This window comes from Bradyrhizobium sp. SZCCHNS1022 (assembly GCF_032484835.1).
Classification (GTDB): Bacteria; Pseudomonadota; Alphaproteobacteria; order Rhizobiales; family Xanthobacteraceae; genus Bradyrhizobium.
The window spans coordinates 744263-800135 of the sequence record NZ_JAUETT010000002.1 but is presented as its reverse complement, the minus strand read 5'-3'; the positions used below and the strand labels follow the sequence as shown (position 1 = coordinate 800135).

The 55873-nt window shown below is 63.4% G+C and carries 53 protein-coding genes, 2 tRNA genes and 1 pseudogene (2 of these 56 cut by a window edge); 28 read left to right on the top strand and 28 right to left on the bottom strand.

The genetic code is table 11. The features are described from left to right. On the top strand, window positions 1-6003 hold the 3' portion of the coding sequence (locus tag QX071_RS17275; protein ID WP_315703842.1) for a HAMP domain-containing protein. The gene continues 294 nt to the left of window position 1, outside the view; only the last 6003 of its 6297 coding nucleotides appear in the window; its start codon lies off the left edge, out of view; its stop codon occupies window positions 6001-6003. A 13-nt stretch (window positions 6004-6016) separates the two neighbouring features. Further along, complete coding sequence (locus tag QX071_RS17270; protein ID WP_315704279.1) at window positions 6017-7510, top strand: HWE histidine kinase domain-containing protein; 1494 nt, start codon at window positions 6017-6019, stop codon at window positions 7508-7510. A gap of 115 nt (window positions 7511-7625) precedes the next feature. Here the strand turns inward: QX071_RS17270 and QX071_RS17265 are convergent. Together QX071_RS17265 and QX071_RS17260 are read right to left on the bottom strand one after the other, a co-directional pair. Next, window positions 7626-8769: pseudogene (locus tag QX071_RS17265) on the bottom strand (molybdopterin-dependent oxidoreductase); the annotation flags it as partial. Window positions 8770-9209: 440 nt separating this feature from the next. Beyond that, window positions 9210-9770, bottom strand: a complete 561-nt coding sequence (locus QX071_RS17260) for a type 1 glutamine amidotransferase domain-containing protein (RefSeq protein ID WP_315703841.1) — start codon at window positions 9768-9770, stop codon at window positions 9210-9212. A gap of 224 nt (window positions 9771-9994) precedes the next feature. On the opposite strand from QX071_RS17260, the gene QX071_RS17255 reads away from it, so the two are divergent. Next, the gene (locus tag QX071_RS17255; RefSeq protein ID WP_315703840.1) at window positions 9995-10288 is read left to right on the top strand and encodes a hypothetical protein; all 294 of its coding nucleotides are present in this window, start codon (window positions 9995-9997) and stop codon (window positions 10286-10288) included. A gap of 514 nt (window positions 10289-10802) precedes the next feature. Here QX071_RS17255 and QX071_RS17250 read toward each other — a convergent pair. From QX071_RS17250 to QX071_RS17240, 3 genes are all read right to left on the bottom strand, one after another. Further along, a complete protein-coding gene (locus QX071_RS17250) occupies window positions 10803-11549 on the bottom strand; it encodes a hypothetical protein (protein WP_315703839.1) in 747 nt (248 codons plus the stop codon). A 261-nt stretch (window positions 11550-11810) separates the two neighbouring features. Next, window positions 11811-12023 carry a hypothetical protein gene (locus QX071_RS17245; protein WP_409977489.1) on the bottom strand — a complete coding sequence of 71 codons (213 nt, stop codon included), beginning with the start codon at window positions 12021-12023 and terminating at the stop codon, window positions 11811-11813. Further along, on the bottom strand, window positions 12001-12228 hold the full coding sequence (locus tag QX071_RS17240; protein WP_315703837.1) for a hypothetical protein: 228 nt from the start codon (window positions 12226-12228) through the stop codon (window positions 12001-12003). Before QX071_RS17240 ends, QX071_RS17245 begins: the two co-directional genes overlap by 23 nt. 285 nt (window positions 12229-12513) lie before the next feature. Here QX071_RS17240 and QX071_RS17235 point away from each other — a divergent pair, with 285 nt between their 5' ends. Next, entirely contained in the window at window positions 12514-12867 is a 354-nt protein-coding gene (locus tag QX071_RS17235; protein ID WP_315703836.1) for a DUF6481 family protein, read from the top strand. A 539-nt stretch (window positions 12868-13406) separates the two neighbouring features. Here QX071_RS17235 and QX071_RS17230 read toward each other — a convergent pair. Then, entirely contained in the window at window positions 13407-13640 is a 234-nt protein-coding gene (locus QX071_RS17230) for a pentapeptide MXKDX repeat protein (RefSeq protein ID WP_315703835.1), read from the bottom strand. Between the two features lie 457 nt (window positions 13641-14097). Here QX071_RS17230 and dctP point away from each other — a divergent pair, with 457 nt between their 5' ends. Genes dctP through QX071_RS17215 form a run of 3 tightly spaced genes read left to right on the top strand, consistent with a single transcriptional unit; the run spans window position 14098 to window position 17020 of the window. Further along, window positions 14098-15120 carry a TRAP transporter substrate-binding protein DctP gene (dctP, locus tag QX071_RS17225; protein WP_315703834.1) on the top strand — a complete coding sequence of 341 codons (1023 nt, stop codon included), beginning with the start codon at window positions 14098-14100 and terminating at the stop codon, window positions 15118-15120. Then, window positions 15117-15665, top strand: coding sequence for a TRAP transporter small permease (locus QX071_RS17220; RefSeq protein WP_315703833.1), 549 nt, complete (start codon window positions 15117-15119; stop codon window positions 15663-15665). Before dctP ends, QX071_RS17220 begins: the two co-directional genes overlap by 4 nt. Further along, the gene (locus QX071_RS17215; protein ID WP_315703832.1) at window positions 15662-17020 is read left to right on the top strand and encodes a TRAP transporter large permease; all 1359 of its coding nucleotides are present in this window, start codon (window positions 15662-15664) and stop codon (window positions 17018-17020) included. The genes QX071_RS17220 and QX071_RS17215 overlap by 4 nt, the downstream gene beginning before the upstream one ends. 58 nt (window positions 17021-17078) lie before the next feature. On the opposite strand, the gene QX071_RS17210 is transcribed toward QX071_RS17215, so the two are convergent. The 3 genes from QX071_RS17210 to QX071_RS17200 are packed head-to-tail and all read right to left on the bottom strand — an operon-like array spanning window position 17079 to window position 21618. After that, on the bottom strand, window positions 17079-17990 hold the full coding sequence (locus tag QX071_RS17210; protein WP_315703831.1) for a hydroxymethylglutaryl-CoA lyase: 912 nt from the start codon (window positions 17988-17990) through the stop codon (window positions 17079-17081). Between the two features lie 14 nt (window positions 17991-18004). Continuing rightward, entirely contained in the window at window positions 18005-20008 is a 2004-nt protein-coding gene (locus QX071_RS17205; protein WP_315703830.1) for an acetyl-CoA carboxylase biotin carboxylase subunit, read from the bottom strand. Window positions 20009-20010: 2 nt separating this feature from the next. Then, the gene (locus tag QX071_RS17200; RefSeq protein ID WP_315703829.1) at window positions 20011-21618 is read right to left on the bottom strand and encodes a carboxyl transferase domain-containing protein; all 1608 of its coding nucleotides are present in this window, start codon (window positions 21616-21618) and stop codon (window positions 20011-20013) included. Between the two features lie 336 nt (window positions 21619-21954). Between QX071_RS17200 and QX071_RS17195 the strand changes: the two genes are divergently transcribed. Next, window positions 21955-22623 carry a TetR/AcrR family transcriptional regulator gene (locus QX071_RS17195; protein ID WP_315703828.1) on the top strand — a complete coding sequence of 223 codons (669 nt, stop codon included), beginning with the start codon at window positions 21955-21957 and terminating at the stop codon, window positions 22621-22623. Then, complete coding sequence (locus tag QX071_RS17190) at window positions 22620-23108, top strand: Lrp/AsnC family transcriptional regulator (protein ID WP_315703827.1); 489 nt, start codon at window positions 22620-22622, stop codon at window positions 23106-23108. The genes QX071_RS17195 and QX071_RS17190 overlap by 4 nt, the downstream gene beginning before the upstream one ends. Before the next feature lie 37 nt (window positions 23109-23145). Here the strand turns inward: QX071_RS17190 and QX071_RS17185 are convergent, their stop codons facing one another. After that, window positions 23146-23451 (bottom strand): ETC complex I subunit, encoded by a 306-nt coding sequence (locus QX071_RS17185; RefSeq protein WP_315703826.1) that lies wholly within the window; start codon window positions 23449-23451, stop codon window positions 23146-23148. Between the two features lie 220 nt (window positions 23452-23671). Between QX071_RS17185 and QX071_RS17180 the strand changes: the two genes are divergently transcribed. Further along, window positions 23672-24817, top strand: coding sequence for an OpgC domain-containing protein (locus QX071_RS17180; RefSeq protein WP_315703825.1), 1146 nt, complete (start codon window positions 23672-23674; stop codon window positions 24815-24817). 16 nt (window positions 24818-24833) lie between these two features. Here the strand turns inward: QX071_RS17180 and QX071_RS17175 are convergent, their stop codons facing one another. After that, window positions 24834-25745, bottom strand: coding sequence for a VOC family protein (locus QX071_RS17175; protein ID WP_315703824.1), 912 nt, complete (start codon window positions 25743-25745; stop codon window positions 24834-24836). Window positions 25746-26003: 258 nt separating this feature from the next. On the opposite strand from QX071_RS17175, the gene QX071_RS17170 reads away from it, so the two are divergent. The 4 genes from QX071_RS17170 (at window position 26004) to QX071_RS17155 (ending at window position 30985) form a co-directional block, all read left to right on the top strand. Then, complete coding sequence (locus tag QX071_RS17170; RefSeq protein ID WP_315703823.1) at window positions 26004-26387, top strand: hypothetical protein; 384 nt, start codon at window positions 26004-26006, stop codon at window positions 26385-26387. Between the two features lie 247 nt (window positions 26388-26634). Then, on the top strand, window positions 26635-28911 hold the full coding sequence (locus QX071_RS17165) for a TOMM precursor leader peptide-binding protein (protein ID WP_315703822.1): 2277 nt from the start codon (window positions 26635-26637) through the stop codon (window positions 28909-28911). Between the two features lie 16 nt (window positions 28912-28927). Beyond that, complete coding sequence (locus QX071_RS17160) at window positions 28928-30439, top strand: SagB family peptide dehydrogenase (protein WP_315703821.1); 1512 nt, start codon at window positions 28928-28930, stop codon at window positions 30437-30439. Window positions 30440-30580: 141 nt separating this feature from the next. Next, window positions 30581-30985, top strand: a complete 405-nt coding sequence (locus QX071_RS17155) for a translational machinery protein (protein ID WP_315703820.1) — start codon at window positions 30581-30583, stop codon at window positions 30983-30985. A gap of 429 nt (window positions 30986-31414) precedes the next feature. Here QX071_RS17155 and QX071_RS17150 read toward each other — a convergent pair whose 3' ends face one another. The 5 genes from QX071_RS17150 to QX071_RS17130 form a co-directional block, all read right to left on the bottom strand. Further along, window positions 31415-31639, bottom strand: coding sequence for a hypothetical protein (locus QX071_RS17150; protein ID WP_315703819.1), 225 nt, complete (start codon window positions 31637-31639; stop codon window positions 31415-31417). A gap of 285 nt (window positions 31640-31924) precedes the next feature. Continuing rightward, window positions 31925-32001 (bottom strand) — tRNA-Pro (locus tag QX071_RS17145). A 151-nt stretch (window positions 32002-32152) separates the two neighbouring features. After that, window positions 32153-32803, bottom strand: a complete 651-nt coding sequence (locus QX071_RS17140; protein ID WP_315703818.1) for a cold-shock protein — start codon at window positions 32801-32803, stop codon at window positions 32153-32155. Between the two features lie 197 nt (window positions 32804-33000). Beyond that, entirely contained in the window at window positions 33001-33762 is a 762-nt protein-coding gene (locus QX071_RS17135; RefSeq protein WP_315703817.1) for an SIR2 family NAD-dependent protein deacylase, read from the bottom strand. A gap of 90 nt (window positions 33763-33852) precedes the next feature. Continuing rightward, window positions 33853-34113, bottom strand: coding sequence for a hypothetical protein (locus QX071_RS17130; RefSeq protein WP_315703816.1), 261 nt, complete (start codon window positions 34111-34113; stop codon window positions 33853-33855). Between the two features lie 382 nt (window positions 34114-34495). On the opposite strand from QX071_RS17130, the gene QX071_RS17125 reads away from it, so the two are divergent. Next, a complete protein-coding gene (locus QX071_RS17125) occupies window positions 34496-34657 on the top strand; it encodes a hypothetical protein (protein ID WP_315703815.1) in 162 nt (53 codons plus the stop codon). 130 nt (window positions 34658-34787) lie between these two features. On the opposite strand, the gene QX071_RS17120 is transcribed toward QX071_RS17125, so the two are convergent. Continuing rightward, a complete protein-coding gene (locus QX071_RS17120; RefSeq protein WP_315703814.1) occupies window positions 34788-35054 on the bottom strand; it encodes a hypothetical protein in 267 nt (88 codons plus the stop codon). A gap of 126 nt (window positions 35055-35180) precedes the next feature. Here QX071_RS17120 and QX071_RS17115 point away from each other — a divergent pair, with 126 nt between their 5' ends. Then, a complete protein-coding gene (locus QX071_RS17115) occupies window positions 35181-35306 on the top strand; it encodes a hypothetical protein (RefSeq protein ID WP_315703813.1) in 126 nt (41 codons plus the stop codon). Between the two features lie 576 nt (window positions 35307-35882). On the opposite strand, the gene QX071_RS17110 is transcribed toward QX071_RS17115, so the two are convergent. After that, window positions 35883-36185: an HU family DNA-binding protein gene (locus QX071_RS17110; protein WP_315703812.1), complete on the bottom strand. Its 303-nt coding sequence runs from the start codon at window positions 36183-36185 to the stop codon at window positions 35883-35885. Window positions 36186-36875: 690 nt separating this feature from the next. On the opposite strand from QX071_RS17110, the gene QX071_RS17105 reads away from it, so the two are divergent. Then, window positions 36876-37328, top strand: coding sequence for a VOC family protein (locus QX071_RS17105; RefSeq protein ID WP_315703811.1), 453 nt, complete (start codon window positions 36876-36878; stop codon window positions 37326-37328). A 315-nt stretch (window positions 37329-37643) separates the two neighbouring features. Further along, complete coding sequence (locus QX071_RS17100) at window positions 37644-38285, top strand: glutathione S-transferase (protein WP_315703810.1); 642 nt, start codon at window positions 37644-37646, stop codon at window positions 38283-38285. 25 nt (window positions 38286-38310) lie between these two features. Here the strand turns inward: QX071_RS17100 and QX071_RS17095 are convergent, their stop codons facing one another. Both QX071_RS17095 and QX071_RS17090 read right to left on the bottom strand, forming a co-directional pair. Next, window positions 38311-38574, bottom strand: coding sequence for a porin (locus QX071_RS17095; RefSeq protein ID WP_315703809.1), 264 nt, complete (start codon window positions 38572-38574; stop codon window positions 38311-38313). 64 nt (window positions 38575-38638) lie between these two features. Further along, on the bottom strand, window positions 38639-38893 hold the full coding sequence (locus QX071_RS17090) for a PilZ domain-containing protein (RefSeq protein ID WP_315704278.1): 255 nt from the start codon (window positions 38891-38893) through the stop codon (window positions 38639-38641). A gap of 387 nt (window positions 38894-39280) precedes the next feature. On the opposite strand from QX071_RS17090, the gene QX071_RS17085 reads away from it, so the two are divergent. Both QX071_RS17085 and QX071_RS17080 read left to right on the top strand, forming a co-directional pair. Continuing rightward, window positions 39281-41041 (top strand): hypothetical protein, encoded by a 1761-nt coding sequence (locus QX071_RS17085; protein ID WP_315703808.1) that lies wholly within the window; start codon window positions 39281-39283, stop codon window positions 41039-41041. A gap of 223 nt (window positions 41042-41264) precedes the next feature. Then, window positions 41265-42020 carry a PAN domain-containing protein gene (locus QX071_RS17080; RefSeq protein WP_315703807.1) on the top strand — a complete coding sequence of 252 codons (756 nt, stop codon included), beginning with the start codon at window positions 41265-41267 and terminating at the stop codon, window positions 42018-42020. A gap of 11 nt (window positions 42021-42031) precedes the next feature. Here QX071_RS17080 and QX071_RS17075 read toward each other — a convergent pair. Then, a tRNA-Glu gene (locus QX071_RS17075) sits at window positions 42032-42106 on the bottom strand. 216 nt (window positions 42107-42322) lie between these two features. Continuing rightward, window positions 42323-42655 carry a Rieske 2Fe-2S domain-containing protein gene (locus QX071_RS17070; RefSeq protein WP_315729148.1) on the bottom strand — a complete coding sequence of 111 codons (333 nt, stop codon included), beginning with the start codon at window positions 42653-42655 and terminating at the stop codon, window positions 42323-42325. Window positions 42656-42872: 217 nt separating this feature from the next. On the opposite strand from QX071_RS17070, the gene QX071_RS17065 reads away from it, so the two are divergent. Then, complete coding sequence (locus tag QX071_RS17065) at window positions 42873-43625, top strand: hypothetical protein (protein WP_315703805.1); 753 nt, start codon at window positions 42873-42875, stop codon at window positions 43623-43625. 213 nt (window positions 43626-43838) lie between these two features. Here QX071_RS17065 and QX071_RS17060 read toward each other — a convergent pair whose 3' ends face one another. Both QX071_RS17060 and hemA read right to left on the bottom strand, forming a co-directional pair. After that, on the bottom strand, window positions 43839-44417 hold the full coding sequence (locus QX071_RS17060; RefSeq protein WP_315703804.1) for a hemerythrin domain-containing protein: 579 nt from the start codon (window positions 44415-44417) through the stop codon (window positions 43839-43841). A 120-nt stretch (window positions 44418-44537) separates the two neighbouring features. Further along, window positions 44538-45767 (bottom strand): 5-aminolevulinate synthase, encoded by a 1230-nt coding sequence (gene hemA, locus QX071_RS17055; RefSeq protein WP_315729149.1) that lies wholly within the window; start codon window positions 45765-45767, stop codon window positions 44538-44540. Window positions 45768-46114: 347 nt separating this feature from the next. Here hemA and QX071_RS17050 point away from each other — a divergent pair, with 347 nt between their 5' ends. The 4 genes from QX071_RS17050 to QX071_RS17035 all read left to right on the top strand — a co-directional run bounded on the left by QX071_RS17050 (window position 46115) and on the right by QX071_RS17035 (window position 49864). Next, window positions 46115-46369 carry a hypothetical protein gene (locus QX071_RS17050; protein ID WP_315703802.1) on the top strand — a complete coding sequence of 85 codons (255 nt, stop codon included), beginning with the start codon at window positions 46115-46117 and terminating at the stop codon, window positions 46367-46369. 266 nt (window positions 46370-46635) lie between these two features. Further along, a complete protein-coding gene (locus QX071_RS17045; protein WP_315704277.1) occupies window positions 46636-47643 on the top strand; it encodes a PrsW family intramembrane metalloprotease in 1008 nt (335 codons plus the stop codon). A gap of 319 nt (window positions 47644-47962) precedes the next feature. After that, window positions 47963-48541: an HdeD family acid-resistance protein gene (locus QX071_RS17040; protein WP_315703801.1), complete on the top strand. Its 579-nt coding sequence runs from the start codon at window positions 47963-47965 to the stop codon at window positions 48539-48541. A 237-nt stretch (window positions 48542-48778) separates the two neighbouring features. Further along, window positions 48779-49864 (top strand): 3-deoxy-7-phosphoheptulonate synthase, encoded by a 1086-nt coding sequence (locus QX071_RS17035; RefSeq protein WP_315703800.1) that lies wholly within the window; start codon window positions 48779-48781, stop codon window positions 49862-49864. Here the strand turns inward: QX071_RS17035 and QX071_RS17030 are convergent. Further along, a complete protein-coding gene (locus tag QX071_RS17030; RefSeq protein WP_315729150.1) occupies window positions 49861-51117 on the bottom strand; it encodes an MFS transporter in 1257 nt (418 codons plus the stop codon). The two genes, QX071_RS17035 and QX071_RS17030, sit on opposite strands and share 4 nt — an antisense overlap. Before the next feature lie 131 nt (window positions 51118-51248). On the opposite strand from QX071_RS17030, the gene QX071_RS17025 reads away from it, so the two are divergent. Continuing rightward, entirely contained in the window at window positions 51249-52142 is an 894-nt protein-coding gene (locus QX071_RS17025; protein ID WP_315703798.1) for a LysR family transcriptional regulator, read from the top strand. An 81-nt stretch (window positions 52143-52223) separates the two neighbouring features. Here the strand turns inward: QX071_RS17025 and QX071_RS17020 are convergent, their stop codons facing one another. Genes QX071_RS17020 through epmA form a run of 3 tightly spaced genes read right to left on the bottom strand, consistent with a single transcriptional unit; the run spans window position 52224 to window position 54668 of the window. Then, window positions 52224-52499, bottom strand: a complete 276-nt coding sequence (locus QX071_RS17020) for a hypothetical protein (RefSeq protein WP_315703797.1) — start codon at window positions 52497-52499, stop codon at window positions 52224-52226. A gap of 22 nt (window positions 52500-52521) precedes the next feature. Beyond that, the gene (locus QX071_RS17015; protein WP_315703796.1) at window positions 52522-53619 is read right to left on the bottom strand and encodes a lysine-2,3-aminomutase-like protein; all 1098 of its coding nucleotides are present in this window, start codon (window positions 53617-53619) and stop codon (window positions 52522-52524) included. Next, window positions 53616-54668, bottom strand: a complete 1053-nt coding sequence (gene epmA / locus QX071_RS17010; protein WP_315729151.1) for an EF-P lysine aminoacylase EpmA — start codon at window positions 54666-54668, stop codon at window positions 53616-53618. The genes QX071_RS17015 and epmA overlap by 4 nt, the downstream gene beginning before the upstream one ends. Window positions 54669-54806: 138 nt before the next feature. Between epmA and efp the strand changes: the two genes are divergently transcribed. Continuing rightward, a complete protein-coding gene (efp, locus tag QX071_RS17005; RefSeq protein ID WP_315703794.1) occupies window positions 54807-55373 on the top strand; it encodes an elongation factor P in 567 nt (188 codons plus the stop codon). Between the two features lie 130 nt (window positions 55374-55503). Then, window positions 55504-55873 carry the start of a M23 family peptidase gene (locus QX071_RS17000; protein ID WP_409997841.1) on the top strand. It continues 1217 nt past the right edge of the window, so 370 of the gene's 1587 nt are visible here — the first part of the coding sequence; its start codon is at window positions 55504-55506; its stop codon lies off the right edge, out of view.

Here is a 55873-nt window from a genome sequence, read left to right as displayed (position 1 = left end):
CTTGCGTCCGGTTCCTGGGCCGACATGGAAGACTCGGTCAACACCTTGATCGACGATCTCCTCTGGCCCACCCGCGAAGTGACGCGCGCCGTTGCGGCTGTTGCGCAAGGCGACCTGCTGCAGACCGTGAAGCTCGATGTCGACGGCCGACCGCTCGCCGGCGAGTTCCTGCAGTCCGCCAACATCGTCAATACAATGATCAAGCAGCTCAGCGTATTCACCTCGGAGGTGACGCGCGTCGCGCGCGAGGTTGGCACCGAAGGCAAGCTCGGCGGCCAGGCCCAGGTGCCGGAGGTGACAGGCGTCTGGAAAGACCTGACCGAGAGCGTCAACTCGATGGCCAACAATCTCACCGGCCAGGTCCGCAACATCGCGGAGGTGACGATTGCGGTCGCCAACGGCGACCTTTCCAAGAAGATCACCGTCGACGTGCGCGGCGAAATTCTGCAGTTGAAGGAGGCCATCAACACGATGGTCGATCAGCTGCGTTCGTTCGCGGCCGAAGTGACGCGCGTCGCCCGCGAGGTGGGCACGGAGGGACGGCTGGGCGGCCAGGCCGTGGTGCCAGGCGTCGGCGGCACCTGGAAGGATCTCACCGACAACGTCAACCTGCTCGCGGCAAACCTCACCACCCAGGTCCGCAACATCGCCGAAGTCACGACCGCGGTCGCGCGCGGCGACCTCTCGCGCAAGATCACCGTCGATGTGAAGGGCGAAATCCTCGAGCTGAAGAACACCATCAACACCATGGTCGACCAGCTCAACGCGTTCGCCGGCGAAGTCACCCGCGTCGCCCGCGAGGTCGGCACCGAAGGCAAGCTCGGCGGCCAGGCCCAGGTCCCCGGCGTCGCCGGCACCTGGAAGGACCTGACCGACAACGTCAACTTCATGGCCTCGAACCTGACCGCGCAGGTTCGCAACATCGCCGACGTCGCCACCGCCATCGCCGGCGGCGACCTCTCCAAGAAGATCACCGTCAACGTGTCGGGCGAGATCCTTCAGTTGAAGGAGACGCTGAACACGATGGTCGACCAGCTCAACGCCTTCGCGGGCGAGGTGACGCGCGTCGCCCGCGAAGTCGGCACCGAAGGCCGGCTCGGCGGCCAGGCCAACGTGCTCGGCGTTGCCGGTACCTGGAAGGACCTGACAGAGAGCGTCAACTCGATGGCGTCCAACCTGACGGCTCAGGTCCGCAACATCGCCGAGGTGACGACCGCCGTTGCCAATGGCGACCTGTCCAAGAAAATCACCGTGGACGTGCGCGGCGAAATCCTTGAGTTGAAGGACACCATCAACACGATGGTGGATCAGCTCAATGCCTTCGCCGGTGAAGTGACACGCGTCGCACGCGAGGTCGGTACCGAAGGCAAGCTCGGCGGACAGGCCATGGTGCGCGGCGTTGCCGGCACCTGGAAGGACCTGACCGACAGCGTCAACTCGATGGCGTCCAACCTGACCGGCCAGGTCCGCAATATCGCCGAAGTCGCCACCGCGGTCGCCAAAGGCGACCTCTCGAAAAAGATCACGGTCAATGTTTCGGGCGAAATCCTTCAATTGAAGGAGACACTGAACACGATGGTCGACCAGCTCAATGCGTTCGCGGGCGAAGTCACCCGCGTCGCACGCGAGGTCGGCACCGACGGCAAGCTCGGCGGCCAGGCCGAAGTGCCGGGCGTCGCCGGCACCTGGAAGGATTTGACCGACAGCGTCAATTCGATGGCCGGCAACCTCACGGCCCAGGTCCGCAACATCGCCGAGGTCGCGACCGCGATCGCCTCGGGCGACCTGTCGCGCAAGATCACAGTCGACGTCCGCGGCGAGATCCTCAGCCTGAAGGAAACGCTGAACACGATGGTCGACCAGCTCAACCGCTTCGCGGGCGAAGTGACCCGCGTCGCGCGCGAGGTCGGCACCGAAGGCAGGCTCGGCGGCCAGGCCAACGTGCCTGGCGTCGCCGGCACCTGGAAGGACCTGACGGACAGCGTCAACTCGATGGCCGGCAACCTCACGGCCCAGGTCCGCAACATCGCCGAAGTGACGACCGCCGTGGCCCGCGGCGACCTCTCACGCAAGATCACCGTCGACGTCAAAGGCGAAATTCTCGAACTGAAGAACACCATCAACACCATGGTGGACCAGCTCAACGCCTTCGCCTCCGAAGTGACGCGCGTCGCCCGCGAGGTCGGCACCGAAGGCAAGCTGGGAGGACAGGCCGAAGTGCCCGGCGTCGCCGGCACCTGGAAGGACCTGACCGACAACGTCAACTTCATGGCCTCGAACCTGACGGCGCAGGTGCGTAACATCGCCGACGTCGCCACCGCCATCGCCAGCGGCGATCTCTCGAAGAAGATCACGGTCGACGTGCGTGGCGAGATCCTGCTGCTCAAGGACACCTTGAACACCATGGTGGAGCAGTTGCGCTCGTTCGCGGCCGAAGTGACGCGCGTCGCCCGCGAGGTGGGCACGGAGGGACGGCTGGGCGGCCAGGCCGTGGTGCCAGGCGTCGGCGGCACCTGGAAGGATCTCACCGACAACGTCAACCTGCTCGCGGCAAACCTCACCACCCAGGTCCGCAACATCGCCGAAGTCACGACCGCGGTCGCGCGCGGCGACCTCTCGCGCAAGATCACCGTCGATGTGAAGGGCGAAATCCTCGAGCTGAAGAACACCATCAACACCATGGTCGATCAGCTCAACGCGTTCGCCGGCGAAGTCACCCGCGTCGCCCGCGAGGTCGGCACCGAAGGCAAGCTCGGCGGTCAGGCCCAGGTCCCCGGCGTGGCCGGCACCTGGAAAGACTTGACCGACACCGTGAATTTCATGGCCGCCAACCTGACCGAACAGGTGCGCGGCATCGTCAAGGTCGTGACCGCGGTCGCCGATGGCGACCTCAAGCAGAACCTGACTGTGAAGTCGAAGGGCGAGGTCGCAGCGCTTGCCGAGACCATCAACAACATGACGGAGACTCTGGCGACCTTCGCCGATCAGGTCACCAGCGTGGCGCGCGAGGTCGGCGTGGAAGGCCGGCTCGGCGGCCAGGCCAATGTGCCCGGCGCTGCCGGCACCTGGAAGGATCTGACCGGCAACGTCAACCTGTTGGCTGCCAACTTGACGTCCCAGGTCCGCGCGATCGCGGAGGTCGCGACCGCCGTGACCAAGGGCGATCTCACGCGCACCATTCAGGTCGATGCGCGCGGCGAGGTTGCGGAGCTCAAAGACAACATCAATACGATGATCACCAATCTGAGGCTCACGACCGACCTCAACACCGAGCAGGATTGGCTGAAGACGAACCTCGCCAAATTCACCAACATGCTGCAAGGCCAGCGCGACCTGACCACCGTCGGCCGGCTGCTGCTGACCGAGCTGACGCCGCTGGTCAACGCGCATCGCGGCGTGATCTACCAGGTCGAGAACGAATATACGCCGCAGCTGCGGCTGCTCGCCGCTTATGCCGATGATGGGATCTATCCCCACCCGCAAGTCCTGCAGTTCGGCGAGGGCCTGGTCGGCCAGTGCGCGATGGACAAGCGGCAGCGCCTCGTCGCCGATATCCCCGCCGATGCCATCCCGGTCGGCTCGGCGCTGATGCGCGTTATCCCAAGGAATTTGGTGGTGCTGCCGGTCCTGTTCGAGAACCAGGTCAAGGCCGTCATCGAGCTTGCGTCCTTGACGACATTCACGACCTCGCAGATGACTTTCCTGGAGCAGCTCACCGACTCCATCGGCATCGTGCTCAATTCGATCGAAGCCACGATGCAGACCGAAGGTCTGCTGAAGCAGTCGCAGCAGCTCGCCGCCGAGCTTCAGGCGCAGCAGCGCGAGCTGCAACAAACCAACGAGCAGCTCGAACAGAAGGCGCAGCAGCTCGCCGAACGTAACGTCGAAGTCGAGCGCAAAAATCAGGAAATCGAACAGGCCCGCCGCGCGCTGGAAGAAAAGGCGACCGAGCTCGCGCTCACGTCGAAGTACAAGTCAGAGTTCCTGGCGAACATGTCACACGAGCTGCGCACGCCGCTGAACAGCATCCTGATCCTAGGCCAGCAGCTGACCGAAAACCCCGACGGCAACCTGACGGCCAAGCAGGTCGAATTCGCCCGCACCATTCATGGCGCTGGCACCGACCTCTTGAACCTGATCAGCGACATTCTCGACCTTTCCAAGATCGAGTCCGGCACGGTGACGGTCGACGCGGAGGAGATCCTCACGTCCAACCTGCTCGAGACTGTCGGACGGCCGTTCCGGCATGAAGCCGAGAACCGCCAGTTGTCATTCGACATCGACGTCGATCCGAATTTGGCGCGCAGCATCGTCACCGACTCCAAACGCCTGCAACAGGTCCTGAAGAACCTGCTCTCCAACGCCTTCAAGTTCACGGCCGAAGGCGGCGTGCACCTGAAGGTCGCCGCCGCCGTCGGCGGCTGGAGCGCTGAGCATCCCGTCCTCAACACGGCGCCCGCCGTGATCGCGTTTGAAGTATCCGATAGCGGCATCGGCATCCCGCAGGAGAAGCAGAAGCTGATCTTCGAGGCGTTCCAGCAGGCCGATGCCGGGACCAGCCGCAAATACGGTGGCACGGGTCTCGGACTTGCGATCAGCCGCGAACTCGCGAACCTGCTCGGCGGAGAAATCCATCTCAGGAGCGCGCTCGGCAAAGGCAGTACGTTCACACTCTATCTGCCGCTGAAATATGCCGGCCCGACCGTGGCGCCGCGCACGAGCTCCGGCTCTTCGTCCCAATATGCGCAGTCTTCGACCCTGCAGCAGCCGACGTCCCAGGAGCGTGTCATCGAGCAACTCCCGGATGACCGGCTTAACCTCGACCCCGGCGATACGATCCTGCTGATCGTCGAAGACGATCCACACTACGCGCGCGTACTGATCGATCTCGCGCGCGACAAGGGCTTCAAGGTCTTGGTCGCCAGCCGTGGCGCGGAAGCGCTCGACCTTGCCAAGCAATACCAGCCCGCGGCGATCTCGCTGGACGTGTTCCTGCCGGACATGCTGGGATGGACCGTCCTCAGTCAGCTCAAGCACAATCCGCTGACCCGGCACATTCCGGTGCAGATCATCACGCTGGATGAAGACCGACAGCATGCGCTGGCGCGTGGCGCGTTCTCCTTCGTCAACAAGCCGACGACGACCGAGGGCGTGAGTGCAGCCTTGGCGCAGATCAAGGAATATGCCAAGCCGCGCCGCAAGCGCCTGTTGATCGTCGAAGACAACCCGGCCGAGCAGCTCAGCATCCGCGAACTGCTCGACCACCACGATATCGAGATCATCGCGACCGACACGGGCGCCCATGCGCTCAGTGTCTTGCGCGGCTCTCCTTGCGACTGCGTGGTACTGGATCTGCGTCTACCTGATATGAGCGGCTTCGACGTGCTGGATCAGCTTCGCTCGGATCCTACGCTCTCCGGCGTGCCGGTCGTAGTCTTCACCGGGCGCGAACTCTCGGCCGAAGAAGACGCGGAACTTCACACCATGGCTCGCAGCATCGTGGTCAAGGGTGTTGAATCGCCGGAACGGCTGCTCGACGAGACGTCGTTGTTCCTGCATCGCGTGATCACGGAACTGCCGGCCGAGAAACAGCGGATGCTGGAGAAGCTCAACAGTTCCGACGAGGACCTGATCGGCAGAACCGTGCTGCTGGTCGACGATGACGCGCGGAACATCTTTGCTCTGTCGAGCGTGCTGGAACGACGCGGCATGAAAGTCCTGACCGCAACGACCGGCAACGAGGCGATCGAGCTCGTTGAAACCAACCCGACGATTGCAATCGTGCTGATGGACATCATGATGCCGCAGATGGATGGTTACCAGACGATCGGCGTGATCCGGCAAAATCCAAACTTCGCCCGCCTTCCGATCATCGCGCTCACGGCCAAGGCGATGAAGGGCGACCGCGAAAAGTGCCTCGAAGCCGGCGCATCGGATTATCTCGCCAAGCCCGTCAACACCGAGCAGCTACTCCTTGCGATCCGCATGTGGCTGCATCGCTGAGCGGTTGATGATGATGGAGCATGAAAAGATCAACATCCTTCTGGTCGACGACCAGCCAGCCAAGCTCTTGGCTTATGAAGTCATCCTGAAGGAACTCGGGGAAAAGCTCGTCGTCGCGACCTCCGGCCGCGAAGCGCTGGAGATATTGTTGAAGACCGAGATCGCGGTCATCCTGGTCGACGTGTGCATGCCCGAACTTGACGGCTTCGAGCTTGCCGCGATGATCCGGGAACATCCACGCTTCCAGAAGATCGCGATCATCTTCATATCGGCGATCCAGGTCAGCGACTTCGATCGCCTGCGCGGCTATGAGATGGGCGCGGTCGACTATGTGCCGGTTCCGGTGGTGCCGGAAGTGTTGCGCGCCAAGATCAAGGTGTTCGCGGAGCTCTATCGCAAGACCCGGCAATTGGAGCGTCTCAACGCCGAGCTCGAGGACCGTGTGCGCGCGCGCACGGCCGAGCTCGAACGTTCGACGGCACAGCTCGTCGAAAGCGAGCAACGGCGCAGCATGGCGATAGCGGCCGGAAAGATGGGCTCGTGGGACTGGGACGGCGTCAACGGCGACTGGATGTGGGACGATGGTCAGTATCGCATCTTCGGCGTTGACCCCCACAGCTTCGAAGTCAACTCGACGAACATCATGGCGCTCTGCCACCCGGAAGATTCCGTGCGCCTGCAGGACATGATTGCCGATTTCTCCAAGGGGACCAAGTCATTCGAAGCGGAGTTTCGAATCAAACGGCCGGACGGCGAGCAGCGCTGGTGCGTGGCGACGGCCGCAGCGACCACCGACACGGCAGGTCGGGTCCTGCGCGTCAGCGGGGTCACCGTCGATATCACCGATCGGAAGAACGCCGAGGAGCGCCAGATGCTCCTGACGCGGGAAGTCGACCATCGCGCCAAAAACGCGTTGGCGTTGGCACAGTCGATCGTCCGCCTGACCCGCGCTGAGGACGTCCAGGCCTATGTCCGGGCCGTCGAAGGCCGCATCAGCGCGCTGGCGCGCGTCCACACCATTCTGTCGCTGTCCAGTTGGCAAGGTGCTGAAATCGGCCGGCTGGTGGCGGAAGAAGTTGCTCCCTACGCGAACGGCGGGCAGATATCGTCTTCGGGAGAGGAGCTGCAACTGCAGCCGGCCACCGCGCAGACGCTTGCGCTCGCCCTGCATGAGCTCGTCACCAACTCGGCGAAATATGGCGCGCTCTCGGTGCTGTCCGGGCAGATCTCCGTGAGCTGGAGCGTCGAAGATGACCACCTCGATCTGGTCTGGGTGGAGACCGGCGGCCCCCTGGTGCACGTGCCGACCTCGCGCGGCTTTGGCACGCGCAGCCTGATGGCGAGCGTCGAGAGCCAGCTCGGCGGCCAAGCCGTGTTCGATTGGCGGCCGGAGGGGCTGATCTGCCGCTTGCTCGTGCCGATTGCGCGCACAGCGACGGGCACGGATGGCCACGCCACGCATGCCGGCGTGGCGGCTGTGGCGTCACTGCAGCGCGCTGTCGGCTAGAGCGGTTTGCGATCGGGTTGAATCGCGAGGGATTCCCAAATCGGTTCGGCTCTGATTCAATTTGCTTGCAGCAACGGAGGCAGGCAAAGAATGGCAGGATCGTGCTCGGTCGATCTTTGACCGTCTCGACCCCGTGCCGATGCTGGGTGATGCCCATGCCGTAATTGGCGATCACCGCGTGAGCCTTGGCGTAGACTTTTGCCGCCTCGAGGATTTCGGACCGGCGCAATCCGCACGCGCGCTCGATCTCGCTCCATGACGCCTGGCGGCAATAATTGGCGAATTCATCGAAGCCCGACGTGTGCTGTTCGATGAACATCACGTCGAGCACGCGTGGGCTCTTGGTAGCAAGTGCCGCGTCGTCGGCTTCGATCACGGCCTTGCAGAGACCGAGCAGGGCCGCACCATCGCCGCCAATGCGCAGCTGATGATATTGCGTACTGATCCGCGTCCCGCCTGTCAGCAGCATCTCAACCGGGTTCTGCGGATTGGTGAACCGCTCGAGGCCCCGTTCGCGCAATGGATTGAACGTGATGATGGGGACGCCCCGCTTCGCCGCCTCCTCCAGCGGGTGCAGCATGCGCGGCGAATTGGTCGTCGTGTTCTGGCCGAAGAACAGGATGCAGTCGGCCTTCTCGTAATCCGGCAGCAGTACGGTGCCGACGGGAACGCCGATCACCTCCGGCAAAGCGACTGAGGTGGACTCAGTGGCACATGTTCGAGCTGTCGGGGAAATTGTTGGTCCCGTACATGCGTCCGAACAGCTGATACATGTAGCTGGCTTCGAGCGAGGCCCTTCCCGACGTGTACATCACGACCGAACGTGGATCGAGCCGCTTCAGCTCGACACCGATATCGCGAAAGGCCTGCTCCCAGACCACCGCAACGTAGCGGTCCGATCCCGGATCGCAGCGCATCGGATGGGTCAGGCGCCCCTGCTCTTCCAACTGGTGATCGGACCACGTTCTTAATTTGCTCAGCGTATGCGAGGCGAAGAACTCCGGCCCGACGGTCTTTCGGGTGATCTCCCACGCCGTCGCCTTGGCGCCGTTCTCGCAGAATTCGAACGGACGAGGTTTCGCCGGCTTGGCCCATGAGCAGCTCACGCATATGAATCCGTCCGGCTTGTTCTGCTTGAGCAGGATCTCGCTGCCGAGCAGCGCAACCTCCTCCTGGGTCAGAATGCTGGCGACCGCATGCAGCGAGCCCCAGCCACCGGCCGGTGCATCATACTGCTCGACCTTTGCTTTCCGTCTCATGGCGGGATCTCCGGCGAATAAGGCGGGCAACCAATGAGAGGAATGGAAGTTCCGGAATCGCACGGAACGCTTCCGTGCCGCACGCTTCGTGTGGGACGGGAGTCGGCGATGCGCGCCGAGTTGACCTTGCTCGTTGATCTTGCTCGTTGACCTGGCACAGCGGCCCGCCGGGCGATCTGCCCAAAGAGCCAGCCCTGGCTTTATAGGATTCGATCTATCGCTCTCGGAATGAGCAGCAGATCAAGCGGCATGACAATCGCGGCACCACATTAGGAACATTCGACGCCGCGGAGCGTCTTCTCTCCGCTCCCGGCAGCGTTCCCCCATCACGTCGGGAGCACTCCGTGTGGAATGCGGCCCCGGCGTTCGGCCCCATCGAGCGCCGGGGCCGTTGACGTTGCTCTGAGGTTGGACCGCCAAGCCCAGCCCCTGCCTGACCGTCAAGCAGCGCTCCGCTGCAGGTGGCGCCCTTCCTTGACCTCCTCGATGATCTTGGCGCTGAATGCCTCGAGGTCACCGGGATAGCGCGAGGTGATCACGCCCTGATCGACCACCACCTCAGCCTCCACCCAGGTGGCACCGGCGTTCACGACGTCGGTCTTGATCGACTTGTAGGAGGTCATCTTGCGGCCCTTGGCAATCCCGGTTTCGATCAGCAACCACGGCGCATGGCAGACTGCCGCGACGATTTTCTTCGCCTCGAAAATATCCTTGATGAACTTCAGTGCCCTTGGCTCGACGCGCAGCAGGTCTGGGTTGATCTGTCCACCCGGCAGCACGACCGCGTCGTAATCTGACGCCGATGCTTGTTCGAGGGTCCTGTCCACCTTGACCGGTTGGCCCCAATCCTTCTGGTCCCAGCCCTTGATCTCTCCGCCGACCGGCGAGACGATCTCCACGGTCGCACCGGCCTGTCTCAAGCGGTCGCGCGGCACTTCCAACTCGGACTGCTCAAATCCGTTGGTGGCCAAAATCGCGATCTTCTTTCCTGACAAATCCATCGCATGCTCCCTCGATGACCTGGATAGCGGTCAATGAGGCCACGCCGGCATCGTTCCCCGCTCCGGGTTTCTGATGCTCTCTGGCCGCCTCACAATTCATAGAGCTGCCCGTTCATCACTGGGAACACCGCCGGTCCAGAGTCGTTGACGACCGGCACGGGCCTTCCCCGTGTGCGGCGGAACGTACGATGGACCGCTGCGGATGCTGCGATCCGGAGTGTGTGGTGCCCTACGCTCTGTTCGAAAACGATGAAAGATTGACGCGCCCGTTTCGGACCGAACGAGAGGTCTGGGAAGCGGCGGAGCGTGCGGATCTCATCACGCTCGGTACGCACGGCGAAAAGATCCTGGACAATGATTTCGAGATCAAAGCCTGCGAGGCGGCGCCGGACGAGCTTGCGGCGCCTCACCAGGAGATCGTCTTCACCAAGAGCGAGCCGGAGGATGCGGGGAGGAGCGGTCCTCCAGAGCCGAGGCCGCTTCCGTCTCAGACCAAAACGCGGGAGGCATCATCCTGAAAATGCGGTGTGGTGTTCGTCACGCGCGCATAACGTCCGGTCGGCGACAGACACTGCACAGCCCGAATCATTGTTGAGCAATTCGTTGCTCCCACCGGCGCCGGTCCGGCTCGACCGAGACACACCGCGTGATACCTCAAGTGCGGTTCGATCGCGAATCCGAGCTACCTCGCGGCAGCTGGACCGGAACATGAGGCGACGTGCTCACCACCCGCCAACTCCCGTCCCGAGCGCTCCGGCTTCTTAGCGTTTCCAGCACCAAGATGAATTTTTCCGCAAGCATGGCCGCCATCCAAACCACTGGCGCACTTCGCTTTTGACGTCGAAGGGCGCGTGACTGCTTGGAGAGGCTGATCGGCCTTTGTTTCAGCACGATGTCGTTCGCCGCCCAAATTGGTTTCGTGGGGCTTTCCGGTCGTCCTTTCGTCTGCCGCCACGTGCTGTCACGAAAAAGCCGAGGCGCGGAGCACCCCGGCTTCTGACAAAGTCGCCTTGAGAGATGGCGGTCCCGGCCTCAATCGCAGGAGCGCGGATCGACCGCAACGTACTCACCGGATGGATAACGATAATAGCAGCCTCCCTGCGAGAGGTAGTAGCCGGGACGCGACGCCGCCGTCGCCCCGACAAGGGCGCCGGTCGCGCCGCCAACCACCGCGCCGGCCGCGGCCCCGCTAGCGCGTCCCGTCAGCAGGCCGCCGAGCACGCCACCGACAATCGCGCCGCCAAGCGCGCTGGCGCCGGGATCCGCGGGAGGCGGAGGCGGAGCCGGTTCGTAGGCGACCGGCGGCGGCGCATAGGCCGGCGCTGGGGCATAGACGATGTCGTCGGCATAATCCTCGGAGACGTAGGTCGGCGGCCCCTCCAAGCGCTCTGGATAGTAGTACCAGACCCCGCCGACATCCCACCACCAGCCGTCCCGGCCATCATGGACTTCGTGGCGCCAGCGCCCACCTTCCCAGCCGAGGCGGCCCCGATACGGATGTCCGCCGAAGTCACGGGCCACGACGGCGCCGCGGGCGAAGCGGGCGTCCGGCCCGCCGCCGGCCACAGGCCCGGTCGGGTGCGGGCCGACCTGCCGCGGGCCGGCGGCATGACCGGCAGCGGGACCAGGCCCGGACGGGCGTGCTGCCGGCGCCGGCGCGCCCCGCGGGACCGGATGGCCTCCCGGGCCGTTTTGCTCCTGCGCCTGCGCGGACAGCGAAAATGCCGTCACAAGCGACATCACAGGCAGCAACGTTCTTATTCGGTTGAATGCCCTCATTCTCGCCTTCCTCGCTCGCCTATCCCTTGCACTGGCCGCGGCAACGCCTTGAGAACTGCGATCTGTCGAGATCGCATGAAGCGAAGCACCTGCCGGCCACCGTCCCGACAGATCGGCAAGATCACGCCGATTTTGCGGCGAATCCCGCAGCCCGATCTCAACTTCACGCGCTATGTCCATGATTTGCTTAGCGGCTTACGGAAACAATCCGCCTCATCTCCGCCACAATAGAGCGGGCTCGCTGTCCTGATCGGGCGGACTTCAGCGGGCCGGCTCGATCACATTGCAATTGGTTCGGCCGGACATCAGGCAGTCCTGCATCTTGCTCGCGGCCGTCAGGTCGTGCGCCAGCCAAAGGCCGAAAGCGAGCATCGCGGCGGCAATAAGCAGCCCGGCGATCGCGCCTCGCCTGCCATTGTCGGCGTTCGGATCACTCAAGGAAGGCTCCTGGTCAGACGCCGCGTAAACCGACATGCGCCTTGGTCGGCACCGCCGGCCCAACATAGGTGCAGGTGGTCAGCCATATCAACTGCTGGCACTGCCAATCGACACCGAGGACCCGGCTTGCGACCGACGTCGGCTGCGTCACGACAGTTGCCATCACGCTGGCGCTGGCGGCGACGATCGCGATCGCGACGGCAAGCGCCAGCCTTATGCGCCTCGACGACAATGAGGTCATGCCCGGTGGCTCCTTTGGAAGCGCAAAACGGCGCCTGCTGCCCTGAATTTGTGATTTCAACCACAACCGGCCGATCCGGCTCACCGTGGGCAGCTAAAATGGAGATCGCATTACGGGCTGCAATGGCGATAAACCAATTGTCATCTGGGTATGCGATCCTGTACACACTGGCTCCCGTCGCGCCCTCATGCTTGATCAAGAGATCGCTGAACGGCGAATCGACGGTGACGCCCAACCACCGATCCCACAAGCAACCCAAACAGCCACGCGAAGCGACCACATTCGATGAGAGGATTTAAGGAACCCGGATTTGCCGACCGGCAAAAGGCGGCCCAAGACGCGCGCAAGTCGATCTTGGAGAAATTCCGCGCCCAGCCCAAGCCGGACGATCCGGAAATGGTGAAGCGTCGCCTCGAGCGGGAAGCCGTGGCAGCACGGCGCGAAGAGGCACGTTTGGCGCGCGAAGCGGCCAAGGCTGAACAGAAGCGGCTCGAGGAAGAGGCCAAAGCGGCCGAAGCTGCCCGATTGGCCCGCGAGGCGGAAGAAGCTGCCGCGCGCCAGGCTGAGATCGAGGCCGAACAGAAGGCAAAACGCGACGCACGTTACGCTGCGCGCAAGGCACGCGGCAAGAAGCGATAGAGACAACGCAAGGCGGGCGGGGCTCGGCGGTCCGACCTCGTCCTGACGAACTTGCGCATCGTCTGACAGCGTCAATTGTCTGACGCCGTGAATCGCGTCAAGGCACGATGCATTGCCAGGTCCGCGATCTGCGGCCGTATCAGCGAGCGCACACCGGATTTGCTGGGGCGCGCTCGCGATGCATTACCTGCAATGAGCCCAGCGACGGCCAGGCTCGCCGCAGGCATGGCCCCTGCCCGCCTCCACGGAGCGCATGCGATCAATTGAAGCACCACCGCCCGTGAGGGTCCTTGGTTGAGCATCGTCTCCGCGCCAACGCGATCGGCGTGTGTCACGCGGGACAGCCGCCACAAACTCCGTATCTTGCTCCAGCTCGTATCGTGCTCCAGTGCCCACGCGCCGAAGTCCGCGCGCATCGCCGCGACACTCTACGGAGTTCGAACAGTCATGGGCACCGGGAAACCATCCCAGTACCGCTTCTCGATCTGAAGTCCGTGAATTTCGCCGCGAGTGACTCACGGACTTCAATATCTGCGGCACTAGTTCTTCTTCATCATGCCGTCGTCTTTCTTCATGCTGTCCTTGGACATGGCATCTCCCTTCTTCATGCCGTCCTTCGACATGGCGTCTTTCTTCATGCCATCGTGCATTGTGTCCTTCTTCATCTCGTCCTTGCCCATTTTGTCCTCGGCAAAAGCGACCGGCGCCAGCGCGACGTTCAGCGAGAAGGCAATTGCGGAAATTCCAAGCAAGATACGGGTCCGGGTGGTCATGATGATCCTTCCTTAGGAGTGGTTTCGCCAGCGACGCGATGTCGCTCGTGTTCTCGACGTTTCCCCACTGGACTTTGTTACGTGCTTCGGAGATTTTTCGATCGGTGTCACTCCGACACTTTTGAGCGCGGTGTTTGGAATTCCTGAATGACGACACAATTTCGCCCGTGAAGAGCATGTTAGTGTGGTTCAGAAATTCGCTTCTCACTCCCCGCGCATCCGAAGTTCGCTTAAGGGAAATCGCCGCGAAACTGCGCGAAGCTCGGATTCAGGACACTTAGGACGGGTCGCGTCCCGGGATAGATCGGCCAGAGTGCACCGCAACAAATCTCACCTCTTGCAGTTCAGGCCCGAATGGTCTGAGTCATTGACCAGACGTGTTTCGGCAGGACCGGTGAGAGTCTCTTAACCACCGGCTTAGCCGGAACACCAATCAGAAGTTGTCCAGAGGAAGACCATGCTCTCTCGTCGCCACGTCATCGCATCCGCCCTCGCCGCACCCGCCGTCCTGCGTTTTGGAGTTGGCACAGCTCAAGCGGCGACCACCTTGAAAATCTCCCATCAGTTTCCCGGTGGCACGATCGACGCTGGCGATTTCCGCGATCGTCTGTGCCGGATGTTCGCCGCGGAAGTCGCCAAGCGCTCCGGCGGCGACCTCGTCGCGGAAATCTATCCGAACTCGTCGCTGGTCAAGACCGTCGCGCAGTTCTCCGCGATGCGTAAGGGCGCGCTCGATATCAGCCTCTACCCGATGCCGTATGCGGGGGGCGAGGTACCGGAGACCAATATCGCGCTGATGCCGGGCCTGGTCACCACCTACGATCAGGGCGCGCGCTGGAAGACCTCGCCAGTCGGCAAGGCGATGACCGACTTCATGGCCGACAAGGGCATCATCCTGCTCAGCTGGATCTGGCAGGCCGGCGGTGTCGCCAGCCGTACGCGCGCGCTGGTTGCGCCTGAGGACGCCAAAGGCATGAAGGTCCGCGGCGGCTCACGCGAGATGGACATGGTGCTGCAGACCGCCGGCGCCTCGGTGCTCTCGGTGCCTTCCAATGAAATCTACACCGCGATGCAGACGGGCGCCTGCGACGCCGGCATCACCTCATCGACCAGCCTGATCTCGTTCCGGCTGGAGGAAGTCTCGAAATTCCTGACCTCCGGTGCGAAAGCGTCCTACTGGTTCATGCTCGAGCCGCTCATGATGTCGAAGGCGATCTTCGACAAGCTCCCGAAGAACCACCAGGACATCATCCTCGCCGTCGGCGCCGAGCTCGAGGACTTTGGCCGCAAGGGTGCGCAAGCCGACGACGTCGAGGTCACGAAGGTCTACGAAAAGGCCGGCGCCAAGGTCGTGGAGCTCGATCTCGAAACGGTCAACAAGTGGCGCGATATTGCCCGTGACACCGCTTGGAAGGATTATGGCGCGCGGACCGCGACAGCCGGCAAATTGTTGAAGCTCGCCTCCGACGTTGCAGCATGATGCACGGTCCGTCTCCGGATCGCGAGATCACTCAGCAGATTCCCGCTGGCGGTCCGCTGGCGGGAGTCGAACGGGGCCTCGCGTTCGTCAATCGCATCATCGTCGTGCTCGCGGCAGTTGCGCTTGTCGCAGCCTGCGTCATCCTGAGCTATAGCGTGATCGGCCGCGCCCTGTTCAGGGCCGCTAATTATTGGCAGGACGAAGCGGCAGTGTTCCTGCTGGTCGGCGCCACTTTCATGACCTCGGCCTATGTGCAGGAGCATCGCGGTCACGTCAGCATCGAAGCCTTCGTCGGGCTGATGTCGCCCTTCGCGAATCGGATCCGGCTCTGGCTTGTCGACGTCGTGAGCTTTCTGTTCTGCGCATTCTTCACCTGGAAATCCTGGACCTTGACCAACGAGGCCTGGGAAGACGGCCAGGTCTCCAACTCGATGTGGTCGCCCCCCCTTGCAATTCCCTACTTTCTCATGGCCTCTGGAATGACCCTGCTCTGCCTGCAGATCCTGCTGCAGATCGTAAAGCCCCTGACCGGAGCGCGCCGATGAGCGTGTTTGGAATCGGGCTGTCCTACGGAGTGGCAACGCTGGTTGCGATGTTCTCCGGCATGCCGATCGCCTTTGCGCTCGGCGCGGTCGCCGTCGTGTTCATGGCCATCTACATGCCCACCGCCTCGCTGGATACGGTGACGCAGAATGTCTACGAGGAGATGGCCTCGATCACGCTGCTGTCCATCCCGCTCTTCATTCTGAAGGGGGCGGCGATCGGCCGCTCGCGGGCTGGCCAGGATCTCTATTCCGCGCTGCATGCCTGGCTGCACCGCGTGCCCGGTGGGCTCGGCGTCGCCAACGTCTTCGCCTGCGCGCTGTTCGCTGCCATGGCGGGCTCGTCACCGGCGACCTGCTCTGCGATCGGCTCGGCCGGCATCCCCGAAATGCGCAAGCGCGGCTATTCGGGCGGCTTCGCGGCCGGGATCATCGCAGCCGGCGGGACGCTCGGGATCCTGCTGCCGCCCTCGATCACGATGATCCTGTTTGCGATCGCTGCCGAGAAGTCGCTGGGCCGGCTGTTCCTCGCCGGCATCGGACCGGGCCTGCTGCTGGTGCTGCTGTTCGGCGGCTATGCCGTGATCCGTTTCCGCCAGGAGTATGCCGCCGCCAAGCTTGCTTACGAGAAAGCGGGCACCTGGTCCCCGATCCTGGCCGAGGACGATTTCACCCTCGCCCAGCGCTTTTCGGTGCTGCCGCGCGTGATCCCGTTCGTGCTGTTGCTGACCGGCGTCATGGTTGCGCTCTATGGCGGCTTTGCCACGCCGTCGGAGACGGCGGGACTCGGCGGCATTCTGGCCCTGGTTCTGATCGCGCTGATCTACAGCGTGTGGCGGCCGACCGATCTTGCCCCGATCATGAAGGCGACCCTGCGGGAATCGACCATGCTGATGCTGATCATCGGCATGTCGCTGCTCTATTCCTACGTGATGAGCTATCTGCACATCTCGCAATCGGCAGCCGAATCCATTGTCGCCATGCAGTTGCCGCGCTGGGGCCTATTGGCGGCGATCCTGCTGATGGTGATCGTGCTCGGCTTCTTCCTGCCGCCGGTGTCGATCATTCTGATGACGGCCCCGATCATTCTGCCACCGCTGCGGGCAGCCAATTTCGACATCATCTGGTTCGGCGTTGTGATGACGATCGTGATGGAGATGGGCCTCATCCATCCGCCGGTCGGCCTCAACATCTTCGTGATCAGGAATGTCGCGCCTGATATCCCCTTGAGCCAGGTGATCTGGGGCACACTGCCCTTCGTGCTGCTGATGATGGGCGCAGTGCTGCTGCTCTGCTTCGTCCCACAGATCTCGACCCTGCTGCCGGACCTCGTGATGGGACCAGATCTCAGCCGCTGACACGGCCGAGATTGCAAGTCGCGCACGGGAGTAGCGAATAGGGACCATCCCCTATTTGCTACTCCCTAGTCGCCCTCTTGGCTTTTGCATTGAGCGCGTTCGCCACGCGGCTCGCGGGCGGGCGGCCGATCAATCGGCTGATCTCGTTGGTGGCGGCCAGCAGTTTTGCCATATCGACGCCGGTCCGGATGCCCATGCCTTCGAGCATGTAAACCACGTCCTCCGTCGCGACATTGCCGGTTGCGCCCGGCGCGAACGGACAACCCCCGAGGCCACCGGCCGCGGCGTCGATCACGCGCACCCCCTCTTCCATGCCGGCATAGAGATTGGCCAGCGCTTGGCCATAGGTGTCATGGAAATGCATCGCAAGATGCGCTGATGGCACATCGCCGCCGACAGCGCGCAACATCTCGCGCGCTTTGCGCGGCGTGCCGACACCGATGGTGTCTCCGAGCGAAATCTCGTAGCAGCCGAGCTCCCACAGGACCTTCGCAACGTCGACGACCGCCTGCGGCTTGATCTCGCCCTCATAGGGACAGCCGAGCACACAGGAGACGTAGCCGCGCACCTTGATGCCGTCGGCCTTGGCGTGGGCGATCACCGGCTTGAAGCGCTCGAGCGATTCGGCGACCGAGCAGTTGATATTCGCGCGTGAAAAGCTCTCGGAAGCCGCTGCGAATACCGAAACGACCCTGGCGCCGGCCGCCCGCGCCGCCTCATAGCCCTTCACGTTCGGCACCAACACATGGAACTCGCCGGGCAGCTGAGCCACCGCGCGCATCACCTCGTCCGAGCCAACCATCTGCGGGATCGCCTTGGGCGACACGAAGGCGCCGACTTCGACCGTCGTCAGGCCGGCGTCCACCAGCGCGCGCACGAAGGCAATGCGGTCAGCGACGCTGAGGGGGGTCTTTTCGTTCTGCAGACCGTCGCGCGGACCCATTTCAATGATCCGGACTCTGTCGCTCATGACGGCCTCCCTGATTAGGATGACGGCTCGACGTCTGCGAGCTCAGCGCCTTCCTGCACGATGTCGCCGACCTTGCATTTGATGGCTTTGAGAACGCCGGCGAACGGCGCCCGCAAGGTCTGCTCCATCTTCATGACTTCCAAGGTCAGGATCGCGGCGCCCTTTTCCAGCGTGGCCCCCTCCTGCGCAAGCAGGGCGACCACGGTGCCCGGCAGCGGCGCGACGATCTTATCCTCGCCGGTCTGCTCCTCGGTATCGCCACCGAAGGCATCGATCCAATGCAGTTCGAACCGGCCGTTGCGGGTGCGCAAGTAGAGCTCGTGACCTTCGATGGCGGCGGCGACATAGGACTTCAGCCCGTCGAGCACAAGGTCGAAACCGCCACCATCCGTCGTCGAAAATGCGAGCACAAATTCGCGTTCGCCGACCGTGAGCGTCGACGGGCCGCGCCCATAAGCGAGCGTCACCGCGTACTCGCCGCCTTGCCGCTCCCGGAAGGCGAACACACGCCGCCGGCGGCCGACCGGCATCCAGCCGTCGCTGCACCATGGCGAGGACGCCTGATGCGCCGCTGCTCTCTGCTCCTCGACGAGGATAGCGGCCACCGCCGCGCAAAGCTCGAGATTACCGACAGTTGCGCTCGACCCGGTAAGCGCCGGCAATTCACGCTCGATGAAGCCGGTATCGATGGCATTGGCGCGCACACTCGCATGCGTCACGAGCGCCGACAGGAACGGAATGTTGGTGATGACACCCCGGACATCCGTCTGCTCGAGACCACGATCGAGCCGGTCGATGGCCGCCTCACGCGTCGGCGCCCACGCGATCACCTTCGCCAGCATGGCGTCGTAGTACGGCGAGACGGTATCGCCTTCGCGATAGCCTGCATCGATACGAAGGCCAAAAGTCTCCTCCGGCAAGCGCCAGGTCTTGATCGTGCCGACCGACGGCATGAAGTTCTTGGCCGGATTTTCGGCGTAGACCCGCACCTCGATGGCGTGGCCGTTCAGCCTGATCTGGTCTTGCTTGAGCGGCAGCTCCTCGCCGAACGCGACGCGCAACTGCCACTCGACGAGGTCGATGCCGGTGATCAGTTCGCTCACGGGGTGTTCGACCTGCAGGCGCGTGTTCATTTCGATGAAGAACACATCCTTGCCGTCGGAGACGAACTCGATCGTGCCCGCACCGACATAGGCGACCGCCGCAGCTGCCCGGCGCGCCGCCGCGCAGACCGTATCGCGCTGCACGGCATCGAGGGTCGGCGACGGGGCCTCCTCCACCACCTTCTGGTGCCGGCGCTGCAAGGTGCATTCACGCTCGAACAGAGAGACCAGATTGCCATGGCTGTCGCCGATGATCTGCACCTCGATGTGGCGCGGGTTGTCGACGAATTTCTCGATCAGCAAGCGGTCGTCTCCGAACGCCGCCTTGGCCTCACGCTTGGCGCTGGCGATTGCGGCCGCGAGCTCGCCGGCCGAATGCACCACCCGCATGCCGCGTCCACCGCCGCCGGCCGACGCCTTCACCAGGACGGGAAAGCCGATCCGCGCCGCCTGGTCCGCGAGCGTTGTCTCGTCCTGGGCTTCACCATGATAGCCCGGCACCAGCGGCACGCCGGCCTGTTCCATCAGCAACTTGGAGCCCGATTTCGAACCCATCGCCCTGATCATGTCAGGCGTCGGTCCGACGAAGATAAGGCCGGCATCGAGACAGGCCTGCGCGAATTCCGCGCTCTCCGACAAGAAGCCGTAGCCGGGATGAACGGCTTCAGCCCCGGTCTGCCGCGCGGCTTCGATCAGCCGCTCGACATTGAGGTAGCTGTCACGCGCCCGCGCCGGCCCGAGCAGCACGGCCTCATCGGCCAAGGCGACGTGCATCGCGTTGCGATCGGCTTCGGAATAGACCGCAACGGTCCTGAGGCCCATCGCACGCGCGGTCTTGATCACGCGCACGGCGATCTCGCCGCGATTGGCAATCAGAAGCTTGCGAAAACGTCGATACGATCCGGGATTGACCATCTTCACATCCTGAACAGGCCGAACTTGGTCGGCTCGATCGGCGCGTTCGCGGCGGCGGACAGCCCAAGTCCGAGCACCAGGCGGGTGTCGGCCGGATCGATCACGCCGTCATCCCATAGCCGCGCGGTCGCGTAATAGGGATTGCCCTGGCTTTCATATTGCGCCCGGATCGGCGCGCGGAATTTCTCTTCCTCCTCGACCGGCCAGTTCTCGCCCTTGGCCTCGATGTTGTCGCGGCGGACCTGGCTCAGCACCATTGCCGCCTGCTCGCCGCCCATGACCGAGATCCGCGCGTTCGGCCACATCCATAGAAAGCGCGGCGAATAGGCTCTGCCGCACATGCCGTAATTGCCGGCGCCGTAGGAGCCGCCGATCACGACCGTGAATTTCGGCACGGACGCGGTTGCGACGGCCGTGACCAGCTTGGCGCCGTCACGCGCGATGCCGCCGGCCTCGTATTTCTTGCCGACCATGAAGCCGGTGATGTTCTGCAGGAACACCAGAGGAATGCCACGCTGGCAGCACAGCTCGATGAAATGCGCGCCCTTCAGCGAGCTCTCGCTGAACAGGATGCCGTTATTGGCGATGATGCCGACCGGATAACCCCAGATATGAGCGAAGCCGCACACCAGCGTCTGGCCATACAGCTTCTTGAACTCGTCGAACTCGGAACCATCGACCACGCGCGTGATGATATCGCGCACATCGAACGGCTTGCGGCCGTCGACCGGCACCACCCCATAGATTTCCTCGGCCGCGAACAAGGGCTCGCGAACCTCGCGCATGTTGAGCGCGACACGCGCAGCCGGCGGCTTCAGGGTGGAGACAATCCGCCGGGCGATCCCGATCGCATGGGCATCGTTCTGCGCGTAGTGATCGGTGACGCCGGACTGGCGCGAATGCACATCGGCGCCGCCGAGCTCCTCGGCGCTGACCACCTCGCCTGTAGCGGCCTTCACCAGTGGCGGGCCGCCGAGGAAGATCGTGCCTTGGTTGCGCACGATGATACTCTCGTCCGACATCGCCGGCACATAAGCCCCGCCCGCGGTGCAGGAGCCCATCACGATCGCAATCTGCGGGATGGCTTGCGCCGACATCTGCGCCTGGTTGTAGAAGATGCGGCCGAAATGGCGCTCGTCGGGGAATATCTCGTCCTGCAGCGGCAGGAAGGCGCCCCCGGAATCCACCATGTAGACGCAGGGCAGATTGTTCTGCCGCGCGATGTCCTGCGCGCGCAGGTGCTTCTTCACCGTCATCGGGTAGTAGGTGCCGCCCTTGATGGTGGCATCGTTGGCGACGACGACGCATTCCCGCCCCGCGATCCGCCCGACGCCTGTGACGATGCTGGCCGAATGCACATCGCCGCCATACAGGCCGTAGGCCGCGAGCGGCGACAGTTCGAGAAAGGCGGTGCCAGGGTCCAGCAGCAGATCGACGCGCTGGCGCGCCAGCATCTTGCCACGGGCAAGGTGCCGGTTGCGCGACGCCTCGCCGCCGCCGTCCGCCACCTGGTCGAGCTTGGCGCGGAGATCGGCAACCAGCGTGCGCATCGCGTCCGCATTGCGCGCAAAATCGGCGGACGCCGGATCAATCGTGGAATGAAGTGTCATCACCGGCGCCTTTAGCGAGGGTGGAAAAGTAGCGAGGGAGGAAAGCCACCTGAACCCAGTCCAGGCGAGCCCGGATCCGAGCCCGGCCGCAACACAGCCGGGTCTATCATCTTTACGCCCACGCTGTCCCTCCCTCGCCCTGTGGCTCCGACTTGGCGCTCGCCACTATTTCTCCCAAGGAATTAAACGATCATACGTTTTTTTAATTCAGGCTCAAGCAATAGTTTCGTTTGGCCGCAGTCAGCTAGTCCATTGAAACTATGGGAATTTCGTGAGAGCGTCGGATCGCGGCTCGCCGGTCTCGATCGGGCTGGGAGGACTCAGGGCAGGCACGAGATGGCACGCACGATCGGCTCACACGGCCCGACCACGATGGAGGCGATCCGCAAAGCGGGCCTGCGTCTGATCTTCGAACACGGCTACGCCGCGATGAGCCTACGTCAACTCGCCGCCGAGGTCGGCATCCAGCCTGGGTCGCTCTACAACCACATCAGCACCAAACAGGACCTACTGTTCGATCTGGTGCAGGAACACATGAACACGCTGCTGCGCGCCCTCGAACAGGCGCTGCAGGACAAGGAAGGTCCGACCGAGAGGCTGCGCGCCTTCGTGGCCTTTCACGTCACCTACCACATGGCCAGGAAGCGCGAGGTCTTCATCGCCAATTCGGAGCTGCGCAGCCTGGAACCCAGGAATTACGCCGCGATCGTGGCGCTGCGCACGACCTATGAACAGCGCCTGGCCGACATTCTCGCCGAAGGCGTTGCGGACGGCGTCTTTGACGTCGTCGACATCCAGGTCGCAACCTTCGCGATCATTGCGCTCCTGACCGGTGTTTGCACGTGGTATCGGCCGGGCGGACGGCTCACCAGGGACGCGATCATCGCCGCCCATGAAAAGCTGGTCCTCTCGGGCGTGATGCCGCAAGCCGCGCAGCCCGCTGCCACAGGCAGAGCGCGCGACATCCAACCTGCCGGCTGTGACGGCACGGACCGGACCGTATGACAGAGGGCACATTGCTGGACGATATCGATCGGAGGATCCTGGCGGAGTTGCAGAGCGACGGCCGGCTTCGCAACAACGAACTCGCCGACCGGATCGGCATCTCCCATTCCAACTGTCTGAGGCGGATGCGAGCGCTACGCAGCCGCGGCGTGATCAAGACGATCCGCGCCAGCCTGGACGAGAAGGCGCTGGGCTATGAGGTGGTCACCTTCGTCACGATCCAGCTCGCAAGCCAGCAACAAGCGGCGATCGCGGCGTTCGAAGCCGCGATCGCGGCGCTCCCTCTGGTCCAGCAATGCTGGCGCCTGTCAGGCGAAGCAGATTTCCTGCTGAAATGCGTCTCGACCGGTGTCGACGGTATGAGCCGGCAGCTCCGGCAATTTGCTGCCCTGCCCGGCATCCGCGCCATCCGCAGCTTCCCAGTGCTCGGCGTGGCAAAGGACGCGCCCTTGCCCATCGAGCCGCCACCGGCTGGATCGAAGTAAGCAGCGCCGCCGCTGCTTTAGACTAGTGCGTCCAGATTTAATGCGTCCAGGGCTCGCCGCGGCGGAACGAAAAGTTGTCGGCATAGGCGATCTGGCGCTGCGCCGGCTCCTTCGGCTCGATCACCTGGTACGGGATCGCCTTGCGCTCGCAATAGGTGATCGCCTCTTCCTTGGTGTGGAAACGCAAGCTCAGCTGCTGCTTCATGTCGGTCGAGGAGGTCCAGCCCATCAACGGCTCGATCGCGCGCGGCTGCTCCGGCTCGTAGTCGAGCTGCCATTCCCGGGTCTTGGCCTTGCCGGATTGCATCGCGTTCTTGGCCGGCTTAAAAATACGTGCGGTCATCGATGGACGGGCCCTCAAAGCGACAGTAAAGCGCGTGGTGGAAACCTCCGGGATAGGCTAGAGGCACGTTTCAGGAATGTGATCGGTGATTCCTACCCCTGGATGCACCTTTTCTCGACCCGTATAGTCATTCTGCCGCCCCATGACAATCTGCGATGATGGCCATGGGATTCTCCTGCTCCCTGACGACCGTCTCGAAACAGCGCGTTGAAGCAGCCCCATGAACATCAAGGCCACACTGCCGGAGAAAGGACGCGACCTCCGGCTCGACCTGTTCCGCGGCATCGCCAACTGGGCGATCTTCCTCGATCACATTCCCGATAACGTGGTGAACTGGATCACGACACGGAATTACGGGTTCAGCGACGCGGCAGACCTGTTCGTGTTCATCTCCGGCTACACCGCCTCGTTCGTCTATGCGCGGATGATGATCGACCGTGGCTTCATCGTCGGCGCCACCCGCCTGTTCAAGCGCGTCTGGCAGCTCTATGTCGCCCACATCGTCCTGTTCGTGATCTACATCGCGGCCATCAGCTATCTTGCCAGCCGGTTCGGCGATTCCGAGATCATCAGCGAGTTCAATGTCGCGGGGCTGGTGGATCACGCGACCGACACCCTGGCTCAGGGCCTGATCCTGAAGTTCAAGCCGGTCAATCTGGACGTGCTGCCGCTCTATATCGTGCTGATGGGCTTCTTCCCGCCGGTGCTATGGCTGATGCTGCGCCAGCCCGATCTCACGATGGCGGGGTCCATCGTGCTCTGGCTTGCTGCACGCCATTTCGACTGGAATTTCACTGCCTATCCTGTCGGCACCTGGTATTTCAATCCCTATTGCTGGCAGGTGCTGTTCGTCTTCGGTTCGTGGTGTGCGCTCGGCGGTGCCCGTCGCTCCATGGGGATCATCATGTCCCCGATCACCCTGTACTTCTGCCTGGCCTACTTGCTGTTTGCATTGATCATGACCATGGCCGGACGCTTTCCCGATTTCGGGGCGATGTTTCCGGATTGGCTGTACGGCGCTTTCAACCCGAACGACAAAACCAACCTCGCCCCCTACCGCTTCCTCCATTTCGTCGTCATCGTGATCCTGGTGATCCGCTTCGTCCCGAAGGAATGGTCGGGGCTGGAATGGAAGCTCTTCGACCCGCTGGTGGTCTGCGGACAGCAATCGCTGGCCGTCTTCTGCGTCGGCGTCTTCCTCTCCTTCATCGGCCACTTCACGCTCATGATGAGCTCAGGTTCGCTGCTTGCCCAGATCCTGGTCAGTGTCGCCGGCATCGCCATCATGACGACGGTGGCCTATTACATTTCCTGGTCCAAGCGTCAGGACAAGCCCCTGCCCAAGCCGGTACCAAAGCCGACGTAAGCGCCCTCTCCGGGCGCTAACGCTTCGGCTTGCGGGACGCGGAAGGCGCCTGGTCTCGCTGCGCTGACTGGGAGAGCGGAGGGGAAACGATCCGGCCGCGCGAAGTAAAGCCACCCCACTCCGCCGACCAACCGACCTCGACCGCAGCAGTCTTCTCGATCTCGCCGAGGCGCTTGCCCTGGAGCGCGAACATTGCGCCCTGTGGATCGATGCACCGCGCGATCCAGATCCCGTCCGGCAATTCCACCGGCCCCTGCGCCACGCGTCCGCCAAGCGTGCGAACGCGTTGCAGCGCTGCAGTCAGATCGGCAACATTGAAATAATAGAGCCAGAACGGGACCGGCGCCCGGGGCAGCTTGGTGAAGATACCGCCGATGGTATCCGCGCCTGCCGAGAACAGCTGGTATCCCTCGATCGCCCCGACATCATCGGCCGCCTTCTGCCAACCCAGCCAAGAGCTATAGAAGCTGAAGGCCGCAGGCCCATCGGCCGCCAGCAGTTCGTGCCAGCCGACCCGCCCGACGGTTGCAGCCGTTGCGCGCGGCGGCGCAAACTTCAGCCCCTCGACCAAAGCCAGGGTCGCCGTCTGCGGGTCCGCAACGATGGCGATCCGGCCGATATTGCTGTCGGTGGGCGGAACGTAGACCCGGCCTCCCAGCGCCCGGAGCCGTTCGGCAGCTGCATCCGCGTCGGCGACAGCGACGTAGCCGGCCCATCGCGGCATAGCGCCGCTGCGCAGCGCCTCCGGGGGCAACGCCATTACCCCGCACACGGGAGCCTCGGCGTTGGTCAGCAGGCGGTAAGGAAATTGCTGTGTCGATGCGTCGCGAGCATCCCACCCAACCACCTCGCGATAAAAGCCCTCGGCCGCCCCCATGTCGGTGGTCAGCAATTCGTACCACACAAAATGTCCATGGTTGCTGGTCATGAGCTCAGCTCTGCCGCGCTTGTTGCAACGCCACATTCACAGTTGAAGCGGCTGTCGCGAGGAACAATCAAGAGCGATCGTGATTGTGTGGGCTCTGTGCCGTGCCAGTCTGACATCACCGACGTTCACAAAGATGAATGAAAGCAAAACGTTGCGCCAAGCAAATCTTTCTCCTGCCTTGCGTGTCACGAAGGTGCAGCGTACTATCAAAGTGGGGCGGATCGACACAGACCTTTCGAGGGAACGGAGGATGTAACGATGCCACAAGCAAAGCCAGCTTCGAAGCGGAAGCGTGCGGTAAAGGCTGCGGTGCCTGCGCTTGGCGCTGCCGGATTAGGCTTCTCGATGGTCGGTGCCGCATCGGCCGCCACCATGCCCGTCGATGCACCGAAGACCGTCGATCTGTCCGCGACGCATCCGATCACGCTGAGTGACGAGGAAATCGCCGACATCTCGCTCTCGACCTTCCATCTGTTCGACAAGGAGAACGCGGACGCCAAGGTGCAGACCGCTTGGCGCGGCTGCGGCGGCTGCCGTGGTTGCCGCGGATGTGGCTGCCGCGGGTGCCGTGGCTGTCGTTGCGGCGGTTGCGGAGGCTGCGGCGGTTGCTGCCTCTCGTGGGGCGCCTGCCGCCTCTGCTGAGCCAGCTCAGCCCATTGATCGTCCGATCGATGTGAATGTCTCATGGCCGGGTCCGACGAGGTCGACCCGGCTCATTCATGTCTTGACTGCGCCGCCAGCCAAGATCCCGTTCGGGTTTCCTCTTCCGAACTGACCTGCCTTCCCGCCCTCCCGGTATGTCGATTCAGCTCCAGGACATTCCTGTCACCGAAACGGGCGTCCCCGGTCGCGCGGCATCGCCAGCACACATTCGCAGGGACGTTACACCATGACGACACGCCCCCAAAAATCGGCGCGCTCCCGAACCGGTTCGGCGTCGCGGGCCAGCAAGAGCACACTGCAATTCGCGCCGAATTTCACCGCCTATGTTCTGCCGCCGGACGTGGTCTGCGTCTATTCCGAGGATCGAAAATTCTTCCTCCATGGCGAGCTCTATTGCGCGCTTGCATCTGCGATCGGACAAGGTGGCAAAAGCCGGGGCGATCTGATCGCCAAGCTCGGCAAGACCTTCCCTGCCGAGAAGATCGAAGAGGCAATCAACCGCCTGCTCGAACGCCGCTATGTCGTCAATGGCGGAGCATCGAATGGCGACGTGCTCGCCGGCTATTGGGCCAGCATCGGCCTGCCGCCCGAGGCGGCCGCGCAGAATCTGGCAAAATGCAAGGTTCGGATCGAAGCCATCGACGTGAAGGGCGCGGCTGAGCTGAGTTCAGCTCTGGGCAAGCTTGGTGTGCGCGTCGTCGCACGATCTGCCGACCTCACGATCACGCTCGTCAACGATTATCTGGAACCGCAACTCACCGCGCTCAATCAAAAACGCGTGGCTGACAACACGCCGTGGCTTCTGGTGCAGCCATCCGGTATCGCCCCGCTGGTCGGCCCGGTGTTTCAGCCCGGCCATACCGGGTGCTGGACCTGCCTGTTCGACCGCATGATCCGCAATCGCGAGATCAAGGGCTTTCTCGATCGCGGCGGCGCGCGCGCCGTGGCGACCTCTCCCCTCGCCCGCAACCCGCTCGGCCAGAATGCGATCCAGTTTGCGGCGATGGAGATCGCCAAGGCGATCGCGACCGGCTTCCGCACCGACCTGCACGATCACATTTTGAGCTTCGATCTGACCGGTGCCGCCATCGCCAGGCACTATGTCGCCCAGCGACCGCAATGTCCGACCTGCGGCGACAAGAAGCTGGTCAATCCGCGCCGCGCGCCCGAGCCGATCCCGCTGGGCTCCGGTGCCAAGCTTTTGATCACGTCCGGCGGCTATCGCACCGTGACCTCGCGCGCCACCGTCGCTCGGTTCAGGCGGCACGTCAGCCCGCTCACCGGCGTGGTCAAACGGCTCGAGCGGATCGAGGCCGATCTACCGATGAACACCAATTTTTTCGCGCAGCATAACTTCTCCGCGCCGGCGCAGAGCGTCGCCCAGCTGAGGTCCGGCCTGGAAGGCGGCAGCTTCGGCAAGGGCTCCACCGCCGAACAGGGCGAAGCCAGCGCGCTGATGGAAGCGATCGAGCGCTACTCCGGCATCTTCCAGGGCGACGAAATCCGCGCCACCAAGCGGTTTACGGATTTCGCCGATGGCGATGCGATCAAGCCCAACGACATCCTCTTGTTCAGCGATGTGCAATACGAGCATCGCCAAAACCACACCCATCAGGACGACACCCAGCCGGCGCCCGAGCCCTTCGATCCGCTTGCGAAAATCGAATGGTCGCCGCTGTGGTCGCTGCGCGACAACAAGTTCAGATACGTTCCGACCAGCCAGCTTTATTTCTTCTACAGCGGCCCGCGCCCGTTCCATGCCGATTCCAACGGCTGTGCCGCCGGCAATACGCTGGAGGAAGCGATCGTCCAGGGCTTCCTCGAGCTCGTCGAGCGAGATTCTTACGCGATCTGGTGGTACAACCGTTCGCAGCGCGCCGAAGTCAACCTCGATCATTTCGAGGATTCCTACGTCAGCGATTTGCGCAACCAGTTCACTGACGCCGGCCGCAAGCTGTGGGTGCTCGACATCACCAGCGATCTCGGTGTGCCGACTTTCGTCGCCATCATGCATTGGATGCAGGACGGGCACGAGAACATCGAATTCGGCTCCGGCGCGCATTTTGATCCGCGCATTGCGCTTCTCCGCGCCATGACCGAGCTCAGCCAATTCCTGGCCATTGGGCTGATGGGCGGCGGCTCCGGCGAGAAGCCGACACTGGACGGCATCACGCCGCTCAGGCTCGAGGATTATCCATTCCTGCGGCCTGCGAAATATCCGATCCCGCGTCCCGAACTGGGAATGGCGATCCCGCGCAGCACCACGCGCGAGCAGGTCGATGCGTCCGTCGAGATCGCAAGACGCGCCGGTCACGACTTTCTGGTGCTCGACCAGACCCGGCCGGACGTCGGGGTATCCGTGGTCCGCGTCGTCGTCCCTGGCCTGAGGCATTTCTACCGCCGCTTCGGGCCCGGCAGGCTCTATGACGTGCCGGTCAAGCTCGGCCTGCGTGATGCGCCGATCCCGGAGCATGAGCTGACGCCATTCCTGCCGCATACCTGATCGCGGGACACGCACCATGGCCAAGCGGATGAACAAGCCGACGAAGAAGGCGGCAGCGTCGACGAAGAAAGCGAAAGCGGTGCCACAGCGAGCTGCGCCGCTCGTGCTCTCGGTGCGGCTCAGCGAGCATGTCGCGCTTGAGCCGGCAGGCGGCAACCATCTGTCGGCTGTGGTCAACGACTACCCGCTGGATCTCGGCAGGTTCAGCGAGGCTGCCGCGAAACGGGCGCACGTTCTGAAAGATGGCATCAAGCTCGCCGCATTGGCGGGCGCCAAGCCGCTGGAGCAGGAGCTTGCGAAGCTCGTCCAACTGCTCGCGCGCCAAGGCCTCGTCGAATATGTCCTGGCGCGCAGGGCCGATGGCCATGCACTCGCCGTGATCGAGCCGCAGATGCCGGACTATCGGCCGCAGATCCCAAAACTCGGCAATGGCGAGACCATCGTGCTGTCACGCTTTGCCTATCTGCGCCGGCGCGCCAGCGAGATGGTGCTGGAATCGCCGCGCTCTGGCGCGCTGTTTCGAATCGGAGATCCGGCTGTCGTTGCGATGCTGACGGGGCTCGCGGCGCCGCAGAAAGTCGGCAAGCTGCGCGCGATGTCCGGATTTCCCGGCATCGAGCTGCTTGCCTTGCTGCTGGATTGCGGCATCCTGTTCCGGTTGGACAGGCCCGATGATGACGGCCAGCGCCCGAGCGAGGGCGACGAAGCCCTGGTGATGTGGGACTTCCACGATCTGCTGTTTCATGCCCGCAGCACCGAGGGGCGCCAGGCCAATCCGCTGGGCGGCGTCTATCCCTATGTGGGTTGGATCGAGCCGCCGCCCGCCATTCGGCCCAATTGGCCGGGCGAGCGGATCGATCTTCAGCCGGCGCTCGCTGCGCCGGCCGAAACGGCCTCCGCCGCCGCAAGACTGTTTCGCTCGCGGCATTCGGTGCGCGACTATGATGACCAGAGGCCGATCACGCTGGCCGAGCTGTCGCTGTTTCTCGACGGCACCGCGCGGGTGTTGTCGCGCTGGGAGAGCAGTCTCGACGACGAGAGCGACAGCCCGGTGCTCGACTACACGCGACGGCCCTATCCGTCCGGCGGCAGTGCCTACGAGCTCGAGCTGTATCTGACAGTGGCCAATTGCGACGGCCTGGCTACCGGGCTCTATCATTATGATGCCGACGCACATGCACTGGTAGCGATTCCAGCCCGGCCCGAGCTGCTTACCGCAATGCTGGATTCGGCGCAGTTCGCAATGGACGCCGCCGGCCACCCGCAGATCCTGATAACCGTCACGTCGCGCTTTGCACGGCTGGCCTGGAAATACAGCGCCATTGCCTACGCGCTGACGCTTAAGGATGTCGGTGGGCTGTTGCAGACTTTCTATCTGATGGCGGCCGACATGGGGCTCGGCGCCTGTGCGGTCGGCACCGGCAATATCGACCTGTTCGAAAAGGTGAGTGGCATTCCGTTCCACATCGAAGGCCCGGTCGGCCAGTTCACGCTCGGCCGCGCCATCGATGCTTCTGATGCGAAGTGAAGGCTGCAGGTGCACGGTTGACCTGTGTCAATCGCGGCCGGACGGTCGCCGCTAATGGTCGGTCACGAACCCGAGGTCGTGCTGCACTGAGCGCATCCGCTCGCATGCAACCCGATGCGGCCTCGCTGAAAGGATCAGATTATGCCGACCCATTTTCATGCCGTCGTGTGGCTCGATCACGTCGAGGCGAAAGTATTCCATATCGGCCTCACTGGCGCCGACGAGGTCAGTCTGCACCCGCATCTGCCGACGCGCCATCTGCACCACAAGGCCAGTTCGATCGGCAGCGGGCACGCGGCAACCGACAAGCATTTCCTTGAGGAGGTCGCGAACGCGCTCGGCGATGCCGGGGAAATCCTCATTATCGGCCCGGCCGGTGCGAAGACGGAGCTTGCCCATTATCTGCAGGAGAGGCATCCGGCGATCAGCAAGCGCGTCGTCGCAGTCGAGCCGGCCGATCACCCGAGTGACGCTCAGATCATCGCCTACGCCAAGCAGCATTTCAAAATGCCGCCGCCGCGGGTGGCGACGGGCACAGCCGGCTAACAGCTGTTTCCTTCCCTATCTCGCGCCGTCTGCCAAGGCCTCGCTGCAGGCACGACGCCCCGATCAGGCCAATGTGTCGCAGGCACGATGTGCTTGATCTAGCGCAAAGACGATAGTTTTCGATTCAGGCGAGGATAACCATAGCGGATGTTCCTTCCCCGGATTCAGCCGCTCAACTTCGGATGCTCCCGAGTTTGCCGCTCCGGGAGCATCCGAATTTTTTTGGCGGCTCATCGAACAGTCAACGACGGTCACGAGCTCAGTACGGGGAAGCGTCAAGCAAGAACGTCGTAAGCCCGCGCTCCGCACGCGAACGCCAGCCTATCCGGCAGCAAGGCCAGTCAATCGGAGTTTCCGAGTTGAAGTTCGGATGACGAGTGTGCGCGGCTAGCTTTCGCACCCGTATCGGCCTCACCGGCGTCGACGAGGTCAGTCTGCACCCGCATCTGCCGACATTCCATCTGCACCACAAGGCCAGTTCGATTGGCGAAGTTTCTTAGAGTGGAAGTAGGTAAGTAAGTGGCTTCTTTTCAGAAGCGCCTTCCACTTTGGATCGAAACCAGCCCATTGGCCTGAGCTCCGACCCAAGCCACCCAAGATGGTGTAGCCGGATTCATAGGCGCCGCTCTCGTCAACATAGACGGTAACGATCACGAAAAGCTCCGCCAGATCAGTCGAAAGTGCCTCAGCAAGATGCTTGAGCAATGGTTTTGGGTACTGCGGGTCGCTTGTTCGAATCCCTCGTTTATTCGGATCTAAAATACAGATTCGAACACCCCAACGGCGACCCAGCTCTGTGGGTAAATCGGGGCAAAAACTGATGCATGGGAAGGACATACACTGACGCGTTAGGGGGACGCCAGGGGGTACTAAGTGCCTTGATCAGAAATGGCTTTTGGCGGCTCTGGTTGTCTCAGGGGGCACCCAGGGGAGAGCACATGGTCGGGGCAGCTGGATTCGAACCAACGACCTGCAGTACCCAAAACTGCCGCGCTACCAGGCTGCGCTATACCCCGAACTCTGTGGTCCGACGTCCTACACGCTCGCCGCCTCGGCAGCAAGGCGGCTGGGGAGCGCCGGTCCGGCAAATGCGCGCGGCCCTCCACAACCGAAAGTGGACGTCAGTTTATTTCACAACTTCGTGACATCACCCTGCGGGCGGGCGATTCAATGTGACGAGATGGCGGGCGATCCGCTTTCCGGATGGATTTCCGCTGCCATCATGCCCTTGGAGCCCGGCCCATAACGCACCAGCACATATTGGCCGGGACGCAGTTCGGTCATGCCGAACCTACGCAGCGTCTCCATGTGGACGAAGATATCCGGAGTACCCTCGCCGCAGGTGACGAAGCCGAAGCCACGCAGGCGGTTGAACCATTTCACCTGCGCCCGCTCCAACCCGCTCGTGGGCGTGACGGTGACATGCGTCCGCGGCGGCAGCATCTGCGCCGGATGGATCGCGGTGGACTCATCCATCGAAAGGATGCGGAAGGCTTGATATCCTTTCGCCCGCTGCACGCACTCGCAAACCAAACGCGCGCCTTCGTAGGCGGTCTGATAGCCGTCGCGCCTCAGCACGGTGACATGCAGAAGAACGTCTGGCCAACCATTGTCCGGGACAATGAAGCCATACCCCTTCGAAGCGTCGAACCATTTGATGACGCCACCAATTTCGACAAGATCTTCGCCGAGACTCGACAATGCATCAATCGCCGAATCGCGCGCGGCGCCGCTTGGATAATCTCCGAGCCGGCTTGGTGCGGACCCACCAGGCACCGGTACTCCGAGCTTCTTGGACCCAAATTCGTCCGACCCCATAACCCCGGACCTCACAGATGATTTTGTGAGCCGCCACCCCTGCAACGGCGCCCTCATGCGCACTCATCAACTCTACTCACGATGAATCACGCGAATCTCTCGAACCAAAAGATAACATTCCCTTGCCTCGCGCATAGATAAAAATCAAAGCCGCCGGAACCTTTGAACAGTCTTGCAGGGTGCGCTTCGATTTCGATTCAATTGCGAACGAAGGGAGACAGGGTCTCTCCGATATCGTGATGGATCACGAGATCGGCAACGTCGTCCTGCTCCGTCGGTTCCCGGTTGATGATCACGAGCTTCGCCCCCGCGTTCTTTGCCATCAGCGGAAAGCCGGCGGCCGGCCAGACCACGAGCGAGGAGCCGATGGCGAGGAACAGGTCGCTGCGCTGGGCCAGATTGGCCGCCTGCTGCATCGCATCTTCCGGCATGGCTTCACCGAACGAAACCGTCGCCGTCTTCACCGGATCGCCGCAAGCTGGGCAATCCGGGGCGGCTTTCTGGGCGTCGAAGCGTTGTTTGACCCAGGCCAGATCATAATCTTGCCGACATCCGATGCATCGCGCGTAGGTTGTATTCCCATGCAGCTCGATGACATGATGAGCGGCAAAGCCCGACGCCTGGTGCAGATTGTCGATGTTCTGGGTGATCACGGCCGGAACCTTGCCGGCGCGATAGAGCGAGGCCAGCGCATGGTGGCCGCGACCGGGCTTCGCCGCTGCAAACACCGCCTCCATCGCAAAGCGGCGGCGCCAAGCCTCGTCCCTGGCGTCCTGGCTGGCCACGAATTCCTCGAAGGAGATCGGCCGATGGCGTGCCCACACCCCACCGGGAGAACGGAAGTCCGGGATGCCGGTTTCGGTGGAAAGTCCCGCGCCGGTGAAAGGAACGACGACGGATGCGGCGGCGATCATATCGCCGAGCATCGCGACACCACTCTGGAGATCCGTTGCAATCATCGGCAGCAGTCCCAAGACAAAGGCCGTGCCAATCATAGCACGGCCTTTTCCCTTTACCGCCCTGCGCTCGCCCGCGTCAGCAAAGCCCGGTCAGGCAGCTTCCGAGACGGAGTCTGAGGCATCGCCGGCTGTTCCGGTTTTCCCATCCTGCGCCTTCTTGGCCTTGGGAGCAGGCGCGGAAGCCGCCACCTTCTTACCCGGCTTGCCACCGCCCAACTGGGCCAGCCGCTCCATTTCCGCTTCCAGCTCCATCTGCCGCGCGGTGACCTTTTCAAGCAATTTTGCCGCCGCCGCGTCGCGCAGCCCGGCCAGTTCGTCAATGCTCAGGGAATCCAGATCGAATTTTGCCATTCTCAGCCCATCTCTCGAAGTTCGTGAGTCCATCGCACGACCTCCCGCACGAACTTCGAAAAGCCGAAGGGCCGCTTGCAAGTTTCTGATTCTCGGTGGTCTCTCGTGCCGCGTTCGCCCCGAAGGTCGTGAACGGCGCTTGCGGCGCGCAGAATGCGGTGACGGCGGCACGGGCTCCCATTGTGATCGCTAGCGAGAAGCTCACGACATCACAACAATGGCGCTGCCTTTTCCACCACCAACGGTGCGGCTTGTTCCTGCCCCGTTCGCCGCAGTGGGAAATCCACTGCGCAGGAATGGGTTCGCGGAGCTTGTCCGCAATCGCGCCCTAATCGCGAGCGCTCATCCGCGCACACGATTCGGCTGCGACCGGAGATGATCGATGGCAAAGAATGAAAAGCAGGAACGAATTACGAAGGAACGCGAGGAGATCACCGCTCGGGTCGCGAAGTTCAAGGCGACGCAGGACCGGTTTGCGCGGGAACGTGAACAATATGCGATCGCAGCCTGGGCGAAGGCCGGAAGGAACGAGCGAGGCGACTAGCGCGGCGGCGACGAAGTTCCGCTGATGAGCGCGCGGGCCGCCAATCGGGGTTCGAATTCGCTCCGCCGCCGCCGCTCGCTGGGGTCACAAGCAGCGAAAAGCCCGGAAGCAGGGCTTCCGGGCTTTATCATCACCAGTAGTGGTGCCAATAGTGGTGGCGGTGATAGTAGGGACCGCCATAATACGCGTACGGGCCCGGGCCATAAACGTAGCGAGGCCCATAATAGTAGTCGTAGTCGGGGCCGTAATAATACGGATGTGACGCTGCGATCGCGCCCGCGGTCAGCGCACCCGCCGCAAGGCCGAAAGCAAGACCGGGTCCGATGCCGCGCGCCTCAGCCGGCGCGGTCGCGGCCACAGCGCCGACCGTCGCCAACACTGCCAGTGTTTTTCTCATGGTCATGTCCTCCACTTGAACACCAGCATCCAACGCGCACGGCCTGCCTTGGTTGCAGGCGTTTGCCCGATCCGCACCACGGAACGCGGCGACAGTTCGAACGTTCTGGATCAAGCGAGGTGCCCCATGCCGTCATGGTTGGAACTGGTCTTGAACATCATCGGATATGGCGGTTTCCTCGTCCTCGCTTCGCGCGACTGGCCTGACGTCGCAGACAGCGCCCCAGAGGAGGTTCGTCAGGACAAGGCCTAGCGGCCGCATCGGTCCGGTTGCGCGTGCGATGAAGCATACGCGACGAAGCCGATCGGAACTTCAGTGCGCAGCAGCCGTTTCGATTTGATCCCTGAGAAGACCTTGCCGTTGCCGTGCCGAGAAATGATGCGACTTGTCGCTTGTGACAGTCCCCTCGCCTTCTCGATCGCCCCTTTGGCCTAGGCTATGTCGGCGACGTCGAGCACAACGGCCTCCCGGCTCGCTGGCAGAATTTTTTGAACCTTTTTGCCCGCGCAGGGACGGACTGTTGCTGGGGATTTCAGGGCCCAGTCTTCGAGGCAGCGTCACTCGGCGAACATATTCCGCCGTCCGTGGCGCTGCTGTCGTTTTAACCTCGCTCCTGCCGAGCGTCGGCACCGGGCATCGGCTCACGGCGCGTCAGCAGAGCGTCTACCTGGCCTGCTCGCCGCGGCGTTCGAGCACCGCATCGTAGCTGCCACCTCCATTGACGCAGGTCGGCAGCAGGGCGACTGCACCTTGCGACGCCTATTCGCCAGCCACCGACGCGAACGAATACGCAAAGTAAGAGGCCCCCTTTTCAGGGGGCCTCTGGTCTCAGGCAACCGCGTCCTTGGCGGCCTTGACGGGGCGAGCCCGCACGATCTTCCGCGCCGGCTTGGCCTTGAACATCATCTCCTCGCCGGTGAAGGGATTGGTGCCCTTCCGCGCCTTGGTGGCGGGCTTCTTGATCACCACAAACTTCGCGAAGCCGGGGACCAGGAACACCCCGTTCTTCTTCAACTCCTTGTGGCCGACGTCGGTGAGCGTCTCCATGACGTTCTTGACGTCGCGCTTGGACAGCTCAGTCGTGGTCGCAATCTTCTCGATCAACTGCGACTTGGAAAGTTGGGTAGCCATCGTATCTCCTTTGAGTGGTACCGATGAAAGACTTAGACGACTGCACGCGGCTATCTCGCGCATTGCTGCACGGATCGGTCGGGGCTTTGTAACTGCATTGCGCAGCCGGGACTTTGAGTCGTCTGGTCGGAAGTGACCCCGCGTTCTTTCGGGAATCTCCTGGTTTTTAAGGGCCCCGAAGCACCCGCAGCGACGCCAAAATTCCAACGACACGAGCAGAAGTCAAGGATTGATGATCGTCAATGGCCCCCCGAGTTTCATTTTTCCCTATGTTTTAAGGCATTTCTGGCTTGGTCGCGTGATTTCAGCGACACTTTCTCGCACAATTGCGTGGAAATAACCTTGAAATGGGCTCCACGGAGGCGTCGGTCGACGTCGCGAATCACTGCGAAAATAGGCTTTCGCGACACGTCGTCGCGCCGCAAGACGGCAGCCGATAACCGTTCGACCCAACGGACGACGCCAGCTTCGACCCGTGGCGCTCTCCTCTCCTGCATTTTCCCGAACGGCAAACGAGACGCGAAGGTCTGGTGCGGGCGCCGGCTTATGCCGCTCAACATGAACAATTCCACGCGAGCCGATCTCTACGCCGGCGGGATCCTCTGCCTCGCTGCGGCTTTTGCTGCTATGGACGGGGCGCGGCCGACAGTCCCCGTCGAGCACCGGATTTCGTCCAAGGAGACAAGAAAAATGCGCTACCTCCACACCATGCTGCGCGTGCGCAATCTCGACGTCGCGCTGAAATTCTTTTCCGATGCGCTCGGGCTGAAGGAGGTCCGCCGGATCGATAACGAGAAGGGCCGGTTCACACTGCTCTTCCTTTGCGCGCCCGAAGATGAACACCTGCTGAAGAGCCAGCCGGCGACGCGGGGTGCACCGCTGGTCGAGCTCACCTACAATTGGGATGAAGAGAGCTATGGCGAAGACCGCTTCTTCGGCCATCTCGCCTATGAGGTCGACGACATCTACGCCACCTGCGAGCGGCTGATGAAGCTCGGCGTCACCATCAACCGTCCGCCGCGCGACGGCAACATGGCCTTCATCCGCTCGCCGGACCTGCATTCGATCGAGCTGCTGCAGAAGGGAGAGCCGAAGCCGCCGCAGGAGCCGTGGCTTTCGATGCCGAACACCGGGCACTGGTAGTTCGCCCGAGACCGCCGTCCAAAAACGCTTGCCAAGAGCGTCATCCAAGGACGCCGCCAGGACCGGAACATCACCGCCGGCACCGCGTTGTCGCTCCGATTGGAGAGGAACACGTGGAGGCGGACATGGCGCGAGGACTTCTGCTTTGGCTGTTGGGCGTGCCGATTCCGGTGATCATCCTGCTGTGGCTGATCTTCGGTCACTGATCCCGAAGTCGATACGCACCGTCGAAAAGCCCCGCCTACGGTGGGGCTTTTTGCATGTCTGGGGCGCAGCGACTATCACCACGCCGACATTCTGGAGGAGCAGCGCGCGATGCCGAACGAGATCCGACCGACGATCTGGGGCCGCCCGAATTCGGTGAACGTTCAGAAGGTGCTGTGGTGCTCCGCTGAGCTCGGCCTCGCTTACGACCGAATCGATGCCGGCATGCAGTTCGGCCGCAACACCGAGTCCGATTATCTCGCGATGAATCCGAACGGACGGATCCCCACCCTGGTGGACGGTGATTTCGTGCTGTGGGAATCCAACGCGATCATGCGCTATCTCTGCCTGGCCTATGGCGCGGATGCGCCGATCTATCCGAAACAGCCGCGGCAGCGCGCGCGCGTGGAGCGGTGGCTCGACTGGACGCTCTCGACGGTGCAGCCGGTCGAGCGCCCGGTGTTCTGGGGACTGATCCGCACACCGCCCGAACAGCGCGACATGGCGATGCTGCAGAAAGGCGCTGACGAGGCCGCTGCGCTGTGGCGAATCCTCGATGCGCATCTGGAGACGCGACGCTATGTCGAGGCCGAGATCTTCACGCTGGCCGACATCGCGCTCGGCGCGTTCGCACGCCGCTGGTTCGGGCTCGAAGGCATCGAGAAGCCGGAGCTGCCGCATCTGTCGCGCTGGTACCGGGCGCTCTCCGGCCGGCCGGCCTTCATCCGGCACGTCGCAGCACCGCTCTCGTAAGTGCGCAGCGGCGCCATCGCCACGATCAGCGCCGGAGCGAACTTCCGGCCTCGATGCTCGCGGCACCGCCGACCTTCACGCAGGTGTCGGTGCCGGGGAGCTTCGCAAAGCTTGGCCCATAGGCGGTGCATGGATTGCTCATGCCGGCACGGGGCATCGGCTTCACCGTCGGCGGAGTTTTGGCTGTCGCCGCTTTGGCCGTCGGAGCGCTCGGCACAAGCAACGAGGCTCCCGGCGATTGCGCGAGCACGGTCGTCGCCCACGACAGGCTGAGCACCGCAACGAGCATGAACGATCTGCACATCGGGCTGTTTTAACGGTGCGAGCCGAGCTTCGCCAGCCCGCATGCCGCCTCAGCCGATGAACTTGACTCCAGCCGAGGCTCCTCGGCGCCACACCACCTGGCAAAGCCGGCCGGTGCGCGCATCGCGCGAAAACGCCAGCCGAATGGTGTTGGGCAAGGCGACCGCGTCGTCGAGTGTGATCTTGGCGCCGGCACTTGAAATGTTCTGCACCAGGCAATGTCGCACGGCGAATCCACCATCCAGCGTGATCCACGCAGCTTGCTTCATGGATTTCCGCGCTTCGCGCTTCTTGGGGGCAGCCATCTCGCATCGACCTCCGTGCAGGCGATGCGCTATCGCGGCAGCCCCTAAGATCGGGTTGATTTGACTAAAGAAAGATCGCCAAGCCGACCGCGGCCGTGCCAGGGCGATCGCGCCAAGACAATCGTGCCAGCACAATCGTACCAGGACCATCGTGCACGTCGGGGCATCGCGCGCCGGTGGTAGCCCCGACATCTTTCCCGCAATGAACATGTGCGTTTTTCCGGCGACAACCTCGCGATTTCCGCGCCACCGGCCGACTTGTTACCAAACAGTTAAAATCGACAGATAAGAAGCCGCGACGGTCTTTCGCATCCCGGATCATCGCAAGACCGCCCGCAACGGCATGGGCCGGATTGGCCCAGCAATCTTGATCCCTGGGGCTCTTGGATGTCGTCCGCATCGTCAAAATTTTGGAATTATGCAGCTCTCGGAGCTGCGCTTGTCCCGTTTGCCGCGCACGCCGGCAGCATTCCGACCACCCCGCCGGTGAACTTCACCAATAGCTCAACCGCGTCGGTCGGCTCCACGATCGTCAATCTGCTCGATTCCTACGTCAACCTGATGCAGTACAACCCGCAGCTCAAGCATGGCGCGGGTGTGATGGATCAGAACATCGCGACCGTGGTCAGGATGACGCGGAATCGGACGCCGGCGCAGACGCTCGCCGCCATCCACGACGATCGCACCGCGCAGCCCTACAGCGTGCTGAACGGCCTCGGCGTGCTGACCTCCTCTTTCATGACTGGAATTGGGTCGTCCACCACGGGAACGGCGCCGGCGAAGCTGACCCCGACCTCCTACGTGACCACCACCCTGCAGGATTACGCACCGACCGCCCTGGGCATTAACTACCTGAACGGCGCCACGATCGGCTTCGCGACGTTCGGAGACGGCACGGCGACGCCGTTGGCGGCGGCCGCGAACTTCCTCAACAACACCATCCGCAACAACGCCTCGACCGAGCCGCCGAAGCGCACATTCGAGCGCTATATGGGCTCGACCGCGCCTGTGACCAATCCGGGTTCGATCGCAGCAGGCGCAATCAGCCCGCTCGATGCGCGCTACGGCAATTACAGCGCCACCAGCAACAAGGCGGGCCTCACCACCGCCGACACGGCGCAATTCGTGGTGCCGACCTATTTCAGCAATTTCTCCGTCCCGCCTGTCTACGGCACCACTGTCAACTGGGTCCGCGGTTTCACCGTGACGCAGGCCATGGTGACGGCCAACGGCGGCAAGCCGATCGCAGTCCCCAATGTGGGCTCCTATGATGCTTCCGGCAATTTCACCCCGACGACGTTCAATGTCGGCGACTATGTCCCGGGCATCGGCACGGCGCCGCGGCCGTACCGGCTGTCGAGCGCGGTGAATGTCCCCACCCTGCTCTGGCAGATCATCAACGGCAGCAATCCCTATGCCGATGGTGCCTATATCAGCGGCCACACCAACCTCGCCTACAACCAGGCGCTCGGCCTCGCCTTCCTGGTGCCGCAGCAATATGCGAGCCTCTTGGCGCGCGCGGCCGATCTCGGCAACAACCGCATCCTCGCCGGCATGCACTCGCCGCTCGACGTGATCGGCGGCCGCATCGAGGCCACCGCGATCGTCGCCACCAACATCTACAACGCGCTGTACGATGCGAACGGCAACCGGGTCGATTGGACCAATCCTGCCAATGCCGCCGCTTACGCGATCCACCAAGCCTACACCCAGACCCAGAAATATCTGGCGCAATCCTGCGGCACCAGCAGCGTCGAGAGGTGCATCGAGAAGAACGAAGCGAAGGCCGGAGAGGACCGGCATCGCGATCGCGAGGCGTTCGACGACGACATCGATGCCGACGACACCAAGAGCTACACCTTCCGCATGACCTACGGGCTCGCGCTGGCGAGCCATATCCATGCGCCCGAAGTCGTGCCGGTGCAGGCGCAGGTGCTGCTGCTGACGCGCTTCCCCTATATGACGGACGAGCAGCGCAGCGAGATCCTGCGCGACACCGCGCTGCCGGCCGGCTATGCCCTGCTCGACGGGAACAGCTGGGACGGCTGGGGCCGCCTCAATCTCTACGCCGCCGTCCACGGCCAGGCGTCGTTCTTCCGCGCCGTCAGGGCGGCAACAATGCCGTCATTCGAAACGATGTCGCACTGACCAAGGCTCACCGCGCTCTTGGACAGAGGCTCGACAGCAAGAAGCCGGGGCGCGTGTAGCCCGCGCGCCCCGGCTTATGATCCCGGCGGGTTACGCGACGCTAACCCGCCCCTTGCCCTGACAGAGATCGCAGCGCCTCGTCTCATTTGCGCGATTTGATCATTCTCAATGCGGGCGCGCCCGGCCGGGCTAAGAAGCGGCATTCGAGTGGAGGCGAGCTTCAATGACGCCGAGATCGAAAACATTCGCGTGGCAGCGGGTGTCGCTGCTGGCCCTCGCCGCCGCCACCATCGCCATGTCCGACGTTCGGCCGGCGGCGGCCGATTACACGCGAAGTTGCACAGCCACTCTCGAGGTGCGTCCATCAGGCACCAGCACCGCGCGCAAAGCCTATCGGTGGTCGGTGCGCAACACAGTCACGCATTATTACCAAGTCAATGAAGCTCGGCGGGAGGCGCGACGCGCGATCACCTCGTGCGTGCGCGCCCATTGGGATGCCCGCGACGTCGATGCGGTACCCTCTGCCTGCCAATCGCACGGCAGCCTTGAAGTCCGTGACTACCCCTTCGTGAACCTGGCGGAACGGATTGATACCGACCTCTGCGTGGCCAGCCCGACGAACTACGCGCAGGACGTCGACCTCGTGCTGTTCATCGAAGGGAAACGCGGCTGCGTGGTCGATGGCGGAAACATCAATCCCGCGACCAGGGTCGACATCGCGAGCGGCTACCACATCAGTTGTCCGGTGCCGCCCTTGCCAGGCATCCGCCTCCCCGGCCACGATATCAGCCGCAGCGAGATCCCGGGCCAGGATTGGCGCCGTTGCCGCCAGCTATGCCAGGACACGGCGGCCTGCCGTGCGTGGACTTGGCGGCGGGCCGGCAGTTCGGGAGCGGGTTCTGCCGAGAGCTGCCTGCTCAAGAGTGCGGCAGGCGTGCAGGTCCGCGATAGCTGCTGCCATTCCGGGACCAGGGACTAGGAGGAAATAGATGGCGCTCCCTAGCGGAATCGAACCGCTCTCTCCACCGTGAAAGGGTGGCGTCCTGACCGATAGACGAAGGGAGCAAAACGCTGGACGGCACGACGAGCATCCTCGCGCGACGTCATCGTTCTCCAGGTTCCGTAAAACCCTCGGCAATTCAACGCGTTGCGGCGAAAAATTGCGACGCCGGCCGCGGTTTCAATCCGATTCCGCCCCGGCGCGGCCGAACGTATAGTGTCCTTTCGCCGGTCGGGCAAGCCGATGTTGGGAATCCCACGCGCAGTCTGTTCCTCCGAGGCTCACCGGGCGGCAAACAGCGGCGTGACCCCGATGGTATCGATGTAAACGATCCCGTCCTCGACCTTCACCGGATATTCAGCGAGCGCGCTTTCCTGCGGGTGCAGCGGCGCGCCGGTCGAGGCGTCCCAGGTCCAGTTGTGGACCGGGCAGCTCAGCACCCGGCCATCGAATCCGGCTTCATCCAGCGGCGCGGCCGTATGCGGACAGACGCCCTGGAACGCCTTGAGCTCACCGTTGTCCGGCCAGGCCAGGATGATGAGCTGAGCGTCGGCGATGACGAGGCGCATGCCGCCTTCGTCGATCGTGTCGACTTTGCAAACGCGGGTGAACATTCACAACCTTCCATCGAGCATGCCGCGCGTCATCCTATGCCGGCCATGCGCGGCAGCGTGAGCCCGGAAAAGCGGCACCCGCGCAAGCAGAGGTCTTCGCCGCGGTGCTGGCACCCTTCTTGCTGCCATCACGGCAGGAGTCTTCGTCGCGCGTTGGTGCTGTCGGGAAACCGACACGGACGGTGCGAGCAGAGACAATGCGGCGACGGAGCAAGTCATGACCGATATGGCGGAGCTGAGACAGCGCAAGGAGCCGCTCAACCTCGCCATCGTCCACGTCGATCCCGACGCCTTCGTCGCCAGCCTGATGGGCTGGCTGGAGATCACGGCCTTCATCAAGGCGCAGCGCGCCGGTGAGGCCGAAGTCCCCGCCGACGGCAAAACGCCGGCGCTGTCGGCGGCGCAGCTCAAGGGCGGCGGCGTGCACGAGGTCGGCAATGACGCGCTGTTTGCGTTCGCGATGACGGCGGCGCTGAAAGGCGACAAGCCGGCCCTCGACAAGGTCGAAACAGCCCTGCTCGAGCGCATGGGCAAGGATTTCCCCGGCTCCTTCGCGCTCTGGCATTTCCGCACAACGATCGATGCGCCGACGACGCTGGACGATTTCGTGGGCCAGGCCGGCAAGAAGCTTCTGCTCGGCGACATTCCGCCGCCGCCGTTGCGCGCCAAGGAGAACTGGAGCACGGGCCTGCGCTTCTTCGAGAAGGCGCGCAAGTCCAACTTCATCCACGAGATCATGTACCCGCTCGCGAAATGGACGCGGGGCCGCTGGACGGAGACGGCGGAGAAAGGCGTCGCCTTCCTGCACCACATCGAGGACAACGTGCCGGTGCTGCGCGAGGTACTCGATGAGCCGCGCAACGACCAGCCGTTCATCGCCAACGCGCTCTTGAAGCTGGCGCCTGCCGTCGACATGGAACTCAACGAAGAATATCAGGGCTTCCTGCGCTCGCTGGCCCGGCGGAATTGAGCTCGCACGCTCAGCAAAAAGGCCGGCGGGCGCTACGCCGCCGACCCTTTGTCGCGACTGCCGGCTCCCGGTTGTCCGGTTCCGTCGCAGGATACCAATCAGCGTGAGCCCGATTTAGTTAACGGGAGCTTAATGCGCGCTTCCGTATGATTGCGGATGCGCGCCTGCACTCGACGATACGCCGACACCAAGCCAGTGCCACGCGACGCGTGCCTATCGTACCGTAGCGCGCGCCTCTTCCGCTTCCTGCTCCCAGCGCAGGATGGTGCGTTCGAGGCTATGGAATTTCTCTTCCGCGGCGCCGCCGAATAGCGGATCTGTCTTGTTCGCCATGTGGGTATCGATGTCGGCCCAATCGCCGGCCGTGAGCGCCTTCGCCGCCGCCGGAAACAGCAGAGCTTCTTCCCTCTTCAGGTGCTCGCGCTGGTTCTTGATGAAGTCGTGCACGGCGAGATGGAAGGTCTCGCGCAAGACCTCCTGATCGGCCAGCACCGCATTCACCGCGTCGGCAAACTTGCGCAACCGCCTGGCCTCGGTCTCGTGCTCGGCGTCGACATCGCCGTAGGCCGCGGCGGCGCGCGGATCGCGCACGCGCAGCTTTTCGAAGATCATCTCTTCCTTGGGATGATGACAGCTCTGCGGAAAATCTTCGAAATACTGGATGATGCTTTGCAGGATATCGTAATCGGGCCGCTGATTACGATCGAACAACTCGAGCTCATGCTCAAGCACGCCAAGCAGTGTCTCGATATTCTGGTGCTCGTCCCGCAATGCGTCGATGATCTTCGCCATGACCGACCTCGCCCGCCTGCGAGCTCGTCTTGCACGATCGAGCCCGCGCTAACCGAAGCTACGCCGGAACAGTCCTTCGGCATTGCGCCAGATCAATCGGAGCCAGGCTGGCGCGGCGGATCACTCCGCTGCCCTCGCCTGCTCCGTACGTTGCAGGTCCAGACGCTCCCAGACCTCGACCAGCGCCTCGGCGAGCGCATCGATCAGGCCGTCATCATGATAGGGCGACGGCGTGATGCGCAGCCGCTCCTGCCCGCGCGGCACGGTCGGATAGTTGATCGGCTGGATGTAGATGCCGTGCTCCGACAACAAGAGGTCGGAGGCCAGCTTGCACTTTTCGGGATTGCCGACATGAACCGGGACGATATGGGTGTCGCTCGGCATCACCGGCAGGCCCGCCGCATGCAGCACGGCCTTGAGCCGCGCGGCGCGATCCTGATGCCGCTGCCGTTCCCATTGCGAGGTCTTCAGGTGACGGATCGCGGCGGTCGCGGCCGCGCAGACCGGCGGCGGCAGCGCGGTGGTGAAGATGAAGCCCGGCGCATAGGAGCGCACCGCGTCGATCAGGTTCGCGTTGGCTGCGATATAGCCGCCGAGACAGCCATAGGCCTTGGCCAGCGTGCCCTCCAGGATGTCGATCCGGTCCATGGCACCGTCGCGCTCGGCGATGCCGCCGCCGCGCGGGCCGTACATGCCGACTGCATGCACCTCGTCGACATAGGTCAGCGCGCCATAACGCTCGGCGAGGTCGCAGATCCGGTGCAATGGCGCGACGTCGCCGTCCATCGAATACAGGCTTTCGCAGATGATCAGCTTGGGCCGATCCGGATCGGCGGCGCGCAAGAGCTGCTCCAGATGCGCCGTGTCGTTGTGCCGCCAGATCTGCTTCTCGGTGCCGGCCTTGCGGACGCCTTCGATCATGGAATTGTGGTTCAGCGAATCCGACAGCAGCAGGCAGTTCGGCAGCAGCTTGGCGATGGTGGAGATGCCGGTCTCGTTGGAGACATAGCCTGAGGTGAAGACCAGCGCGGCCTGCTTGCCGTGGAGATCGGCGAGCTCCCGCTCGAGCTCGATCAGCGGATGGTTGGTGCCGGCGATGTTGCGGGTGCCGCCGGCGCCGGTCCCCATCCGCGTCGCCGCATCGACCATGGCGCCGATGACCTTGGGATGCTGGCCCATGCCGAGATAATCGTTCGAGCACCAGATCACGACGTCGCGCTCGCCCTCCGGCGAATGCCAGATCGCATGGGGAAAGCGGCCGGCCAGGCGCTCGAGATCGGCAAACACCCGGTAGCGGCGCTCCTGATGCAGCTGACCAAGGGCGCGATCGAAATAGGCGTCGTAATCCATGATGTGATCCGTTCTTCGGCCTGTTCGGCCGTACCGAGCCAAATCAGTCAGGCAATCAACCAAGGCAAATCGGTGGGTGGGAGCGTCTTGGAGGGCACTGCTGCGGGGCAGGATCGAAGCCCAGTTCTGGGGGGACTTCGTTGATCCAGATCAGCAATTTCCGGGAAAGCTGTACCGCCTGCCCATCATGATCGGCAGGAGATCGGCGCCGGGATGGCCAAATTATTTCAAATCGGGGATGGCTCGGCCAAAGAAATGCGCCGTTTCGGCGCAACATCCGCCCCGCTATCAGATCCGTCACGGTTTCGCATCACCGGGTCCGAGACCCGGAAACCACGAGGACATTGATGAAGATCCTAACTGCTCTGCTGGTCGCCTGCGCATTCAGTCAGGCCGCCTTTGCCGAAGGCCTGGAATGCCGGCGCGTTGCCGACCCCACCCCACGGCTCAGCTGCGTGGAGAAGCCGGCAACCGCCGAAGCTCCGACCGCGGCGCGGCCGGATACCTGGAACCCGCCGGCAACCAGCGGGCGTGACGCAGACTCCAACCGCGACGGCGACAGAGTGAGCCCACGCACCACGCGGATCTGCCGCGACTGCTAACCCAGACGCCCGGACATCGCTGGCGCGCGCACCGCGCGGCGCCAATGGCCGCTGTCCTGAACAGATTTGGCCGCGAGCAAGCCGGGCATTTCGGAGGGACGGTGGGAGGTTGGGGGCGGCAGACCGGGCGTGGCACATTTTGCGGTGCGACGCCTTGCCCCGTAGCCAAGAGCCGATGTCAAATCCAAACCGTGGGAGGAACCCGCCGCTACGCTCCGCCCCTGCGTCTTGGATGACCGGATCACATGGCCTATCTGCCACCTCAGATGAATTTGTTGGAAGCCTTACCCACCGTCATTGGAACGGCAGCGATTGCACCTGCCCTGCTGATTTTGTGGCTCGTGGTTGCCGCCGGCGACCATCCCGGCCCGCCGCTCAGGGTGTGGACCGCGTTTGCGCTCGGCGCCGCCAGCGTCCTCCTGCTGGGCCTGGTCCGGGCGCCGTTTCGCCAGATGGCCGTCGTGGTCGACAATCCCTGGGCCGCGCAGGTGCTGCATTCGGTGGCCGGCGTCGCCTTGCCGGAGGAGATCGTCAAGGTCCTGGTGATCGCCGCCATTTCCTCGCGCCGCCGTCACTTTGGCAACGCGATGGACACCGTGGTTTATGGCGCGGCCGTCGGCCTCGGCTTCGCCGCCTATGAAAACCTCGCTTATCTGGTGCAGCACGCGGATATATGGCGCTCGCTCGCTGCGCTTCGCAGCGTGCTGACGGTGCCCTTTCACGGTGCGCTCGGGGTCATCGCCGGCGCCTATCTCGCGATCGCCCGCGCCGGAACGGCCCTCGGCGCCCATCGTCGCCATCGCGATTGGGCGCGGATGTCCAGTTGGGCCCTGGTGCTGATCGCACCAGTCGCGCTGCATGCGGCATTCGACTTTCCATTATTGATGCTGCAGCGGAATCCGGATCTCGATCCCGTGCTCCGGATCTGGCTTGGGGGCGTGAGCCTGCTGATCGGCTTCTCCTCGATCGGGCTTGCGGCCCGGCTGGTGCGTCGGGTTGCGCACCATCACAGCCCGCACACCGATTTGGCGCGGGCGCGGCTGAGCCAGCTCAGGCGGATGTGGGCGCTGCTCCTGGTCGGCGGCGCCGCCGGCTTCTTCGGTCTCGCCTTCGTCCTGACCTCGCTCCACCATTGGCTGCTTAACCCAGATCACAACGTCGCCGTGGTGCTGGTTCCGCTTGGCCTGACCGCGATTCTTCTTGGTATCGCTCTATTGGTTGTCACGACCGCGATTTACATTTTCGGGCGGAATCGGATCCGGACGACGGCCTAGGAATTCCGATTCCAAATTCGCCTTCGATCCCATGTGAGAGGCAACTTTGTCGATATCGGCGTTGAAGAATTGCCATCAACGTCTTGATCTTAGATGATCTTTTGATTTTGCGTTCACGCCCGGATGGCGTGGCAGGCCGGTAGCGAAGGTCACATCCGCTCCACCGGTCGCGGTGGCCCGCTTTGCGCCGGATCAACTCATGTTTACGTCGCCCGGCTAGAAAAGATGCGTGCAGGCTATGATTGTCAGAGCTGCATCAGACGTCCTGCACGCGAGTCTGATCGCGGCAACAGGCACTTCAACCGTTGGGAGCATTGAGATGACCATTCCCCACGATACCCAAGCCGATCGGCTCAGATCGGACATCAGCGCCGCGGTGCACGCGCATTGGGTTGCCTTCCTGATCGAAGGCATTCTGCTCGTAATCCTCGGCCTTGCGGCGATCATTGTGCCGCCCTTGGCAAGCCTTGCGGTGACGATCTTCCTCGGCTGGATGTTCCTGATATCGGGCGTCGCCGGCCTCGCCCTGACCTTCTGGGCGCGCGCCATGCCCGGCTTCTGGTGGTCATTGATCTCCGCGGTGCTCGGGATCGTCGCCGGCATCGTCCTGCTCGCGGAGCCGGTCGAGGGCACGCTGACCTTGACGATCGTGATCGGCGCCTATTTCCTGGCCGAGGGCGTCGCCACCATCATGTATGCGCTGGAGCATCGGCGCGAAATGTCCGCGCGCTGGGGCTGGCTGCTCGCCTCAGGCCTGGTCGATATCGTCATCGCAGGCATCATCATCACGGGCCTGCCCGGCTCGGCCCTGTGGGCCATCGGTCTCCTGGTCGGCATCAACCTGTTGTTCGGCGGGATTTCGATGATCGCGATGGCGCTCGCGGCGCGCAGCGCTTGAGATGCGTCCAATTCAGGCTGCGCGATTTGGGGATGACAAGTCGCGCGGCCGAGGCTATATAGCCGGTCATGATCACCGTCGCCGCCATCTATTTTTGGTACTTTAGCTACGACAGCTCGCTGGCGGCGGGAGGATCGCGCTCAATCTGAAAATTGCAGCAAGCCATCCGAACAGCCGCCAGGACCTGGCGGCTTTTTTGTTGCCGACGGGTCGTGCAAGTCACACAAGGAGCCCGCCGTGCTGAGTACGACTGACGATCTTCGCATCAAAGAAATCAAGGAATTGAGCTCTCCCGATGAGGTGATGGGCGAGATTCCGCGCACGCTGACCGCAACGCGGGTGGTGATGGCCGCACGAAACGCCATCCGGGCGATCCTGAGCGGCAGCGACGACCGCCTGCTCGTCATCGTCGGCCCCTGCTCGATCCATGATCCCGCTGCGGCGATCGACTATGCCGAACGCCTGACCTCCTTACGCGAACGGCTGTCGGACCGGCTCGAGATCGTCATGCGGGTCTATTTCGAGAAGCCGCGGACCACGGTGGGCTGGAAGGGCCTGATCAACGATCCCGATCTCGACAACAGCTTCGACATCAACAAGGGGCTTAGGCTGGCGCGCAGCGTCTTGTCTGCCATCAACAATGTCGGCCTGCCGGCAGCGACCGAATTCCTCGATCTGACCACGCCGCAATACATCGCCGACCTCGTCTCCTGGGCCGCAATCGGCGCCCGCACGACCGAGAGCCAGATCCACCGCGAGCTGGCCTCCGGCCTGTCCTGCCCGGTCGGTTTCAAGAACGGCACCGACGGCAACATCCGCATCGCCACGGATGCGGTGAAATCGGCCTCCCATCCCCATCACTTCATGGCGGTGACCAAGGGCGGCCGTTCGGCAATCGCAGCCACCAGCGGCAATGACGACTGCCATATCATTCTGCGCGGCGGCAAGGGTCCGAACTATGACGCGGCAAGCGTCGATCAGGCTGCAAATGAGCTGGTCCACTCCGGGCTTGCGCCGCGGCTGATGATCGACACCAGCCACGCCAACTCCGGCAAGAAGCCGGAAAATCAGCCGGCGGTGGCCACCGACATTGCACGGCAGATCATGGAAGGCGAGCAGCGCATCATGGGCGTGATGATCGAAAGCAACCTGGTGGCCGGACGCCAGGACGTCCAACCCGGCGTGCCGCTGGTCTACGGGCAGAGCATCACGGATGGCTGCATCGATTGGAGCACGACCGTCGAGGTGCTCGATCAGCTGGCGGACGCAGTCAGCACGCGTCGCGCCACGTGCAAAGGCGCTTTGCAGGAACGCTCGGCCTAGCGGCTGGTCTGCGCTAGGTGGGGCGCTGCCGAGGCGTTCCGCTCGCGCAGGCCCATGACGAAGGCGGCGCCGCCGAAAAATGCGCCCAGCAAGCAGACGCCCGACCATCCGCTGGCCGTCCATGCAAGACCAGACAGCGCCGATCCGGCGGCGCTGCCGACGAAGAAAAGGCCCGTGAACAATCCGTTGATGCGAGCGCGCGCGTCCGGACGCAGCAGGTTAATTTCCCGCCGCCCGAGCGTCTGATCGCCAATCACGCCGAGATCGAGCACGAAGGCGGCGATCGCCAGCAGTGCGAGCGCTGTGAGAGGATACGTTCCCGGTTCAAACCCGAGCCATCCGGCTCCGGCAATACCCGCAAGGACGAGTGCACCGGCGGCCCCTGCGTGCGCGACGCGCGTGGCAACACCCGTGAGTCCACGGTCGCCGGCTCGCCCTGCGAGCGGCGAGATGATCGCCCCTCCCGCACCAGCCAATGCAAAAACCGCGATGCCCGTCTGGCTGAGATCAAACGGCGGCGCCGCCAAACGTAATGCGATCGAAGTCCAGAAGCTGCCAAACGCGGCCATGCATAACGCCTGGTAGACCGCGCGCCGCCGCAACACCGGTTCATCGCGCAGAACCGTCCACAAAGATGCAACGAGGCCGAGCGAGGTCGCGCTTGCCGCAGTCCTGCGGCGGGGCAGCACCGCGAGCAGCATGCAGGTCACCCCGATCATGATAACAGCATCGATCGCATAGACCATGCGCCAGCCGAAGTGATCGGCCAGGAGGCTGGCGCTGGGTCGCGATAGCAGAATGCCCACCATCAGGCCACTCATCACCGTTCCGATCGCCTGACCACGCAGCGGCGCCGGGGCGATCGCTGCGACCACCGGGATGAGCATCTGGATGACGCTGGTCGCAACCCCGGTAGCAAAGGCTGCAAACAGGAAGATTCCAGCCGACGGCGCCGCCGCGGCACAGCCGATCGCGCATACATCTGCGGTCAACGTCCATAAGATCATCCGGCGACTGTCCAGTAGATCGGTCATGGGCACGAGCACGACGAGCCCGACGGCATAGCCGAGCGAGGTCAGTGTCGGGGCCAGGCCGGCGAGCGCAACCGGAAAACCGAGGCTCGGCCCGATCAAACCGACCAGCGGTTGCGCAGCAAACAATGGCAGAACGATCAGGCCGACCGCGGCTGCGAGGGCGGTTAGAAGGACAGACGATATCCGCTGGCTTTCAGCCGGCGGGACAATGGACGGCATTTTCAGCTCCCCATGGAATGCGCGTGCCGGACGCTCGGCGCGCCTATGCCGCAGCAGCGTACAGCCCATCCGATTTGTGATAATCTGTCGCGAAAGCGATATATTCTTCCAACCGATGGAAGAGTTGAGCTATGGCCGATCTCGACGACTACACTGCCTTCATTGCAATCGTGGATCGCGGCAGCCTGACGGGGGCCGCGAAGACCTTAGGCCGCTCGCTGCAGACGGTCAGCAGATCCCTGTCACTGCTGGAGCGCGAGCTTGGTACGCCGCTGCTGCTACGAACCACCCGCCGATCCCAGGTCACTGTGGCAGGCCAGGCGTTCCACGACCGCATCAAGGCAGCCCTTGCCGAGATCAACCTCGCACGCGATGAAGCCGCCCAACACGGCGAGATCGTCACGGGCAGATTGAGGATCGCCGCGTCCGTCCTATTCGCGCCAGCCTATGTCGTGCCGACCGCCGCGTCCTTCATGCAGCGCTGGCCCGGCGTCGACATCGAGCTGGAGCTCAGCGACGAATTCTCCGATCTCGTTGCAAACCGCATCGATCTCGCCATCAGGATCGGCGACCTGTCGCCGTCAGCACTGCGTCGACGCGGCCTTGCGCAGTTGCGCCGGGTCCTGTTCGCGACACCGGCCTACCTCGAGCGTCGTGGACGGCCGACAAGTCCTTCGGACCTTGCACGGCATCAATGCGTGGTCAGAACGATTGGACCTGAAGGGGATGTCTGGCCTCTGACCTCGAACGGGGAAATCGTCCCTGTGCGCGTCCGTGGCGCGTTCGCCGCCAACGATGCAGCCGCCTGCAACGCGGCGGTCGCCGCCGGGCTTGGCATCGGCCTTGCGCCATATTGGCAAATCCGCGCCATGGTCGATGATGGGCGAGTCGAACTCGTGCTGACCAATTTCGAACCACCGCCCGTTCCGGTCAGCGCCGTCTGGCTACCGGTGCCGCATCTCCCGGCACGGACGCGCCTGTTCATCGACGCGCTCGCAGCCCGCTTCTCGGCGGAGCGCTGGTGAACGGCGCGGCTAGTATCCGATTCTGACGTTCGTATCACTTTGCGGTGGGCTCGCGTCCGACGTGCGCCCCGCTGGATGCGCTCAGCAGCCGCGGCAGATGCTCTTGAGCTTCTTGTCGAGCGCTGCGTCTTCCTTATTCTCCGGAAGATTCGGATCGCTCAGGCCCTTCTCATTCGAGAAGTCGCTGGCGCGCGGTTGACGATGGCCGACTGGCGCTTCCGGAAGCGAGCTCGAGGCTCCGCCACTGCGGCCCGAGCCGCTGCCGGCTGCTCCCCCGCTGCCGCCCCCACCTTGCGCAAAAGCCGGCCCGGCCGCCACCGCAATCAGGAGCCCCATCGCGATTGCAAATCCCTTCATGTTGCTCCTCCTCAGCAGGAAATCAGACGCCCTCATCGGGTGGATAGAGATGCACCTCGCCACAATAGTCAATCACACGATAGCGCCTATCCGCAGCCGCTTCATGATCCTGCTCAACAGAATCATCTGTCGCCAAATATTGCGGGCCGACCGGCGCCTTGCCGTAACCGCCGGGAATGTCGAGCACAAAATCCGGCTGGCACAGTCCGGAGACACGACCGCGCAACGCCCGCATCAATTCCTGGCCTCGCGCAAGCGTGGTGCGCAAATGGGCAGTCCCCGGGGCGAGGTCACCGTGATGCAGGTAATAGGGCTTGATGCGGCATTCAACGAAGGCCCGCATCAAGGCTTCGAGAGTTTCGGCCTCGTCATTGACGCCGCGCAGCAGCACGGATTGGCTGACCATCGGAATGCCCGCATCGATCAGCCGCGCGCAGGCGGCGCGGACGTCGTCGCTCAATTCACGCGGATGATTGGCATGGAGCGCAACCCAGGTCGTCGCGCCGGCGGGCCTCAGGGCCTCGACCAATGCGGCGCTGATCCGCGCAGGCTCGGCGACCGGCAGACGGGTATGGATGCGGATGATCTTCACGTGATCGATCGCGGCCAGATCCGACAAGATCTCCTTGAGCCGGCGCGGCGACAGCATCAACGGATCGCCGCCGGTGAGGATGACCTCCCAGATCTCGGAGTGGGCACGGATGTAGTCGAGCGCTACGCGGTAGGCGGCATCCGACAGTCCGCTCTCCTTGCCGGGCCCGACCATTTCGCGGCGGAAGCAGAACCGGCAATAGACCGCGCAGACATGCACCAGCTTCAGCAGCACCCGATCGGGATAGCGGTGCACGATGCCGGGCACCGGCGAATGCGCGTCATCGCCGATCGGATCGGCGCGTTCGCCAGGCGCGGCGACCAGCTCGTCCGGTGTCGGAACAAACTGGCGGGCGATCGGATCGGCGGCATTCCCCGGCTCGATCAGATCAGCCAGGTGGGACGTCACGGCGATCGCATAGCGCTCGCCGACCTGCTCCAATACGGCCTGGTCTGCCGGCGCAACGAAACCGTGCGCGACGAGGTCGGCGGCCGTCCGCAAGGTGTTTGGCCGTAGCACTCGGTTCATGCTTCACCCGCGGGCGGAGTCCATACCACCTGATCGATCCTGACTGCGCCGGTGGCCAGCATCGCCAGCCGATCGAAACCGAGCGCCACCCCGCTCGCCGGCGGCATCACGCCGACCGCAGCGAGAAAATCCTCGTCGATCGGATAGCGCTCGCCGTAGCGCCGGGCCTTCTCCTCCATCGAATCCTCGAAGCGTCGCCGCTGCTCAACGGCATCGGTCAATTCGCCAAACCCATTGGCGAGTTCGACCCCGCAGGCATAGACCTCGAAACGCTCGGCAACGCGCGGATCGGCGTGCTTCGTCCGCGCCAAGGCCGACTCGGGCGCCGGATATTCGTAGAGCACGGTCAAACGCCCTTGCCCCAGATGCGGTTCGACATGCTCGACCAGGATCTTTGAGAACAGATCCGACCAGGTGTCGTCGGCCGCGATCCGGATCTTGCCGCTGGCCGCTGCCGCCAGCGCCGCACGATCCCCTTCGCCATACGTCACCGTGGCCAGCAGGTCGATTCCAGCGTAGCGCTGGAAGGCGGCCGCAACGGTCAGGAATTCCGGGGTGACAAACGGATCGGCGCTCCGTCCCCGAAAAGCAAACTGCGAGATCCCAGTCGTTTGCGCCGCACGCACGATCACCGCGACCGTATCGGCCATGATCACGTCGTAAGCGGCGTTGGCCCGGTACCATTCCAGCATGGTGAATTCCGGCAGGTGCAGGTCGCCGCGCTCGCGGTCGCGGAACACCCGCGCGAACTCGAATATCCGGCTTTCGCCGGCGGCCAGCAGCTTTTTGCAGGCGAATTCCGGCGAGGTCCGCAGATACCGCCTGCTCCGGCTGCCATCTTCCCCCGTCAGCTCGGTCGCCGGCGCATGCAGGTGGGTCTCGTTGCCCGGCGACAGCTGCAGGATGGCGGTCTCGACCTCGGTAAACTCCTGCTCCTCGAACCAGATCCTGACGGCGCGAGTGACCGCGCCACGCGCCAGCAGGAACGGCCGCCTGTCGGCGTGCCGGCCGGCCGACCACCAGGGCGAGATCGGGGGCTGACCGGCCATCAAAGGGTAGCCCTACCGGTCCGCAAAACACTGGCAACCCGGGCCAAAATCAGTATGTTGCGGCCCGAAACCGCATCTCGCGTCCCGAAGCACCGCGGCCTTGCCCGGCGCCGGGCCCCAATATCAGGAAAAACAGCTTTGAAAGTCATCGCCAGCTCTATTCGCAAGGGTAACGTCATTGAGCAAGATGGAAAGCTCTACGTCGTCGTGACGGCCGAGAACATCCATCCCGGCAAGGGCACGCCGGTCAGCCAGATCGAAATGCGTCGAATCAGCGATGGTGTGAAGATCTCCGAACGCTACAAGACCACCGACCAGGTCGAGAAGGTCACCATCGAGGAGCGCAACTTCACCTATCTTTACGAAGATGCCGATGGCTTCCACTTCATGAACCCGGAGACCTACGACCAGGTCCAGGTGCCGAAGGACGTGGTCGGCGCGCAGGCGGCCTATCTCCAGGAGAACATGACCGTCAAGCTGTCGATGCACGACGTGGTGCCGGTTTCGATCGCGCTGCCCCAGCGCGTCACGCTGGAGGTGGTCGACACCGAGCCCGTCACCAAGGGCCAGACCGCATCATCGTCGTACAAGCCTGCCGTGCTCTCCAATGGCATCCGCACTGGCGTTCCGCCGCACATCACGGTCGGCACCCGCATCGTGGTCATGACCGAGGACGGCTCCTACTGCGAGCGCGCCAAGGACTGACCTCGGCCGAGGAGCGCCGCGGAGGCAAACGCGCGATCTGATATGCCGGGCAGCCGGACTTTGGGAGCGGATCTTTAGCGGACGGTCTTGGAGGCCGATCTTGAGGGGCAAGGTCTCTTGCAGGCGCAGGATCACTCATCTCCTCGCCTGGCTGTCGGGGCTGGCGGTGATCGGAGCAACGCCGACTTGCGCCCTGGCGGACGAGCTTTTTCGCACGCCGGGGATCGCCGTGAGCCACACCGATTGGCGCGCGGCCCTGGATCAACTCCGCTCCGAATTGAACACCGTGCCCTCCGTCGCCGCGGAGTTCGTCCTCTCAGCGCGGCGGCACGGCGTCGCTCCGTTCGATCCGCGCACGCGCCCGGCGCTGCTCGAGCTCAACGGCGCGACATCACCGATCTTCACGGGCATTGGACGCAGTCCAGTGCCCGTGCTGTTGCCCTTCGACACAACGGCCTATTTGGCGGCAAGACGGAGCGGCACGGCTGAGATCGTGCCGC

Excerpts from the sequence above, each read along its gene's own strand:
- epmA (WP_315729151.1), bottom strand. The coding sequence starts at position 54,668 with ATGGCCGGTCAGCCCCCGATCTCGCCCTGGTGGTCGGCCGGCCGGCAC.
- hemA (WP_315729149.1), bottom strand. The coding sequence starts at position 45,767 with ATGGATTACGACGCCTATTTCGATCGCGCCCTTGGTCAGCTGCATCAG.
- QX071_RS17160 (WP_315703821.1), top strand. The coding sequence starts at position 28,928 with ATGGCCAAGCGGATGAACAAGCCGACGAAGAAGGCGGCAGCGTCGACG.
- QX071_RS17215 (WP_315703832.1), top strand. The coding sequence starts at position 15,662 with ATGAGCGTGTTTGGAATCGGGCTGTCCTACGGAGTGGCAACGCTGGTT.
- QX071_RS17040 (WP_315703801.1), top strand. The coding sequence starts at position 47,963 with ATGACCATTCCCCACGATACCCAAGCCGATCGGCTCAGATCGGACATC.
- QX071_RS17155 (WP_315703820.1), top strand. The coding sequence starts at position 30,581 with ATGCCGACCCATTTTCATGCCGTCGTGTGGCTCGATCACGTCGAGGCG.
- QX071_RS17245 (WP_409977489.1), bottom strand. The coding sequence starts at position 12,023 with ATGTCGGTTTACGCGGCGTCTGACCAGGAGCCTTCCTTGAGTGATCCG.
- QX071_RS17020 (WP_315703797.1), bottom strand. The coding sequence starts at position 52,499 with ATGAAGGGATTTGCAATCGCGATGGGGCTCCTGATTGCGGTGGCGGCC.
- QX071_RS17250 (WP_315703839.1), bottom strand. The coding sequence starts at position 11,549 with ATGAGGGCATTCAACCGAATAAGAACGTTGCTGCCTGTGATGTCGCTT.
- QX071_RS17270 (WP_315704279.1), top strand. The coding sequence starts at position 6,017 with ATGGAGCATGAAAAGATCAACATCCTTCTGGTCGACGACCAGCCAGCC.
- QX071_RS17200 (WP_315703829.1), bottom strand. The coding sequence starts at position 21,618 with ATGACACTTCATTCCACGATTGATCCGGCGTCCGCCGATTTTGCGCGC.
- QX071_RS17085 (WP_315703808.1), top strand. The coding sequence starts at position 39,281 with ATGTCGTCCGCATCGTCAAAATTTTGGAATTATGCAGCTCTCGGAGCT.
- QX071_RS17240 (WP_315703837.1), bottom strand. The coding sequence starts at position 12,228 with ATGACCTCATTGTCGTCGAGGCGCATAAGGCTGGCGCTTGCCGTCGCG.
- QX071_RS17220 (WP_315703833.1), top strand. The coding sequence starts at position 15,117 with ATGATGCACGGTCCGTCTCCGGATCGCGAGATCACTCAGCAGATTCCC.
- QX071_RS17175 (WP_315703824.1), bottom strand. The coding sequence starts at position 25,745 with ATGACCAGCAACCATGGACATTTTGTGTGGTACGAATTGCTGACCACC.
- QX071_RS17060 (WP_315703804.1), bottom strand. The coding sequence starts at position 44,417 with ATGGCGAAGATCATCGACGCATTGCGGGACGAGCACCAGAATATCGAG.
- QX071_RS17120 (WP_315703814.1), bottom strand. The coding sequence starts at position 35,054 with ATGAGAAAAACACTGGCAGTGTTGGCGACGGTCGGCGCTGTGGCCGCG.
- QX071_RS17065 (WP_315703805.1), top strand. The coding sequence starts at position 42,873 with ATGACCGATATGGCGGAGCTGAGACAGCGCAAGGAGCCGCTCAACCTC.
- QX071_RS17050 (WP_315703802.1), top strand. The coding sequence starts at position 46,115 with ATGAAGATCCTAACTGCTCTGCTGGTCGCCTGCGCATTCAGTCAGGCC.
- QX071_RS17030 (WP_315729150.1), bottom strand. The coding sequence starts at position 51,117 with ATGCCGTCCATTGTCCCGCCGGCTGAAAGCCAGCGGATATCGTCTGTC.
- QX071_RS17115 (WP_315703813.1), top strand. The coding sequence starts at position 35,181 with ATGCCGTCATGGTTGGAACTGGTCTTGAACATCATCGGATATGGCGGT.
- QX071_RS17025 (WP_315703798.1), top strand. The coding sequence starts at position 51,249 with ATGGCCGATCTCGACGACTACACTGCCTTCATTGCAATCGTGGATCGC.
- QX071_RS17045 (WP_315704277.1), top strand. The coding sequence starts at position 46,636 with ATGAATTTGTTGGAAGCCTTACCCACCGTCATTGGAACGGCAGCGATT.
- QX071_RS17080 (WP_315703807.1), top strand. The coding sequence starts at position 41,265 with ATGACGCCGAGATCGAAAACATTCGCGTGGCAGCGGGTGTCGCTGCTG.
- QX071_RS17140 (WP_315703818.1), bottom strand. The coding sequence starts at position 32,803 with ATGGGGTCGGACGAATTTGGGTCCAAGAAGCTCGGAGTACCGGTGCCT.
- QX071_RS17210 (WP_315703831.1), bottom strand. The coding sequence starts at position 17,990 with ATGAGCGACAGAGTCCGGATCATTGAAATGGGTCCGCGCGACGGTCTG.
- QX071_RS17135 (WP_315703817.1), bottom strand. The coding sequence starts at position 33,762 with ATGATTGCAACGGATCTCCAGAGTGGTGTCGCGATGCTCGGCGATATG.
- QX071_RS17185 (WP_315703826.1), bottom strand. The coding sequence starts at position 23,451 with ATGACCGCACGTATTTTTAAGCCGGCCAAGAACGCGATGCAATCCGGC.
- QX071_RS17100 (WP_315703810.1), top strand. The coding sequence starts at position 37,644 with ATGCCGAACGAGATCCGACCGACGATCTGGGGCCGCCCGAATTCGGTG.
- QX071_RS17095 (WP_315703809.1), bottom strand. The coding sequence starts at position 38,574 with ATGCTCGTTGCGGTGCTCAGCCTGTCGTGGGCGACGACCGTGCTCGCG.
- QX071_RS17195 (WP_315703828.1), top strand. The coding sequence starts at position 21,955 with ATGGCACGCACGATCGGCTCACACGGCCCGACCACGATGGAGGCGATC.
- QX071_RS17190 (WP_315703827.1), top strand. The coding sequence starts at position 22,620 with ATGACAGAGGGCACATTGCTGGACGATATCGATCGGAGGATCCTGGCG.
- QX071_RS17105 (WP_315703811.1), top strand. The coding sequence starts at position 36,876 with ATGCGCTACCTCCACACCATGCTGCGCGTGCGCAATCTCGACGTCGCG.
- QX071_RS17015 (WP_315703796.1), bottom strand. The coding sequence starts at position 53,619 with ATGAACCGAGTGCTACGGCCAAACACCTTGCGGACGGCCGCCGACCTC.
- QX071_RS17180 (WP_315703825.1), top strand. The coding sequence starts at position 23,672 with ATGAACATCAAGGCCACACTGCCGGAGAAAGGACGCGACCTCCGGCTC.
- QX071_RS17205 (WP_315703830.1), bottom strand. The coding sequence starts at position 20,008 with ATGGTCAATCCCGGATCGTATCGACGTTTTCGCAAGCTTCTGATTGCC.
- QX071_RS17090 (WP_315704278.1), bottom strand. The coding sequence starts at position 38,893 with ATGGCTGCCCCCAAGAAGCGCGAAGCGCGGAAATCCATGAAGCAAGCT.
- QX071_RS17170 (WP_315703823.1), top strand. The coding sequence starts at position 26,004 with ATGCCACAAGCAAAGCCAGCTTCGAAGCGGAAGCGTGCGGTAAAGGCT.
- QX071_RS17130 (WP_315703816.1), bottom strand. The coding sequence starts at position 34,113 with ATGGCAAAATTCGATCTGGATTCCCTGAGCATTGACGAACTGGCCGGG.
- QX071_RS17070 (WP_315729148.1), bottom strand. The coding sequence starts at position 42,655 with ATGTTCACCCGCGTTTGCAAAGTCGACACGATCGACGAAGGCGGCATG.
- QX071_RS17260 (WP_315703841.1), bottom strand. The coding sequence starts at position 9,770 with ATGGATTTGTCAGGAAAGAAGATCGCGATTTTGGCCACCAACGGATTT.
- QX071_RS17235 (WP_315703836.1), top strand. The coding sequence starts at position 12,514 with ATGAGAGGATTTAAGGAACCCGGATTTGCCGACCGGCAAAAGGCGGCC.
- dctP (WP_315703834.1), top strand. The coding sequence starts at position 14,098 with ATGCTCTCTCGTCGCCACGTCATCGCATCCGCCCTCGCCGCACCCGCC.
- QX071_RS17165 (WP_315703822.1), top strand. The coding sequence starts at position 26,635 with ATGACGACACGCCCCCAAAAATCGGCGCGCTCCCGAACCGGTTCGGCG.
- QX071_RS17110 (WP_315703812.1), bottom strand. The coding sequence starts at position 36,185 with ATGGCTACCCAACTTTCCAAGTCGCAGTTGATCGAGAAGATTGCGACC.
- QX071_RS17230 (WP_315703835.1), bottom strand. The coding sequence starts at position 13,640 with ATGACCACCCGGACCCGTATCTTGCTTGGAATTTCCGCAATTGCCTTC.
- QX071_RS17125 (WP_315703815.1), top strand. The coding sequence starts at position 34,496 with ATGGCAAAGAATGAAAAGCAGGAACGAATTACGAAGGAACGCGAGGAG.